The organism is Amycolatopsis sp. NPDC043889, assembly GCF_056435645.1.
This window is the reverse complement of record NZ_JBWKEC010000009.1, coordinates 1-54,405: the sequence shown is the minus strand read 5'-3', so window position 1 is coordinate 54,405 and position 54,405 is coordinate 1. Positions and strand designations below refer to the sequence as shown.

At 67.5% G+C, this 54,405-nt stretch carries 66 protein-coding genes, 2 tRNA genes, 1 rRNA gene and 1 pseudogene (1 of these 70 only partly in view); 13 read left to right on the top strand and 57 right to left on the bottom strand.

Annotated elements, in window-relative coordinates; all coding sequences use genetic code 11:
• The 31 genes from AC0685_RS19025 to AC0685_RS18875 all read right to left on the bottom strand — a co-directional run.
• Window positions 1-1,087, bottom strand: the 5' portion of a protein-coding gene (locus AC0685_RS19025) for a hypothetical protein (RefSeq protein WP_478226727.1). 251 nt of this gene lie to the left of the window's left edge; the window shows 1,087 of its 1,338 coding nt (coding positions 1-1,087); the start codon lies at window positions 1,085-1,087; its stop codon lies beyond the left edge, outside the window.
• Window positions 1,088-1,267: 180 nt separating this feature from the next.
• Window positions 1,268-1,879, bottom strand: a complete 612-nt coding sequence (locus AC0685_RS19020; protein ID WP_478226726.1) for an HK97 family phage prohead protease — start codon at window positions 1,877-1,879, stop codon at window positions 1,268-1,270.
• Complete coding sequence (locus AC0685_RS19015) at window positions 1,869-2,285, bottom strand: hypothetical protein (protein WP_478226725.1); 417 nt, start codon at window positions 2,283-2,285, stop codon at window positions 1,869-1,871. The genes AC0685_RS19020 and AC0685_RS19015 overlap by 11 nt, the downstream gene beginning before the upstream one ends.
• A 6-nt stretch (window positions 2,286-2,291) precedes the next feature.
• Complete coding sequence (locus AC0685_RS19010) at window positions 2,292-3,536, bottom strand: phage portal protein (protein WP_478226724.1); 1,245 nt, start codon at window positions 3,534-3,536, stop codon at window positions 2,292-2,294.
• Window positions 3,518-3,736: a hypothetical protein gene (locus AC0685_RS19005; protein ID WP_478226723.1), complete on the bottom strand. Its 219-nt coding sequence runs from the start codon at window positions 3,734-3,736 to the stop codon at window positions 3,518-3,520. The genes AC0685_RS19010 and AC0685_RS19005 overlap by 19 nt, the downstream gene beginning before the upstream one ends.
• Window positions 3,733-3,984: a hypothetical protein gene (locus AC0685_RS19000; protein ID WP_478226722.1), complete on the bottom strand. Its 252-nt coding sequence runs from the start codon at window positions 3,982-3,984 to the stop codon at window positions 3,733-3,735. The genes AC0685_RS19005 and AC0685_RS19000 overlap by 4 nt, the downstream gene beginning before the upstream one ends.
• Before the next feature lie 101 nt (window positions 3,985-4,085).
• On the bottom strand, window positions 4,086-5,471 hold the full coding sequence (locus AC0685_RS18995; RefSeq protein WP_478226721.1) for a terminase: 1,386 nt from the start codon (window positions 5,469-5,471) through the stop codon (window positions 4,086-4,088).
• A 130-nt stretch (window positions 5,472-5,601) separates the two neighbouring features.
• A complete protein-coding gene (locus tag AC0685_RS18990) occupies window positions 5,602-5,952 on the bottom strand; it encodes a terminase small subunit (RefSeq protein WP_478226720.1) in 351 nt (116 codons plus the stop codon).
• The gene (locus tag AC0685_RS18985) at window positions 5,949-6,377 is read right to left on the bottom strand and encodes a hypothetical protein (RefSeq protein ID WP_478226719.1); all 429 of its coding nucleotides are present in this window, start codon (window positions 6,375-6,377) and stop codon (window positions 5,949-5,951) included. Before AC0685_RS18985 ends, AC0685_RS18990 begins: the two co-directional genes overlap by 4 nt.
• 5 nt (window positions 6,378-6,382) lie before the next feature.
• Window positions 6,383-6,661 (bottom strand): HNH endonuclease, encoded by a 279-nt coding sequence (locus AC0685_RS18980; protein ID WP_478226718.1) that lies wholly within the window; start codon window positions 6,659-6,661, stop codon window positions 6,383-6,385.
• 34 nt (window positions 6,662-6,695) lie between these two features.
• Window positions 6,696-7,364 (bottom strand): hypothetical protein, encoded by a 669-nt coding sequence (locus AC0685_RS18975; RefSeq protein ID WP_478226717.1) that lies wholly within the window; start codon window positions 7,362-7,364, stop codon window positions 6,696-6,698.
• 25 nt (window positions 7,365-7,389) lie between these two features.
• On the bottom strand, window positions 7,390-8,157 hold the full coding sequence (locus tag AC0685_RS18970) for a hypothetical protein (RefSeq protein ID WP_478226716.1): 768 nt from the start codon (window positions 8,155-8,157) through the stop codon (window positions 7,390-7,392).
• A complete protein-coding gene (locus tag AC0685_RS18965) occupies window positions 8,154-8,405 on the bottom strand; it encodes a hypothetical protein (RefSeq protein ID WP_478226715.1) in 252 nt (83 codons plus the stop codon). The genes AC0685_RS18970 and AC0685_RS18965 overlap by 4 nt, the downstream gene beginning before the upstream one ends.
• 92 nt (window positions 8,406-8,497) lie before the next feature.
• The gene (locus AC0685_RS18960; RefSeq protein ID WP_478226714.1) at window positions 8,498-8,923 is read right to left on the bottom strand and encodes a hypothetical protein; all 426 of its coding nucleotides are present in this window, start codon (window positions 8,921-8,923) and stop codon (window positions 8,498-8,500) included.
• 63 nt (window positions 8,924-8,986) lie between these two features.
• Window positions 8,987-9,196, bottom strand: coding sequence for a hypothetical protein (locus AC0685_RS18955; protein WP_478226713.1), 210 nt, complete (start codon window positions 9,194-9,196; stop codon window positions 8,987-8,989).
• Entirely contained in the window at window positions 9,193-9,834 is a 642-nt protein-coding gene (locus tag AC0685_RS18950; RefSeq protein WP_478226712.1) for a hypothetical protein, read from the bottom strand. Before AC0685_RS18950 ends, AC0685_RS18955 begins: the two co-directional genes overlap by 4 nt.
• A gap of 232 nt (window positions 9,835-10,066) precedes the next feature.
• Window positions 10,067-10,447, bottom strand: a complete 381-nt coding sequence (locus tag AC0685_RS18945) for a hypothetical protein (RefSeq protein ID WP_478226711.1) — start codon at window positions 10,445-10,447, stop codon at window positions 10,067-10,069.
• A complete protein-coding gene (locus tag AC0685_RS18940; RefSeq protein WP_478226710.1) occupies window positions 10,444-11,481 on the bottom strand; it encodes an HNH endonuclease in 1,038 nt (345 codons plus the stop codon). Before AC0685_RS18940 ends, AC0685_RS18945 begins: the two co-directional genes overlap by 4 nt.
• A gap of 25 nt (window positions 11,482-11,506) precedes the next feature.
• Complete coding sequence (locus tag AC0685_RS18935; RefSeq protein WP_478226709.1) at window positions 11,507-12,148, bottom strand: helix-turn-helix domain-containing protein; 642 nt, start codon at window positions 12,146-12,148, stop codon at window positions 11,507-11,509.
• 87 nt (window positions 12,149-12,235) lie between these two features.
• Complete coding sequence (locus AC0685_RS18930) at window positions 12,236-12,544, bottom strand: hypothetical protein (RefSeq protein ID WP_478226708.1); 309 nt, start codon at window positions 12,542-12,544, stop codon at window positions 12,236-12,238.
• Complete coding sequence (locus AC0685_RS18925) at window positions 12,541-12,780, bottom strand: hypothetical protein (RefSeq protein ID WP_478226707.1); 240 nt, start codon at window positions 12,778-12,780, stop codon at window positions 12,541-12,543. The genes AC0685_RS18930 and AC0685_RS18925 overlap by 4 nt, the downstream gene beginning before the upstream one ends.
• A complete protein-coding gene (locus AC0685_RS18920) occupies window positions 12,780-13,145 on the bottom strand; it encodes a hypothetical protein (protein ID WP_478226706.1) in 366 nt (121 codons plus the stop codon). The genes AC0685_RS18925 and AC0685_RS18920 overlap by 1 nt, the downstream gene beginning before the upstream one ends.
• Before the next feature lie 11 nt (window positions 13,146-13,156).
• The gene (locus AC0685_RS18915; RefSeq protein WP_478226705.1) at window positions 13,157-13,477 is read right to left on the bottom strand and encodes an HNH endonuclease; all 321 of its coding nucleotides are present in this window, start codon (window positions 13,475-13,477) and stop codon (window positions 13,157-13,159) included.
• A 29-nt stretch (window positions 13,478-13,506) separates the two neighbouring features.
• A complete protein-coding gene (locus AC0685_RS18910; RefSeq protein ID WP_478226704.1) occupies window positions 13,507-14,178 on the bottom strand; it encodes a hypothetical protein in 672 nt (223 codons plus the stop codon).
• Complete coding sequence (locus AC0685_RS18905; RefSeq protein ID WP_478226703.1) at window positions 14,175-14,756, bottom strand: hypothetical protein; 582 nt, start codon at window positions 14,754-14,756, stop codon at window positions 14,175-14,177. Before AC0685_RS18905 ends, AC0685_RS18910 begins: the two co-directional genes overlap by 4 nt.
• The gene (locus tag AC0685_RS18900; RefSeq protein ID WP_478226702.1) at window positions 14,753-15,214 is read right to left on the bottom strand and encodes a hypothetical protein; all 462 of its coding nucleotides are present in this window, start codon (window positions 15,212-15,214) and stop codon (window positions 14,753-14,755) included. Before AC0685_RS18900 ends, AC0685_RS18905 begins: the two co-directional genes overlap by 4 nt.
• Window positions 15,211-15,477, bottom strand: coding sequence for a hypothetical protein (locus tag AC0685_RS18895; protein WP_478226701.1), 267 nt, complete (start codon window positions 15,475-15,477; stop codon window positions 15,211-15,213). Before AC0685_RS18895 ends, AC0685_RS18900 begins: the two co-directional genes overlap by 4 nt.
• Complete coding sequence (locus AC0685_RS18890) at window positions 15,474-15,650, bottom strand: hypothetical protein (protein ID WP_478226700.1); 177 nt, start codon at window positions 15,648-15,650, stop codon at window positions 15,474-15,476. Before AC0685_RS18890 ends, AC0685_RS18895 begins: the two co-directional genes overlap by 4 nt.
• Window positions 15,647-16,090, bottom strand: coding sequence for a hypothetical protein (locus AC0685_RS18885; protein ID WP_478226699.1), 444 nt, complete (start codon window positions 16,088-16,090; stop codon window positions 15,647-15,649). The genes AC0685_RS18890 and AC0685_RS18885 overlap by 4 nt, the downstream gene beginning before the upstream one ends.
• A 124-nt stretch (window positions 16,091-16,214) precedes the next feature.
• Window positions 16,215-16,403, bottom strand: coding sequence for a hypothetical protein (locus tag AC0685_RS18880; RefSeq protein ID WP_478226698.1), 189 nt, complete (start codon window positions 16,401-16,403; stop codon window positions 16,215-16,217).
• Complete coding sequence (locus tag AC0685_RS18875) at window positions 16,400-16,636, bottom strand: helix-turn-helix domain-containing protein (protein WP_478226697.1); 237 nt, start codon at window positions 16,634-16,636, stop codon at window positions 16,400-16,402. The genes AC0685_RS18880 and AC0685_RS18875 overlap by 4 nt, the downstream gene beginning before the upstream one ends.
• Before the next feature lie 144 nt (window positions 16,637-16,780).
• Here AC0685_RS18875 and AC0685_RS18870 point away from each other — a divergent pair, with 144 nt between their 5' ends.
• Together AC0685_RS18870 and AC0685_RS18865 are read left to right on the top strand one after the other, a co-directional pair.
• Complete coding sequence (locus tag AC0685_RS18870; protein WP_478226696.1) at window positions 16,781-17,203, top strand: helix-turn-helix domain-containing protein; 423 nt, start codon at window positions 16,781-16,783, stop codon at window positions 17,201-17,203.
• Window positions 17,204-17,336: 133 nt separating this feature from the next.
• Window positions 17,337-17,732 carry a hypothetical protein gene (locus AC0685_RS18865; protein ID WP_478226695.1) on the top strand — a complete coding sequence of 132 codons (396 nt, stop codon included), beginning with the start codon at window positions 17,337-17,339 and terminating at the stop codon, window positions 17,730-17,732.
• Window positions 17,733-17,828: 96 nt separating this feature from the next.
• On the opposite strand, the gene AC0685_RS18860 is transcribed toward AC0685_RS18865, so the two are convergent.
• Window positions 17,829-19,349, bottom strand: a complete 1,521-nt coding sequence (locus tag AC0685_RS18860) for a recombinase family protein (RefSeq protein ID WP_478226694.1) — start codon at window positions 19,347-19,349, stop codon at window positions 17,829-17,831.
• Window positions 19,350-19,377: 28 nt separating this feature from the next.
• Between AC0685_RS18860 and AC0685_RS18855 the strand changes: the two are divergent.
• A pseudogene (locus AC0685_RS18855) lies at window positions 19,378-20,529 on the top strand (acyltransferase family protein); the annotation flags it as partial.
• Here the strand turns inward: AC0685_RS18855 and AC0685_RS18850 are convergent.
• The 8 genes from AC0685_RS18850 to AC0685_RS18815 form a co-directional block, all read right to left on the bottom strand.
• Complete coding sequence (locus AC0685_RS18850) at window positions 20,519-21,415, bottom strand: amidohydrolase family protein (protein WP_478226693.1); 897 nt, start codon at window positions 21,413-21,415, stop codon at window positions 20,519-20,521. The pseudogene AC0685_RS18855 and the gene AC0685_RS18850 overlap by 11 nt on opposite strands.
• Window positions 21,412-21,894, bottom strand: coding sequence for an SsrA-binding protein SmpB (smpB, locus tag AC0685_RS18845; RefSeq protein WP_340684288.1), 483 nt, complete (start codon window positions 21,892-21,894; stop codon window positions 21,412-21,414). Before smpB ends, AC0685_RS18850 begins: the two co-directional genes overlap by 4 nt.
• A gap of 51 nt (window positions 21,895-21,945) precedes the next feature.
• Window positions 21,946-22,839: a permease-like cell division protein FtsX gene (gene ftsX / locus AC0685_RS18840; RefSeq protein WP_340684289.1), complete on the bottom strand. Its 894-nt coding sequence runs from the start codon at window positions 22,837-22,839 to the stop codon at window positions 21,946-21,948.
• 51 nt (window positions 22,840-22,890) lie between these two features.
• Window positions 22,891-23,580 (bottom strand): cell division ATP-binding protein FtsE, encoded by a 690-nt coding sequence (ftsE, locus tag AC0685_RS18835; RefSeq protein ID WP_005168409.1) that lies wholly within the window; start codon window positions 23,578-23,580, stop codon window positions 22,891-22,893.
• A 135-nt stretch (window positions 23,581-23,715) separates the two neighbouring features.
• Window positions 23,716-24,819, bottom strand: a complete 1,104-nt coding sequence (prfB, locus tag AC0685_RS18830) for a peptide chain release factor 2 (RefSeq protein WP_219145734.1) — start codon at window positions 24,817-24,819, stop codon at window positions 23,716-23,718.
• Window positions 24,820-24,885: 66 nt separating this feature from the next.
• Window positions 24,886-25,386: a PadR family transcriptional regulator gene (locus AC0685_RS18825; RefSeq protein ID WP_125789207.1), complete on the bottom strand. Its 501-nt coding sequence runs from the start codon at window positions 25,384-25,386 to the stop codon at window positions 24,886-24,888.
• Between the two features lie 274 nt (window positions 25,387-25,660).
• A tRNA-Met gene (locus tag AC0685_RS18820) sits at window positions 25,661-25,734 on the bottom strand.
• Window positions 25,735-25,817: 83 nt separating this feature from the next.
• Window positions 25,818-26,411, bottom strand: a complete 594-nt coding sequence (locus AC0685_RS18815) for a TetR family transcriptional regulator (protein ID WP_478226907.1) — start codon at window positions 26,409-26,411, stop codon at window positions 25,818-25,820.
• A gap of 93 nt (window positions 26,412-26,504) precedes the next feature.
• Here AC0685_RS18815 and AC0685_RS18810 point away from each other — a divergent pair, with 93 nt between their 5' ends.
• Window positions 26,505-27,956, top strand: coding sequence for an FAD-dependent monooxygenase (locus tag AC0685_RS18810; protein WP_478226692.1), 1,452 nt, complete (start codon window positions 26,505-26,507; stop codon window positions 27,954-27,956).
• Window positions 27,957-28,122: 166 nt separating this feature from the next.
• Here the strand turns inward: AC0685_RS18810 and AC0685_RS18805 are convergent.
• Both AC0685_RS18805 and AC0685_RS18800 read right to left on the bottom strand, forming a co-directional pair.
• Window positions 28,123-28,196: transfer RNA gene (locus AC0685_RS18805), tRNA-Met, on the bottom strand.
• 67 nt (window positions 28,197-28,263) lie between these two features.
• Window positions 28,264-31,260: a UPF0182 family protein gene (locus AC0685_RS18800; RefSeq protein ID WP_478226691.1), complete on the bottom strand. Its 2,997-nt coding sequence runs from the start codon at window positions 31,258-31,260 to the stop codon at window positions 28,264-28,266.
• 156 nt (window positions 31,261-31,416) lie between these two features.
• On the opposite strand from AC0685_RS18800, the gene AC0685_RS18795 reads away from it, so the two are divergent.
• A complete protein-coding gene (locus AC0685_RS18795; protein ID WP_478226690.1) occupies window positions 31,417-31,965 on the top strand; it encodes a PPA1309 family protein in 549 nt (182 codons plus the stop codon).
• 126 nt (window positions 31,966-32,091) lie between these two features.
• On the opposite strand, the gene AC0685_RS18790 is transcribed toward AC0685_RS18795, so the two are convergent.
• Entirely contained in the window at window positions 32,092-33,096 is a 1,005-nt protein-coding gene (locus AC0685_RS18790; protein ID WP_425342081.1) for a YlbL family protein, read from the bottom strand.
• A 203-nt stretch (window positions 33,097-33,299) separates the two neighbouring features.
• Between AC0685_RS18790 and AC0685_RS18785 the strand changes: the two genes are divergently transcribed.
• The gene (locus AC0685_RS18785) at window positions 33,300-34,649 is read left to right on the top strand and encodes a zinc-dependent metalloprotease (RefSeq protein WP_378438212.1); all 1,350 of its coding nucleotides are present in this window, start codon (window positions 33,300-33,302) and stop codon (window positions 34,647-34,649) included.
• Window positions 34,650-34,655: 6 nt separating this feature from the next.
• On the opposite strand, the gene AC0685_RS18780 is transcribed toward AC0685_RS18785, so the two are convergent.
• The gene (locus AC0685_RS18780) at window positions 34,656-35,219 is read right to left on the bottom strand and encodes a YgjP-like metallopeptidase domain-containing protein (RefSeq protein WP_478226906.1); all 564 of its coding nucleotides are present in this window, start codon (window positions 35,217-35,219) and stop codon (window positions 34,656-34,658) included.
• 163 nt (window positions 35,220-35,382) lie between these two features.
• Here AC0685_RS18780 and AC0685_RS18775 point away from each other — a divergent pair, with 163 nt between their 5' ends.
• The 3 genes from AC0685_RS18775 (at window position 35,383) to AC0685_RS18765 (ending at window position 38,889) form a co-directional block, all read left to right on the top strand.
• A complete protein-coding gene (locus tag AC0685_RS18775; protein WP_478226689.1) occupies window positions 35,383-36,417 on the top strand; it encodes a hypothetical protein in 1,035 nt (344 codons plus the stop codon).
• A 77-nt stretch (window positions 36,418-36,494) separates the two neighbouring features.
• Window positions 36,495-37,835 carry an ABC1 kinase family protein gene (locus AC0685_RS18770; protein WP_478226688.1) on the top strand — a complete coding sequence of 447 codons (1,341 nt, stop codon included), beginning with the start codon at window positions 36,495-36,497 and terminating at the stop codon, window positions 37,833-37,835.
• Window positions 37,836-37,977: 142 nt separating this feature from the next.
• Window positions 37,978-38,889 (top strand): hypothetical protein, encoded by a 912-nt coding sequence (locus tag AC0685_RS18765; RefSeq protein WP_478226905.1) that lies wholly within the window; start codon window positions 37,978-37,980, stop codon window positions 38,887-38,889.
• Between the two features lie 3 nt (window positions 38,890-38,892).
• Here AC0685_RS18765 and AC0685_RS18760 read toward each other — a convergent pair whose 3' ends face one another.
• From AC0685_RS18760 to AC0685_RS18735, 6 genes are all read right to left on the bottom strand, one after another.
• Complete coding sequence (locus AC0685_RS18760; RefSeq protein ID WP_478226904.1) at window positions 38,893-39,075, bottom strand: hypothetical protein; 183 nt, start codon at window positions 39,073-39,075, stop codon at window positions 38,893-38,895.
• Window positions 39,069-39,938 carry a class I SAM-dependent methyltransferase gene (locus AC0685_RS18755; RefSeq protein WP_478226687.1) on the bottom strand — a complete coding sequence of 290 codons (870 nt, stop codon included), beginning with the start codon at window positions 39,936-39,938 and terminating at the stop codon, window positions 39,069-39,071. Before AC0685_RS18755 ends, AC0685_RS18760 begins: the two co-directional genes overlap by 7 nt.
• Before the next feature lie 104 nt (window positions 39,939-40,042).
• A complete protein-coding gene (locus AC0685_RS18750; protein WP_126737722.1) occupies window positions 40,043-40,294 on the bottom strand; it encodes a hypothetical protein in 252 nt (83 codons plus the stop codon).
• Entirely contained in the window at window positions 40,291-40,674 is a 384-nt protein-coding gene (locus tag AC0685_RS18745; protein WP_478226686.1) for a WhiB family transcriptional regulator, read from the bottom strand. Before AC0685_RS18745 ends, AC0685_RS18750 begins: the two co-directional genes overlap by 4 nt.
• A 167-nt stretch (window positions 40,675-40,841) precedes the next feature.
• Window positions 40,842-41,108 (bottom strand): hypothetical protein, encoded by a 267-nt coding sequence (locus tag AC0685_RS18740; protein WP_478226685.1) that lies wholly within the window; start codon window positions 41,106-41,108, stop codon window positions 40,842-40,844.
• 216 nt (window positions 41,109-41,324) lie between these two features.
• On the bottom strand, window positions 41,325-43,412 hold the full coding sequence (locus AC0685_RS18735) for an ATP-dependent DNA helicase UvrD2 (protein WP_478226684.1): 2,088 nt from the start codon (window positions 43,410-43,412) through the stop codon (window positions 41,325-41,327).
• A gap of 63 nt (window positions 43,413-43,475) precedes the next feature.
• On the opposite strand from AC0685_RS18735, the gene AC0685_RS18730 reads away from it, so the two are divergent.
• Together AC0685_RS18730 and AC0685_RS18725 are read left to right on the top strand one after the other, a co-directional pair.
• Window positions 43,476-44,204: a DUF4191 domain-containing protein gene (locus tag AC0685_RS18730; RefSeq protein WP_125680464.1), complete on the top strand. Its 729-nt coding sequence runs from the start codon at window positions 43,476-43,478 to the stop codon at window positions 44,202-44,204.
• Window positions 44,205-44,753: 549 nt separating this feature from the next.
• Window positions 44,754-45,263, top strand: a complete 510-nt coding sequence (locus AC0685_RS18725; RefSeq protein ID WP_478226683.1) for a hypothetical protein — start codon at window positions 44,754-44,756, stop codon at window positions 45,261-45,263.
• Between the two features lie 52 nt (window positions 45,264-45,315).
• Here the strand turns inward: AC0685_RS18725 and AC0685_RS18720 are convergent, their stop codons facing one another.
• Window positions 45,316-45,801 carry an RDD family protein gene (locus AC0685_RS18720; protein ID WP_478226682.1) on the bottom strand — a complete coding sequence of 162 codons (486 nt, stop codon included), beginning with the start codon at window positions 45,799-45,801 and terminating at the stop codon, window positions 45,316-45,318.
• A gap of 172 nt (window positions 45,802-45,973) precedes the next feature.
• On the opposite strand from AC0685_RS18720, the gene glnA reads away from it, so the two are divergent.
• A complete protein-coding gene (glnA, locus tag AC0685_RS18715; protein WP_007033879.1) occupies window positions 45,974-47,398 on the top strand; it encodes a type I glutamate--ammonia ligase in 1,425 nt (474 codons plus the stop codon).
• Between the two features lie 88 nt (window positions 47,399-47,486).
• Here glnA and AC0685_RS18710 read toward each other — a convergent pair whose 3' ends face one another.
• The 5 genes from AC0685_RS18710 to AC0685_RS18690 form a co-directional block, all read right to left on the bottom strand.
• Window positions 47,487-47,921 carry an acyl-CoA thioesterase gene (locus tag AC0685_RS18710; protein ID WP_478226681.1) on the bottom strand — a complete coding sequence of 145 codons (435 nt, stop codon included), beginning with the start codon at window positions 47,919-47,921 and terminating at the stop codon, window positions 47,487-47,489.
• Window positions 47,922-48,046: 125 nt separating this feature from the next.
• On the bottom strand, window positions 48,047-51,019 hold the full coding sequence (locus AC0685_RS18705) for a bifunctional [glutamine synthetase] adenylyltransferase/[glutamine synthetase]-adenylyl-L-tyrosine phosphorylase (RefSeq protein WP_478226680.1): 2,973 nt from the start codon (window positions 51,017-51,019) through the stop codon (window positions 48,047-48,049).
• 105 nt (window positions 51,020-51,124) lie between these two features.
• A complete protein-coding gene (locus AC0685_RS18700) occupies window positions 51,125-52,255 on the bottom strand; it encodes an inorganic phosphate transporter (RefSeq protein WP_340684301.1) in 1,131 nt (376 codons plus the stop codon).
• Window positions 52,256-52,348: 93 nt separating this feature from the next.
• On the bottom strand, window positions 52,349-53,104 hold the full coding sequence (locus AC0685_RS18695) for a type 1 glutamine amidotransferase (protein ID WP_478226679.1): 756 nt from the start codon (window positions 53,102-53,104) through the stop codon (window positions 52,349-52,351).
• Window positions 53,105-53,188: 84 nt separating this feature from the next.
• The gene (locus tag AC0685_RS18690) at window positions 53,189-53,641 is read right to left on the bottom strand and encodes a rhodanese-like domain-containing protein (RefSeq protein WP_478226678.1); all 453 of its coding nucleotides are present in this window, start codon (window positions 53,639-53,641) and stop codon (window positions 53,189-53,191) included.
• 107 nt (window positions 53,642-53,748) lie between these two features.
• On the opposite strand from AC0685_RS18690, the gene AC0685_RS18685 reads away from it, so the two are divergent.
• The gene (locus AC0685_RS18685; protein ID WP_478226677.1) at window positions 53,749-54,195 is read left to right on the top strand and encodes an Lrp/AsnC family transcriptional regulator; all 447 of its coding nucleotides are present in this window, start codon (window positions 53,749-53,751) and stop codon (window positions 54,193-54,195) included.
• 119 nt (window positions 54,196-54,314) lie between these two features.
• On the opposite strand, the gene rrf is transcribed toward AC0685_RS18685, so the two are convergent.
• Window positions 54,315-54,405, bottom strand: a 5S ribosomal RNA gene (gene rrf / locus AC0685_RS18680); the annotation flags it as partial.

Here is a 54,405-nt window from a genome sequence, read left to right as displayed (position 1 = left end):
CGATCCGGCCGTCCACCGCGACTTCGCCGACACCGGCCACGTTCATGATTCCCGCGGTTTCCTGCGGGATCAGCGGGCGGCCCGTGGTGTCCTTCAACTTGAGGAACTTCCCGTACCTGGTGACGGTCGACACCAGGATGCTGGCGGGCTTCTTGCGCGCGTTTCGCACGGCGATCGCAAGGTCGATCGTCGCGTCGAGTGCCGGGGTCGCCGGGGCGACGCCGGTCCACGCGGCTTCGGTCGCGAACGTCGCCGCGGTGATCGGGGCACCGGCCGCGGCGACGCACACCGCGCCGACCTTGTTTTCTACCTTGGTGTTGTAGACCTCCATCAGGTCGCCATAGATCAGCAGGTCAATGGCGGGGTTGGACATGTCGAGCATCTGCCGGGACACGATCTGCTTACCCGTAGTCGGCTTCGGCGTCGCCATGTCGACGTCGGAGTCCCACGCGTCCGTGCCGTTCACCGGGTCGTTCTCGTTCGCCTGCTCGGACACGACGCCGTCAGTGCCAGCTACCTGCTTCGGCAGGGTGATCGGGCGCGGGTCGTCGCCGAGCGGGATGTTCCGCACGGCGTTGGCCAGCGCGCGCCCCTGGCGGGCCAGGGTCTCGAATTCCTCGGTCATCCAGTTCGGGGGGACCACACCGGGCCCGTTCGCCCCGGTCGACAGAGCACGGGAGTGCTCGGTGAGCCGGTCGCGCGCGGCGTCGTCGTCGGCGTGCTGCGACCGGTACAGGTCGCCGAAGAACGAGAACGCGCCGCCCTTGCGGCGGTAGTGGCCGGGGTCGCGGTCCCGGGTGGTGACGCGCGAACGGGTCTTCTCGCCCGCATCGCTGCCCGTACCCGCGGGCTGCTCGACGTCGTCGCCGAGCCGGTCGCCGCCCGGCGTCTTGTCGCCCGCGCCTTCGGCCGCGGCTTCGACCGATGCGGCGGCCGAGCGGATCGCGGCCGCGCGCTTCTCGACCGCGACAAGCGTTTCGACCTGCGCGCCGATGGTTTCGAGCTGCTTAGCCTCGTCGGTGATCGACCGCACCTCGTCGTCGGTGAGGTCGCGGTTCTCGTTGGCCGCGCGTGTCTGCGTGGCCACAATGGACTCTTCCAGCGCAGCAAGCTTCTTCTGCTGCGCAGCAAGGTAAGGGTTCTTCGGGGGCACTGCCTCTCCCGGATGTTGTCGAAACCATCCGGGGTGTCGCCTGCCCGACCGAGTCGGGGCGCGGGGTGCCGGTTCTCTTGCCGCGTAGCGTACCCGATGAAACAGCTACGGTGGTTACTCGGCACTCCGCGCCAGGACGGCCCGAAGATACGGCGAGGTCGACGTGGCCAGCATCCGCCGGACATGCAGCAGCCGCGGCCGCGTGTCGTCGTCCTCGTCCTGGTCCTCGTCGGCCGAGCGCACACCGCTGATCGCGGCGTGGTCGCCGTAGGCGCCTTCGAGAGTGACGGCGACCTCGGTCAGGTGCGCGCGAGTCCGGATCACCGTGCCGTCGGAACCGCGCTTGTTCTTGTCCTCGCGGAAACCGATCGACAGGTGCGGCAGGACTCCGTCCCGCACAAGTTCCAGCGTCTCGTCACCGGCGGGAGTCTTCGACACCCGCCATTCCCCGTACAGCCCCGCGGCGTCGTCGCGCAGCTCGACCGTGCGGCCGATGAGCGTTCCGCCGAGCTGCATGTGCTCACGGGTGAACGGCACACGGTGCCCGGCGCGCAACTGGTGATTGAACGCGCCACGGGCGAACGCCTCGACCAACGTCCGGTCGATCCTTTGTGGACGCTCGTACGGAACGGCGATGCCCACGATGGTGCGGCCGTCGCCCCCTTGCGCGGCTGAGCGCACCTCAAGATCCGGCGCGAACGACCGGAACACGACTTCACCGGCCACGGTGTGCCTCCCTGCGAAGATCCGGACGGAGCGAGTAGTGAGCGCCGCATATGCCGAGGTCGTCGGCGACTTCCGGGCGCCAGCAGGCGGGGAGTTCCGGGGCGACGTCCCGGCCGACACGGCAGGCCGGGCGGCCGTCGGCGGTCCGCGAACGGTCGGGCGCGGGCGCCTGGTCCACGGCGGGCTCGGGGTCGGCCGAAGTCGCGGGCGGCTGCTCGGGGTCGGCCGGGTCCGCGGGCGGCTGCTCGGCGTCGCCCGGCGCGTTCTCGGGCACGGCCGTTTCGGGCGTGGCCGTCTGCTCGTCTGCCGGGGCGGTCGGCTGCTCGACGACCTCGGGCGCGGCCGGGGTGGTCGGCTGCTCGGGCTGTGCGGAACGCTGGCGGGGACTGCGGCGGGTTGCGCTCATGTCGTTCTATCTCCTGTCTCGGGGTGTTGCCTGTCCGGGCAAGGGGGCCGCGGCCGGCGCTTCGGCAGGCCGGGGGCGCTCGTCGATCCCCTCGACGCGCGGAAGCTTCTCGATCGTGCGCGCTTCGGACGGGAGCAGGAATCCGGAGTGAATGCCGATCTGGTGCGCCTGGTAGCGGGCGAGAGTGTCGGACCTCAGCAGCGAGCCGAGATCGGCCCGCGCGTTCCGCTCGGGTGGCATGAAGTCCGACAACGTCTGTTCGAACCGGCCGAGATGCCCGCCTAAGGAGAACTTGAGTAGGTCGATCGATTCGGTTTCGCTTGTGGCGTAAGTGTTCGAGTCGCCGGACGACGCGCCGAGGAACCGCGGCGGCAGACCGAAAATCAAGGCCAGTTCGGTCAGGCTGAATTTGCGTGCCTCGACCAATTGGAGCTTTTCCGGGTCCCAGCCCAGCGCCTCAAACGACGTCGTCGAGTTGAGCACGGCCACGGTCCGCTCGCGCTGCGAGCGCAGCCACCCGGCCTTGAGCTGTTGGGCTTCGGGTTCGGTGAGGTCGGGGTTATCACTCTTGAGTACGGCCGTCGGCACACCGTGCCGGGAGATCGCCTGTGCCTGGTTCTGTTGCTCGGCGACCAGTCCCAGGGTCTTGCTCAAGTGCGCTTCGAGCACCCCGAACCCGCGCAGCGCACCCGGCGCGCACGGGCCTTTGATGTGAATGATCTGGTGTTCGCTGTAGGAAAGCCCGCCGATCCAGTACTCAACCGCTCCGACGGGAAGCGGCGAGTAGTCCATGCCGGACACCCGGCGCACACCCACCCACGGCGCCGGGACGGGCAGGACGGCCGTCGGGTAGCCGAGATCGTCGCGCGCGGCGATGACGCCGACGGCGTTTCCGTGCCACACCAGATCCAGCGCCCAGCTGGAAAACGTCGTCATGCGGTTATCCGGCGGCGCCGGTTTGCGCAGCAACGGCGGCGTCGGCCGCACCTTCTCCATCTCGCCGTCGGCATCCTCGTCGAACGCGTCCCACGGGACGCCGCCGAGCAGATCGGAAATCAGGATGGCCGCGCGCCACGCGCCGGGTATCGACATCGCCCCGCGGTAGACCTGAATTTGCGACAGCCCGGACACACCGCCCGGCGTGCCGTCGATGATGAGGTCGAACCCTGAACCGGCGTACCGGTTGTGCTGCGCCTGCGACCCGCGCGGACGCAACATCTTGCCGAGTCCCATTAGCGAGCGCCCTTCCACTCGGCGAGCGTGCCGACGGCGAGCAGCGCCACCCCGCCCACGAGCAGGGTCCACGCGAGACCGACGAGCATCGAGAGTCCGCCGAGCGCCGCACCGGTCCCGGCGAGCTGCGCGGCGACGGCCGCGCGAGTCCGGCCGCGGGCGGCCGCGCGGCGGAAATACTCGAGAACTTTGCCGAGCGCCGCCCGGACCCGCTTCACGCGTTCGCCTCGACCCGCTCGGGCCAATGCCACGTGCCGCCGAGCTTGTCGATCTCGTCGTGGTCGCACCCGCCAGCGTCGAGCGGCCGGAAGAACTGCCCGGCGGGGTTAAGCACGCACAGGCCGACTCGCTCGGGGTCGACGGCGTCCACTTCGGTGATGACGGCCGCGCGGCACACCGGCGGGAATTCGCCGTCAGCCGAGCCGCGGGCCATGTAGTGCACGATGCGGCCAATGCTGGGGTGCACGGTCGTCCTCCGTTCGATTCGGCTACTGCATTCGTGTACGCACACGTGTTCGATTCAGTGCCGATTGTCGCACGGTTTTCCGGCCGTACCAGGCAGGCCGCTCAGTAGACGGCCGAGCGGGGCGGCGGCGCCTCGACCGGCAACGTGCGGGCCAGATGCACGGCGCCAGCGGTGGCGTAGGTGGCATCGCAGTGCCCGGCGCCGCGCCGGGTGAACCGCCATCGGTCGCCGCTTTTCAGCTTCTCCGCGCCTTTGTTCTGCGTGTTCAACAGCGGGTCATCGCTTTGGGCGATCTCGCCATCCTCGACCTGTTGGGCGAACCCCATGCAGACCGCGGGCACGTCGGACGTGATCGCCTCGACCTCGACGCCCTTGGGCGGCCAATTGGCCTGATTCCGGTCGGCGAGATCCGCGGCGAACGCGGCGGCCGGGCCGTCGGGGAACCATCCGAACTTCCGGGCCTTCGCCACTTTGGCCGGCAGTTCGCGGCGCATCTTGCGCATGTCCGTCCACGCGTCGACCGGCTCGACGCGCACGCGCCCGTCGTCGAGCTGCGCGGCGGCCACGAGCGTGGCGTGCTGGTTGTCCTTCGAGACGTCGAGAACCATCACCGTTCGCGCACGGAGCCGGGACATGTCCCCGGGGTCCAAGCAACCGCCGTCAGCCGCGGGTGCGGACCACTTCGCGTAGTTCAATGCCGGGTCAAGGTTGTCGACCTGCATACACAGGATCTCGGTCTCAAAGGTCGCCAGTTCCTCACCGCCGTTGCGCTTCGCGCGCCGGGCATCCGACAGCAGAGACCGGAGGTCGATCCGGCGGCCAAGGTTCGGGTTCGCGCACGCGAGCGCGTGCGGGTCGTCGGCCGCCGAGCCGGGCGGGGCGCTCCACTCGAACAGCCCCATTTGCGGGTCGCCGTCCGCGCGGATCACCTCGACGCCGTCGACCGTCTCGACGGCCTCACCGCGCAGCGAGATCAGCACTACCGAGTTCTTGTCGCCCTGGTTGGTGATCCCCCATGCCTGCCCCGCCGGGACCGCATTCATGGCGTTATAGGCGGCGTTCCACGCGTCCCACGACTGGTGCTCGCGCAGCTCGTCAAGGATGAGCTTGTGGACGGTCAGCGACCGGCCGCCCTTGCGGTTGCTGGCGGCGATCTTGTACCGCGACTTGTGCCGGGTCTTGAGGGTCTGTTCTCCGTTGGCGCGGCGGATGCCGGTCCGGGCCGGGACGTCTTCGGCGAGTTCTTCGATTTCCTCGACCAGGTCGACGGCCTTTTCCCACGACTCCTTGGCGTAGTCCAGGTTCGTGCTGGTGCCGAGCACAAGCCGCACGCGGGCGACGAACAGCCAATACAGGCTCAACACGACGAGAACGTGGGTCTTGCCGTTCTGGCGCGCGACGATGACCAGCACCTTGCGGAACCGCGGCGTGCCGTCCGGCAGCAATTCGCCGGCGTGGATAACTAGCCAGCGCTCCCACGGGTCCAACGGCTTTTCGAGGATGTCGCGCGCGAAGTCGTCGACCGCGAACCCGTAGGACGTCTCCGGTGTCAGCGCACACCCGCACCCGCACGGGCCGGGAGCGCCGACGACAAGCGGCGGAGTGAACAGCCGCGGCTCAGTCCGTCCCAGTATCTCGGGCGTCGTGCTGTTCCCGGAGTGCTCGGAGCTTGGCTCGCTTGGGGCTTTCGTCGGCGCCGTCACCGTTACCTCCCTTCGGCAGGATCGACTTTCGAGCCGCCGGGGTCGCGCCGAGACTTTCGAGCACCGACAGCAACCGGCCCGACAGCTCGGCCACGGTCCGGCCGCTGGTCTCGGCGTCGAGCGCGACCGCCAGGCGCCGGGCGAGCGTGGCCGCGCCGACGTCCTCGTCCTCCAGGTCGAGCGCGTCGAGCGTCTGCCCGACGGCCGTCAGCACGGACCGCTCGACCGCGTCGGCGTCCTCGTCGAACCCGTCCGGGGCCGTCATCGCGGGTCCTTGGAGTCCGGGGAGAGAGAGGACACAGGGACGTGGGTGTCCGAGCCATCGAGGTCACTCAGAAAACGCGGGGGCGGCCAGCCGGTCATGATCGCATTGGGCGACGCGATGGCCAGCGGGTCATTCGGGCTCGGCTCGACCATCGATCGCGGCACGGTGATGGCCTTGCCCATCGTGGGCACGCTCTCGATCAGCTCGGGGGCTGTCGGCTTCGGTGGCTTCGCTGGCTGTTCGAAGGTCATGGTCACTTCGGCCGGTCCGACGTACGAGTAGTCCGGCCCGCTCAACTCCACGTGCGACTCGACGCCTTCCCTCACGGTTACCTGCCAGCTGGTCAGGGACCGCGTCACGTCCACCCCGTCGACCTCCACCCGCGAGGTACCGCCGGTCTGCACGACTCGCACTTGCTTGGTCATCGGGTTCACCAGTCCGTCAGGGGTCGGGGTTCGGGGTCGGGTGCTTGCGTCGGGTCGCCCGCGGCGAGGTTGCACGAGCGGTGGGCGGCCACGCAGCGCTCGGGGTTGTCGCCGAGCTTCTTTCCGTCGAGGTGGTGCACTTGCGCGCTACGCGGGTGCGGGTGCCGGTATCGGCGCTCGATGCGCTCATGGCACAGCTGGCACACCCACCGGTCGCGGTCGAGCACGTACGCCCGGATGCCGCGCCACCGGCGGGTGCTCCCATTCGTCCACCCCGCGCTCACTCGATCAGCGTAACCGGCAATTCGTCATAGACGGTTACGCGCCGCCCGAGGCCCGAGTACGCCTCGTCCCCACGACGAACCGGTAGCGGAGTGCGCCAGCGTGGGCGCCAGTCAGCCACTCGCCCCCCACGTTGCTTTGCCACTCTTCGCGCTCGACGGGCGCCCCGAGCCGATGACGCGCCCTGCGCTCGACGGCCTCTCGACACCCGGCGTCGTGGTACTCGTCCGGCCCGACTTCGCCGATGCACACGAGCGACGGGCCGGGCGCATCCCGCACACCGAAGCACACGAGCGTCGGGCCGGGCACTTCCCGCTCGGCGACGTCGGCGGCCGGCGGGCGCACGTCGGCGAACACGTCGTGCATCGGCGTGGCGCCGGGGTGGGCGCGGTCGGTGTAGGCGATCTCCGCGTCGCTGGCGATCGTGCGGCCGAGTTCGTCGGTCGCGACGTGCCAGACGTAGACGAACGGGCGGCCGACATACGGCGCCATTCCGAACGCTCTGCGCTTCACCAGCACGCGGACGGTCAACCGTCCGTCGCCGAACCCGCCGAGCCCGTGCGGTGGTGCGCCTACCCATTCGGGGAGCTGCACTCGGTCGATCGCGGCGTCGCCCTTCCCTGCGATCCAGTCGTGCAGCCATCGCCGGTCCCGGAAGTCCGGGTGGCACTCCCCCGGCGCTGGCAGTGCTGGCGTCGTCATCATGGCGCTTCTCCTGTCGTTGGTGTGATCACTGGCCGGGCGTCGATGTGGTCGCCAGCTGTCCGGCGCGTTCCTGGCGCAGCAGTTCCAGCGCTTGGCGCACGTCGTGCTCGCTGACGTCGAGCTGGCGGGCGAGCGTGCCGCGGCCGGGCGGGCGCAAGCCCTTGGCTTCGGCTTCGCGCACGCGTCGGGCGACTTCGTCGAACAGGTTCCCGCTGGTCACCAGGTCTTCACCAGGTGCGCCGCCAGGGTCCTGGTGCGGCTCTGGCGTCGCTGGCGCGGGTTCGGGCGCGTCCTGGTGAGCGGTCTCCTGCTCCTGGTCGTCTTGCTCCTGGTCCTGGCGGACGTCGTCCGGCTCGGCCGGTGCTGGGGTCGTCGCTGGCGTGGCACGGACGAGCAGCGCGCCAAGGTGGACGAGAGCGGCCAGGAAGGCGGGCGGGATGCTGGCGACTATGGACGCGAGCCACCAGTACCGGCCGCCGATCAGCCCGTGGTACGTGGCGTTCGCCAGGACGCTGGTCGCGATGGTGACCAGCGCCAAGCGGCGGGCGTAGGAGGTCGTGTTGGTCGGGGCGCCTTGCCCGAGCCATACCAGCGTGCTGGCGACGATCGCGACGTCGATCCCGACGGGCAGCAGCGCGGCGGCGTCGAGCACCAGGCCGACGATGGGGATTTCGACGGTGCCGTAGCCGACCAGGCGGGCGAGCCCGGCAAGACCGGCGTAGCTGATGATCATCGACGACAAGGCCGACAGCAGGATGCACGCCCATGCCGTGACCCGGAATCCGGCGCTCACTGGTCAACCCCTTCGACATCGAGCAACGCGCGACCGTGGATCGCGGTCACGACGGTGGCCAAGCCGCGGCGGTACAGACGCATGGTCAGTTCGGCGGTCTCGGGGTCGTCGTCCAGGTCCGGGCCTTCCAGGAGCGCGGTCACGAGCGCGCGGGCGCAGCGCGCCAAGGTGTCGTCGTCGGCGTTGACGATCCAGGAGACCGTGACGTCCGGCTTCACGCCGTAGGTACTGGTGGGGAATTCGGGCATTGTTCGTCTCTTCGTTCGAGGGGCGGTGATCGGAGTGAGTGCCCCCGCTCGGCCGTGAACCGGCGGCGCCTACACGCGGCGGGGGCGGCAAGTCAGTCGGCGAGATGGTCGATTTCGAGGAAGTCGGGCACGCCGGACGCGGCCTGCTCCACCGCATCGCGGTACCGGTACTCGGCATAGGCTGCGTCGTCGGCGGCGGCGACGTCAGCAATGCAGCGCCGGTCCTGTTCGGCGGCGAGCGCGGCGAGCGCGTCGCGCGCCATCGCCAACCCGTTGTCGTCCGACGCGCACTCGGCGAAACCGGCCCAAACGTCGGTGTCGTGGATCATCTCGGCGACGGTGCGCTTAGCCATGAAATCGGCCTGACGGCGCCGCAATTCCTCGGTGATCGAGACACTGGCAAGCCCGATGTAGTGGATGCCGCGGGCGCGCTCGCTGTGCAAGTAGCCGGTGCGCATGGTGCGCAGTGCCTCGTTTGCTTCGGCCTGCGCGTCGGTGATGGTGCGGGGCTCGGTCATCGCAACGTCTCCTTGGTGTATTTCTTGGTGTACCCACACCCTAAATGGGTGTGGGTACACCTGTCAAATATTGAAGAGGCTGAATTGCGGAGGCTCGCCCGCCACGGGGCCGTCGGCGCGTAGCAGCTCGGGCCAGTGGTGAATCAGCCCGCCATCCCGCGGGTACCACCACAAGCCGTTGGGCTTGCTGCGCACCCATACCCGGCCGCTCGCGCCGGTGACTTCACGGATGTCCCTATTGGACGGTTCCGCATCGCCGACGGCCCATTTCATGACGGCTTGGACTCGGCGAGCCGGGCGGCGAGCTTGTCGCGTTCGGCGCGCACGCGCACGATCTCGGCCAGCCACGCCGGATCAGCGAGCAGCCCGGCATCCGCCAGCGCCGTCATGCGCTCGCGGTACAGGTCCCGCACCGGCTCGGCGAGATCGGCCCACGGGATGACGTGCTGCGAGCTGTCGCAGAACACTTCGGCGGCGCGCTCGATCACCTCGGCGCGGGTCGGGGTCGCCGGGGCGGGCAGGACTTCGACGAGTTCGCCGGTACGGCCGAGCAGTTCCGGCCACGGCAGCATCGGGCCCGTGCGTCCCGGCATGTACCACTCTCGGCGCGGGTCACGAATCCACCGGCGCCCGGCGGGGTCGCGTACCTCGGTGACGTCCTCGGGCTCAGGGTCGCCGAGTTCGAACACCCGCGGCCGGGTCAGCGGGTAGCCGACGGCGCCGAGCCCTGCCAGCACGGCGCGCTCGATCACGCTCGAAACCTCCCACTCGGGTTGCGACGAGCGCACGGCCGTGACGATGCTCGGGAGGTCGGCGACGTCGGCGACCGCGGCCCACACCGGGTGCCGGCTGCTGTCGATCGGCTCGGCGTCCGCCATGAGGACGACGACCGGTTTCGGGTTGGTGCTCATGGGTTCTCGGTCCTCTCCGTGACCGTCGTGATGGCGGGGGTGGTTTCTTCCGACACCGGGCCGTGCGCCAGAACGCCGGGCCAATCGGTGGTGAGCGCGTCGTCACCGGCGCACGCCCAACGTCGACCGCGTCGAGCCCACGGGTAGCCGCCGGAGTCGACCAGGCGTAGACCGCGCTCGACTGGCTCGGCGTCGCCAGTGCGCCACACGCGCGGGGCGGCCGGGCGGGCCGTCACCGGCCGCGCCCCTCGACCGCGGTCACAACGACGAGCCCGGCGCCCGCGCCGTCCGTAGCGGCCCGGTAGGCGGCGGCGAGATGGTTTCCGCACGCTGCGATGTCGACCGGTTCCGGCCCGACGCGCGAGGCGATGAACGCCGGTCGACGGCCGCACGACAGCTGACACCGGTCGCCGCTCGGCACGGCACCCGTGAGGTGTTCGAGCGCGGTGTGCTCGGCGAGCAGTGCCCGGAGGTCGGACGCGATTAGTTGGGCTGCGCCGTTGTAGAGCCCGAAAGAGTGGATGGTTTCAGAGGGCAGGTCGCCGCCGCTGGCAACGCGTCGGTCGCGCTCGGCGAGATAGGCGGCAATGCGCTTCGCGGGGTCGAACGTCATGGGGTGCTCTCCTTGCCGTGTAAGGGGTTGTCATCTGGTTGTGGTGGCCGTCCTGCGTGAAATTCGGGGTAGGGCCGGGACTCCCGGAGGTACGGGGAAGGCTCACGGCCGGTGAAGCGCGGGGGTGGTGGTCCCAGCGGGATCGAGGGGGGTTCCACAAAGGACGGGGAGCCGGTACCTACGTCGTTCCCCGCCCCGTCCCGTCCCGGAGATCCCTGGTTCTGCGACGTGATGCCGTCTCGTCGCTGGTTCGCGGGCGTGGTGGTGCCGTGCTCGGGCGGGTGTTCGTGCACGTCGGCGTCGTCGAGCGCCGGGGCGGCCGCCGTGTCGGGAGTTGCGTCCGGAGCTGCGTCCGGACTTGCGACAGGACTTGAGTCGGTTACAGGTCCCGTCGTAGGTAGGTCGCGCAAGATCATGTCGGCCTGTGTCGGTGTGCGCTTTCCCTTGCGCCGGTTGCATCCGCGGCACGCGATGACCAGGTTGGCCATGCCGCTGGCGATCTCCGGGTCGACGTGGTCGTAGGTCAGACCGTCGTCGGACACGCGGTCGGAGAACTTGCAGAACTTGCCGCAGTAGCGGCACGTGTCGGCGTCTCGGACGCGCACGGCCTCTTTCAGCTTGGGATCTCGCAGCTCGCGCGATTTGGCCTTATGCACGTCGTTCTCGGCGCGGCTCGGGTTGCGGTCGAGGTAGTCGTGGATCAGGTACTCAAAGTCCGCTTTCCACTCGCGGCCGTCGAGACACGGGCACTCGGGCGGGTTGCCGTTCTCGTCGAGCTGGTGCAGCAGGGGCGCCCGGCCGTAGCGGGCGCGTAGCAGGCGCTTGGTCGACGCCGCGGTGCCGAACAGGTCGACGATGTCGACGGTCACGAACCCGTCGCTCCGCTCGCCGCTCACCCATGTGAGCAGCTGCATGAAGTGGCCGAGCGCAGCGTTTCGCTGGTCCTTGGCCTTGTCGCCGGTCGCGCCCTTGTCGGCGAGCCCGCGCACCTTGACCGACATCGCTAGGCGGTCGTCGAGGCGTGCCCACGGCATCAGGCACCGCCGTTCGTTGAGATGGTCATGCGGTGGGTTCGGTCCCCTCGGTGCGGGCTTTCTCGGCCGCTTCGTCGATCTGGTCCAAGACGCGCTCGACGGTTTGGGGCGAGGCGCCGACGGCGGCGGCGATGTCGCGGATGTTGGTTCCGCGCGCGGCAAGCTCGGCGATCAGCCGGTTGCGCTCGGCGCGGCGTTCCTCGTTCCGGTCCGGCAGGTTGTAGAAGCGGCGGATCACGTTCACGGTCTGGCGCCGGAGGCCAAGGTGGCGGGCGATCTCGATATCGGTATGCCCCTTGCGCGCGAACGCCACCACGGCGTCGTCGTGCGGGCCGGGCTTGTGCACCTTCGGCGCCTTCCGGTGCCGGCTTGGGTCGTAGTCCGGGTGCAAGGCGACGATGCCGCCCATGTCCTCGGTCCATTCCGGGGTGCGCGGGTCAGCGCGGGCGGCCAGGTGGACGAGCGCGGCGAGCAGGCGGGCGGGGTCGGTCTCCAACAGGTGGTTGGCACGGCCCCAAATCTGGCGCGGGTCGTAGTGCCGGATGTCGCGCGCGAAGCCCGCGGCGTCCTGCTCGGCCTTGATCGCGCGCCGTCCGGGCGTGCCGGGCAACGTGGGCACGTGCTTGAGGTCGTGCGCGCGTTGTGTCGCGAAGTCGGGCGAGCCCATGCGATCACTCCAGTTCGGTTCGGGGTAGAGGTCGGCCCGGCGCGGATTGAGACCGCGCCGGGCCGGGTGTCAGGCGGGTGGGGGCGGTCAGTCCGCGGCGGGGGGCTCGGAGTCCTCGAACGGCAGTTCTTCGCGGCCGGTGCGCTGCGCGTACTGGCGGCGCACGATCTCGCGCAGCTGCTTGGCGGTCTCGGTGTGCCTCTCGAACCCCTCGATAGCCAGGATTCGGGCGGTGGGGACGATGTCGCCGCTATCGATCTTCGTCGTGATCTTCGAGCAGTCGACGACGGCGACGACCAGGTGCGCGGCCTCCGGGTCTTCGACGAGCGCCGCCGAGATCGCGCCGAGCCCTTGGCGGTCGTCGCTCGGCAGGCTCGCGGACAGGGTCACGCTCATGCGATCAGCCCCCGGAACGTCGGGAACGGCACTGAGTTGATTTCGTCCGCCCATCCGGCGAGCAGGTCGCGCAGCGCGGTGAATCCGGCGCGGTCGCCGTCCGCCGTCTCGACGTCGAGGTGGGACAGCCCGGTCTTGTCGTCGGCGACGTGGTCGACGGTGACGCCCTGCTCGGCGAGCTTGTCAGCGGCGGCGGCGATCGCGGCCGGGTCCGCGGACACGATGAACCGCGCCATCACGCGACCCCTTCGAAGCTCTCGGCGAACTCGGCGACGCGGGACAGCTCGACGCGGCCGATCATCTTCTGTTCGACGAGTAGCCGCCGGTCCATCTCGACGAGTACAGAGAAGTGCAGACCCGACTTGGTGGCGCCGTACGCTTCGAGCACGCCCGGTTGGTTGTGGTGGCGCCGCGCAACGATCTTGAGGTCGTCGAGTTTCCGAACCCATTGGTAGAACAGGGAAATCTCGTGATGCGGGAGCACGAGCGACAGGCCAAGCCCCGAGCAGGACAGCCCGGAGAACGTCTCGGGCTGAATCCGGTTCAGCTTGGCGTGTTCGATGATGAGCTGGATCGTGTTCAGGTCGATGGTCTTGGTCACGGTGTTGCCTTTCAGCTGTAGAACGGATCGCCGGGCAAGTCGCCCGAGCCTTCGCGGCGGAAGTCCCCGCGGTCGTCGAGGAAGATCGGTCCCCATAGCCAGTGAGCGAAGGCCACTTCGGCGGGGTCGTCGTCGCGGTGGACGAGCCAGCCGTGGCCGTAGTACTCGGTGCGGGTGTCGGTCACCCGGCCGTGGCACCCGGTCGTCCCGTCCCCGCACAGGTGGACGATGTTCGCCGGGTGCCACCGCCCGCCCTGCGACCGCGGCTTGCGGTGGTGCAACGACTGTCCGGGCTGGCGCCCGCAGATCTCGCACATGCCAGCCGAGCGCACCGGAACGACCTTGCGGCACAGGGATTCGCTCACGCGGTCGTCAAGTGCTGTTTGAATGCGGCGAGCGTGTCGGCGTCGGCGGTGTCCCACTTGGCCGTGCCGTTCGCCCACTGCTCGAACATTTGAAGCACCGCAAGGAATTTCTTCTTCCGCCGGTTCCCCAAGGTCCGGATCTCTTCGCGTAGCCGCTTAGCCGAGCGTTCTTCCATGACGGGGTCGGCCTGCTCGGCTGAGTCCTGCTCGACCGTCCGCACGCGCGTGCTGCGTTTCCACAAGTCGAGCGCCACGCCGAAGGACATCGCGCCGTTGCGCAGCGCGTCCCCGATGCACTCCTTCACGGCGGCGCCGCGCCGGGCGGTCGGCGCGTCGCCGTACCCCGGCATGGTCTTGTCGCCGATGGTGAGCCAGATCCACAAGCCGCGGTGCTCGTCGAACAGCGGCAGGCCGTGCGCGTCGGTCGCTTGTGGACGCCAGTTCCAGTCAGGATCGACAGCGTTTAGACGTTCGCGGACGTAGGCGTGCCCGACGAAGTCGAGGTGGTCGTGCGCGGTCGTGACGACGTCCTCGCAGACGTCGCACAGCTTCTTCACGTGCGCGGTGCAGTCGCCAAGCTCGCACGCCCGGCACCACACGGTCGGTTTCTTGCCGATCGACTCGGGCGGGAACGGCGCGCGAAGCTCGGCCAGCATTTCGGGAGTCACGCGGAGCCGTCCTCCGTCGCGGGCTCGGCGAACAGGTCGGGGATCTCGACGGCGCCGGAGCGAACCAGGTCGGCGACGGCATCGACGGCGCCGGGGTCCGGTAGGAACGACACCCGCGACGGCGCGGCGGCGCACATGCGGACGCCCGGCACGTCGGCTTCGCCACCCGGACCGACCGGCATACCGGCGCGGTTGGACGCTTCGATCACGGCGGCCCGGAGCTTCTGCGCGACCCGCTCGCGCGGAGTCAGCAGCCGCCGGGCGTGCAGGAACAACGCCGCCTTGACCTCATCCTCCGGGCCGGTGATCTCCACGTCCGCTTCGACGTCGTCCGGGTAGAACTCCTTGACCCACGCCAAGAACGCGGCGGGGTCGACCACTTCGGCCTTCTCCTTGGGGTCCGACATCGACACCGCGCCGAGCTTCACCCGCCCGCCGGGCGCGTAGACCTTTTTCGTGTCGCCGCGGTCCATGACGCCTTCGACGGTTTCCCTCATGGCGTCGTAGTAGGTGGACGCGCGGTTGCGCAGCTCGGCGGCACCCGCGAGCCGCAACCACAGCTCTTTCAGTTCCTTCACTGCTCACTGTCCTTTCGGGACTTGCCGGTCGGCAGCGACAAGCGTTTCCATTCGTAGGTGGGGACTTCGTCGGTGATCTGGACCAGGGGCGCGGCCGGGTCCGGCACGGTCCGGGTCACGGACTCGACGCCGGTTTGGACTCGCTCACACACCGAGTCGCGCGCGGCGAGCGCTTGGGCTTCGATGCCGGGCCAGGAGACGCGAAGGACGTAGCTCGCGCCGCTGGTGTCCTGGTCGACCGTCGCGCCGCGCGCGATTCCGGCGCGGGCGATCGCGTCGAGCTGTTCGGGTGTGCGCGCAAACCACGTGTGGAGCGGCAACGCGGCGCCCGGCTCGATGTAGGCCGCGCCGATCTCCGGGTGCGCTTCGACCATCTCGGCCAGCCGCAGCAGACCCGCCGCGTGGCTCCGCAAGGTCTCGGCCCGCGCGACGTGCTCGGGAGTCTCGGGGTTGATCATCGGTTGGCCTGCTCTCGCTTTCGTTGGGCCTGGCGGTGCATCTCGTCGGCGGTCTGAACCGCCCAGAGCCGCGCGGCGGTGTGGCCTGTGCAATAGGGGTGCTGATATCCGCGGATGAGCCACGCGCCCGGGAACCGGCACGCGGACCAGCCCGGTTGAGGAATTCCGGCGCCGCACAGTCCGACAGGGCTCGACTTCGGCACGGCGCGGGTGAGTCGGCTTCGCCGGACCATGTCCTGCACTTCGATCATCGGGTCGGTCACCTGCGTGTCGCCTTCCCCGTGACGGCGGCGAACAGGACGACGGCCAGGCCGAAGAACGCGGCGCCGTCGCGGAGGCAGCCCGTCGGGCCGTAGTCCTGGCGGACGTCGTCGAGCGGGGGCATGGTCTCGTCGAGCGCGGCGACGGCTTCGACGGGCAGGTGGAAGTCCCTCACGCTGCCACCGCCCGCGGGTGCCAGATCTCCACGTGGACGTCGCGGCCCTCGGCCTCGTCGAGCAGTTCGCGCAGCACGCCGGGTGCGCAGTGTCCGCACGCGTCCGGCACCTCGACGCGGGCGAACGTCCGCGATGGATGCGGGTTCGGGTAGAAGCGCGCGACGGTGCCGTGCCCGATCAGTTGGCAGTGCGTGCACTGGCCGCGGTCGAGACCGACGAGCGCAATCACCCACGCGCCGAGCTGGTACAGCTCGGCGGCGAGCGTGACGACGGCGTTTCCGATGACGTCCACGCGCGGGCTCGGCACGGCGGCGATGTTCTGAATGGTGCGCACGTCGTGCGCGGCCAGCTGGCGCGCGGCGATCATGTCGGCCAGGCTCGGCCGCCCGGCGCGGGGCCGGTGGCGCCCGCCTTCCGGGGTATTCTCTGTGCTGATCAAGGGAATGGCCTTTCTCGTTGATCCGCGGGTCGGTGTTCGCAGCACCGGCCCGCTTTCTTGTGTGCGGAACTGGGAACCGGCGGAGCGGGGGGAGTCGAGGGGAAGCACCCCGCCCCGCCGGTAGCTAGGCGGCTGCCCGGCCGACGGCGGGCGGGGCGACCGGCCGCAGAACATCGCGCAAGTCGTCGACCAGATCGGCGCTCGGCCGCCCGGAGCTGGCGACAATCCGCGCGATGAACTCGGCGCGGGTCTCGCCGGGGCGGTGCTCGATGCGCCGGGTGCCCGGCACCTCTTGCAGCGTTGGCGTGGTCACGCACTCACCAAGACCTGATCAACCGGGACGGCGTACAGGTCGACCAGCGCTTTGAGCTGCTTCGCGGTCGGCTTGACCACGCCGTTTTCGATCAAGCTCAGTCGGCTGCGCTCGACGCGGTGCCCTGCCTGCTCGGTCAGAGTCTCGATCTCGTTCTGTGTGTTGCCCCGCAGTTCGCGCAGCGTGCGGAGCTTCGTCCCGTCCACGGGGAGGCTGATGGAGGTACGCGCCATGTCGAACAAACTAACGACACAAAGCAACACATGTCGACACATAAAGCGGCTTATGTGGTTACAAGTTGATCTCGTAACACTGCGCGTTGTCTCGGTCGCACATGTGCTGTAATGTGTTGTTATGTGTCGACGGGGAGGACGCACATGCCAAGCGCGCACGAACAGGCCATAGAAGACATCGACGCCGAGCGGCAAAACCGGCTGGTGAAGTGGACAGTCGTAGCGCGGGAGTTCAACATCACCCCGCAGCACCTGTTACGCATCCGCCAGGGAAAGAGCCCCATCACCCGAGACATGGCTGTTGCCATCGATCGATTTCTTGGGCGCGAGCGCGGCACCACGTGGCAGCTACTACAAGTGCCGGCCGCGGACGACGAATCGGCCGGCGCCGAGCCGACCGACGAACAGTTGGCCGAGATGACCAACCGACAGATCGCCGAACTGGCGATCAAGTATCAGAAGCACCGCGGCCCCGAAGCGCGGCGCGATTTCCTGCAACGCGCGAAGGCTGCCCGCGATCGAGCGGTCGACACCTTAGTGGCGGAATCCAGCGACGCAAGCGTTTAACGCGGACTACACAGTCCACTTAGGCCGATCGGGTAAATAGTCCACTTGCGACGTCGAATCCGCTAACGCTCCGCGTTTACCTCTCGATGGGCCCCACGGAAGGGGTTCGCCCGACCAGGGCAAAGGAGGGGTTATGGCAAACAAGCAGAATCCGGAGCGAGTAACGCGCCGTACACACGCGGTCGCCTGTTTTGTACTCGTCGTCTCGTTTGGTGCACTTATCTGGCACGCGCTCAGCCTGCCGGACGGCCAGACAACCGGGTTCTTCACCGTGCACGCAATGGCAACGGTCGGCGTCGGCATCTTCGCGGCGATCGTGTGGTGCACCAGGCAAATCCTCCGCGCACAGCGGAAGACGCGCGAGAAGCTGACCGACGCGATGGCGCGGCACGATCAGCGCATCCTCACGCCGAACGACGTAAAGCGGATGATGCAAGAAGCGTTCGACGAAGGTCAGATCACCGGCTTGGCTACTGGGCTCGCCGATCTCAGCCGCAGCCCGCAAGGCGGTAGGCCGATTGATAACTAGAACCCTCGCGGAGGTTCGGCCGCTCCCCCGGCCTCACCCCCGCGGGTAGTGGGCTGTCGGTACACGCTCGGGGAGTCGCGGCCCCGGCGTAACCCGTCAGTCGTCGTCTTGCAGTACGTACACCCGGTCTTCGAAAGGCGGCACTTCCCGCCAGCGGCCCCGCCCGATGGGCTTGATCCGCACTTCACCCACGTACTTACGCACGAGTAGACGCCGTGCAACGAACCGTTTGCCGTCGAGGTCGAGCGCCTTCCACCGCAGCGCGACGTCCGGCCCCGGTTCCAATACGCCTTCGAGGACGGACGGCGCCAGCGATTCCGCCTCCGCTTCAAGATCGGCAATCTGTTGCTTGTACTTGGCCTGAATCGGCACCGCGAAGTCGAGATCGATTTCTTCGGTCACTACGCGTTCGGCAAGGTGTTCCCGCTTCTCCTTGATTTCGGCGATCTTGGCGTCGATCTCGTCGAGTCGCCCGCTGCTGTCGTCCCCGGCCTGCCGCAGCTTGCCGTACATCGTCGGGTCCGACAGCCACGCCAACAGGAGGTCGGTCACCCACTCGTCGAGCAAGTCTTGCTCGATCCGGGAACACCCCCGCTTGCTCCGGCACGCGTAACGCAGCTCACTGGACGTCCGCACTTTGGCGGACCGCACCACGTCACCGCACACACCACACCGCACGATCATCGACAGCAGATGCCGGGCCCCGCCCTTGGCCTCCGACCACTCCGGGCTCGTCCGGCGCCCCGGCTCGCTAAGAATCCGCTGAACCTTCCGGAACGTCGGCGGCTCCACGATCTTCGGCCAAACGGCCTTGTACTTCTTCGCGTTAACCCCCGTCCGGTAGGTGGCTTCGCGTTCTGGATCGTGCACCCGGACGCCCATATAAGTGGGGTTCAGGAGCATGGTCCGCAAGTGCGCAGCGACGAACGGGCCGCCCGACCGCTTCTCGATCCCGCGGGCGGCGAAATCTTGCTCTATGACGTACAGCTTTTCCCGGCTCGCGACGCGCTCGAACAGCTCCTTGACCACCTTGGCCTCTTTCGGGTGCTTCACCTGCCGCACGAAAGCCCCGGTCGTCGGCGAGTAGATCCGCTTGTACCCGTAGGGCACCTTGCCGTGTGGCAGGCCAGCCACGGCGGCTTTACCCGTTCCGCGCCGGACACGCAAGGACAGCATCCCGGTTTCGTAGGCGGCGTCAGCCGCGGCGTTGACCAACTCCCGCCGGTCGTGCGGGTCGCGCGGGTCCAAGAGACGCTGACGGAAGTCGATCCAGAACTTTACGCCGCGCAGGGCAGCCAGATCGATGAGCTTGATCCACTCGTCCTCGCGGCGGGAGCCGCGGGAGTTCTCCCACATCATGAGCACCTGCGCGCCGAAGCGGTCATGCTCAAGATCGGAGATGAGGCGTTCGAAGTTGACGCGGGCTTTCGTCGCGAACCGCGACGCCGAGCCGACGTCGCGATACGACGGCCCCTTGAGCACCCAGGTTTGCCGCTTCGCGCTGATCTTGTGGTCAGAGTGCTGGTCGTTCGGACTCTTCTGGTTGCCGTACTGATCCTGCGAGACGCGCAGCAGATCACGCGCGATGATCGGCGTTGTTGCAGGTAGAGAGGTCATGGCCGTAAAGTACCACTAAGAAGGTACGTCCCAGGTCATGCCGCTCGTCTTCTTCGCCGGCGGCGCGGCGAACCTGATCTCGTTGAACCGCGCGGAAAGTTCCCGTTCCTGGCTCGCGGCCCGCCTCAAGCGCCTGATGATCCCGGTACTGCCGCTGGTGGCCGTCTGGCTGTTCGTCCCGGACATTCTGCGCGGGATGGGCATACCGGAGCAGCCGCTGCAGGTCGGCGGAGCGATCGCCGCGCAGCTGCTGTGGTTCCTGGCCGTGTACGTGCTCACCGTGCTGCTCACCCCGCTGATGACCGCCGCGCACCGGCGCTGGGGCCTCAAGGTCCCGCTCGTGATGCTCGCCGCCGCCGTCCTCGTCGACGTCGCCCGCTTCAACGACCTCGGCCTGATCGGTTTCGCGAACGCGATCTTCGTCTGGATGGCCGTGCACCAGCTCGGTTTCCACTACACGCAAGGCCGTCTCGGTTCGCTGAGCCGCAACACCGCGCTGGGCATGGCGGGCACCGGCTTCGGTATCACCGCGCTGATGGTCGCCTTCGGCCCGTATCCCGCGAGCATGATCGGCATGCCGGGCGCCCCGGTGTCGAACATGAGCCCGCCGACCGTGCTGCTGGCCTTCCTCGCGATCGGCCAGATCGGGCTCCTGCTGGCCTTCAAACCGCAGCTGAACGCCATGGCCACCCGGCCGGGTCTCGACGCCGCGCTGAAGTGGATCGGCCCGCGGTTCATGAGCGTCTACCTGTGGCACATGCCGGCGCTGATCGTCGTCTCCGGTGTCGCGGTCTACGGTCTCGGTTACGAAACCCCCGAACCGGGTTCCGTCCTGTGGCTGACGATGCTCCCCGCGTGGCTCGGCGCCTGCGGGCTGGTGCTCCTCGGTCTGCTGCGGATGTTCGCCCGCTTCGAAACGCAGGGTTCCGGCCCCGCGTCGACCGCCCACACGCCTCAGCTCGTGGTGGCCGGACTGGCGATCGCGGGCGGCCTGCTCGGCCTCGCCGCGCACGGTTTCGCCCCGCTGAGCGACGGTCTCGCCCAGGGTCCGGCGCCGTGGGTGGCGCTGGCGACGGGCGGATTCCTCCTGGCGGGCAAGCAGATCCAGGTTTCGGAGCTGGGGACGCGGTTGCTCGGCCGCGCCGTTTCGGTCACCGAGGTGGCCCAGCTCAAACGCTGAGCAGTTTCGCGGGGGTGTCGTGCAGCACCGCCCGCAGGAACGGCTCACCCAGGCGATCGTCGGCGGCCCAGCCGGCGATCGCCTGCAGCTGTGTGGCGTACGAGTACGGGATGTTGGGGAAGTCGGTGCCGAGCACGACGCGGTCGGGGAATTCGGCCAGCAGGTCCGTCCAGTCCGGCGGGAGCGGGTTGCCGCGCGAGGTGAACTCCACCCCGACCATCGTGGTGTCGAGGTACACGCGCGGATATCTCCTGGCCAGCTCGAACGCGAAGTCGATCTCCGGCATGCCGGCGTGCGCGAGCACCAGTGTCAGACCGGGATGCCGGACCAGGATCTCCTCGAACAGCCGTAGCCCGGTGTAGGCGCCCTTCAACGGACCGTGTCCACAGTGGACGACCACCGGGACACCCGCGTCCGCCAGCGCGCCCCAGACGCCGTCCAGCAGCTCGTCACGCGGATCGTAGGCGCCGACCTGGACGTGCGCCTTGAAACAGCGGGCGCCCGCGCGCAACGCACCGTCCACAACGGACAGCGCGGACGGCTCCGGGTAGAAGGTGCCGGTCGGCACCGCCTCGGGGACGCGTTCCGCGAATTCCAACGCCCACGACGTCAGCCATTCGGCCATTCCCGGCTTGTGCGGATAGACCAGCGGCGCGAACCTGCGCACACCGAACGAGCGCAGGGTTTCGATCCGTGCTTCTTCCGGCGTGCGGTAGTGCACGGGCCAGGCCATGCCGTAGTGCTCTTCGGACTGGTCGAAGTAGGCCCACACCTTGTCCATGACCTGCTTCGGCAGGAAGTGCAGGTGCAGATCCACGAGCCCGTCGATGCCGAGCGCCGAGATCCAGCCGGGGATCTCGGCGTCCGAAGCGGGCCCGTGGATCAATCGTTGTACCGGCCCTTGAGCGCCCGGCCCATGGCCCGGCTGATGGTGCGCTGCGCGTCGCGCTTGGCGATGTCCTGCCGCTTGTCGTAGGACTTCTTGCCCTTCGCCAGCGCGATCTCGACCTTGACCTTGCCGTCCTTGAAGTACATCGACAGCGGGACGAGCGAAAGGCCGCTCTCCTTGGTCTTGCCGATGAGCTTCTCGATCTCCTGGCGGTGCAGCAGCAGTTTCCGGGTGCGCCGCGGCGTGTGGTTCGTCCACGTGCCCTGCACGTACTCCGGGATGTGCACGTTGCGGAGCCAGACCTCGCCGTCGTCCACCGTGGCGAACGCGTCGGCCAGTGATGCCCGTCCTTCACGCAGGCTCTTCACCTCGGTACCGACGAGCACGAGACCGGCTTCGTAGGTGTCGAGGATGGAGTAATCGTGGCGAGCCTTGCGGTTCGACACGATCACCTTGTGTCCACGTTCCTTGGGCATAGCGGCGACTCTACGTGAGTTTCTGTGTTCGGGCAGGTGGTTATCGGGCGGCTAGTGGCGCACGTACAGGCGCAGCGTCACGTAACCGGTGATCGCCGAAATGACGATCGAGACGGCGAGCAGGATCGGCGCCACCGGGAACAGCAACTCGAGCATGCCGACCGCGGGGAACACGTCTCCCGTGAGCACCAAGTCGAGCAACAGCACCTTGGTGAGCACGAGGAAGACGATGCCGATGATCGCACCGACCAGGCCGGCGACCACCGCCTCCAGGAGGAACGGCAGCTGCGTGTACCAGCGGGTCGCGCCGACCAGCCGCATGATGCCGACCTCGGTGCGCCGGGTGAACGCCGACACCTGGATCGTGTTGGCGATCAGCAGCAGCGCGGCGATGGCCATGATCAGCGCGGCGCCGAAGGCCAGGTTCCGCACACCGTTGAGCGCGTTGAACACGCGGTCCAGTGCCTTCTGCTGGTCGTCGACCTTGCTGACGCCCGGTTTGCCGGTGTACTCCTGGATGATCGCCTGGCTGCGCTCGGGGTTCTTCAGCTTGACGTGGAGCGACGCGGGCAGCGCCTCCGGCCCGGTCAGCGCGAGCAGTTCCGGCTGGCTCTCGAACATCTTCTTGAACCGCTCGTAGGACTGCTCGCGGTTCTCGAAGACGACCGACTCGACGCCTTCGTTGCCCTGAAGCTCCTGCCGCAGCGACTGGCAGGCGGACTGCGAGCAGTTCGGGTCACCCGCGCTGATGTCGTTGACCAGATAGACCGAAACCTCGACGTCGGCGAGGAAGTTGGCCTTCATCTTGTCGATCGTGCCGACGGCCAGCAGACCGAAGCCGAGCATGGCGAGGGAGACCGCGGTGGTGAGGATCATCGCGATGGTCATCGTGACGTTCCGGCGCAAGCCGGTGACTACCTCGCTGAAGACGAAACTGGCGCGCATCGGGGTTGATGTCCCTTGGAAGTCGTGGGTTACGGAGGAGGGCGGGGCCGGTCAGCGGCCGATGCCGTAGACGCCTCGGGCGTCGTCACGGATGACCTTGCCGAGCTGGAGCTCGACGACCCTTCGCCGCATCGAGTCCACGATCGAATGGTCGTGGGTGGCCATCAGCACCGTCGTGCCGGTGCGGTTGATCCGCTCCAGCAGCAACATGATGTCCTGGCTGGTGTCGGGGTCCAGGTTCCCGGTCGGCTCGTCGGCGAGCAGCACGAGCGGGCGGTTCACGAAGGCGCGGGCGATCGCGACGCGCTGCTGCTCACCACCGGAGAGTTCGTTGGGGAGACGGTCGGCCTTGCCGTCGAGGCCGACGAGTTCGAGCACCTCGGGCACGACCTTGCGGATCGTGGGCCGCGGCTTGCCGATGACTTCGAGCGCGAAGGCGACGTTCTCGGCGACGGTCTTGTTCGACAGCAGACGGAAGTCCTGGAAGACGCAGCCGATGGTCTGCCGCAGCCGCGGCACCCGGCGACGGGCGAGCTTGGCGACGTCGAAGTTGGAGACCATGACGCGACCCTTGCTCGGCACCTCTTCGCGCAGCAGGAGACGCAGGAAGGTCGACTTCCCGGATCCCGAGGGACCGATCAGGAAGACGAACTCGCCTTTGTCGATCTCGACCGACACCCTTTCGAGGGCGGGACGGGTCGAGGTCTTGTAGACCTTGGAAACCTCTTCGAGCCGGATCACGGTTCGGCATACTACCCATGCCCATCGTTAAGCCCGGGTAGCCCGGTCCCGGCGGCCAAGCGAGCAAGGGACCTTTGCTCTCACTCTCTTCCGGAAAGTGACAGCAAAGGTCCCTTGCTCTCTCACGCAGGGTTGTTACGCGGCTCCGGACTGCTTGCGCCAGCGGATGCCGGCCTCCAGGAAGCCGTCGATCTCGCCGTCGAGCACGGACGACGGGTTGCCGACCTCGAACTCGGTCCGCAGGTCCTTGACCATCTGGTACGGGTGCAGCACGTAGGAGCGCATCTGGTTGCCCCAGCTGGAGCCGCCGTCCTTGAGCGCGTCCATCTCGGCGCGCTCCTCCTCCTTCTTCCGCTGCAGCAGCCGCGCCTGGAGGACCTTCATCGCGGCCGCCTTGTTCTGCAGCTGCGACTTTTCGTTCTGGCACGAAACGACCACGCCGGTCGGGATGTGTGTGATCCGCACCGCCGAGTCCGTCGTGTTCACGCTCTGCCCACCGGGACCGGACGAGCGGTACACGTCGACGCGGATGTCCTTCTCGGGGATGTCGACGTGGTCGACCTCCTCGACCTCGGGCATCACCTCGACGTGCGCGAAGGAGGTCTGGCGGCGGCTCTGGTTGTCGAACGGCGAGATGCGCACCAGCCGGTGCGTGCCCTGCTCGACCGAGAGCGTGCCGTAGACGTAGGGCGCGGTCACCTTGAAGGTGGCGGACTTGATGCCCGCTTCCTCGGCGTAGGAGATGTCGTAGACGTCCGTCGGGTAGTTGTGGCGCTCGGCCCACCGCAGGTACATCCGGAGCAGCATCTCGGCCCAGTCTGCCGCGTCGACGCCGCCCGCTTCGGACCGGATGGTGACCACGGCGTTGCGCGGGTCGTATTCACCCGACAGCAGGGTGCGGACCTCGAGCCCGTCGATGTCCTTGGTGAGCGCCGTGAGCTCGGACTCGGACTCGGCCACGCTGGCGGAGTCGCCCTCGGCCTCGGCCAGTTCATAGAGGACGCCCAGGTCGTCGAGCCGCTGCCGCAGCTCGGAAATGCGTCGCAGCTCACTCTGCCGGTGGGACAACTGGCTGGTGACCTTCTGCGCCGCTTCGGGGTCGTCCCAGAGGTTCGGGCTGGATGCCTGTTCCTCCAGCTCGGCCACCTGGGCACGCAGCGCATCCAGGTCCATCACCGACTCGATCTGCGTCAGCTTGCCGGCCAGGTCCTTCAGTGCCGCATCGAACTCATCACTCACGTCGGCCAAGGTTACGGCAAAACCCACGACCGGTTGCGGGGAACCGGCCGTGGGCACCTGTCCGGGTCAGGACTGGGGGATGGAATCCAGCAGTTTCAGCGCGGCTTTCGCCTGCGCCTGCGCGAACTCGGCGACGGCCTTGGCGTACGGGCCGTCGGCGGCCTTGGTGGCGACCTTGGCCTCGTCGAGCTGCTGGGTGTAGCTCGCGCGGGCCGACTCGAGCAGGGCCGAGCGCTGCTTGACCGTCAGCGAACCGGCGTGCACGAGACGCAGGATCAGCGGGCTGCGGAGGTGGTCAGGACCGGCTTCGGAGGTCAGCCACGTCTTGAACGCCTTCTTGCCCGCCGCGGTGATGAGGTACTGCTGGCTCGACCGCGGGCCCTGCTTGCCGAGGCGGACGAGGCCCTCCTTCGACAAGGCGGGGAGCTCCCGGTACACCTGGCTGCGGGTCACGCTGAAGAAGGCGCCGAAACGCTCACCCGCCCCCGCGACCAGTTGCCCGCCCGTGGCGGGACCGTCGTGGAGAAGACCGAGCAGTGCGGCGGCTGTTGCATTCAATTCGGACACGTCCTCTACGGTCCCACTTTTCGGAACCTGTGTCCACTGTGGTCAACACATCTGTCCATTGTGGCTAGTGATATGCGCTCATTCGGCCCAACGCACTACGCCTGTCCACAATGGACCGAACACGCTACGCAACCGGCCTCCGCCACGGACAGCGGTACCCGCCCCACGGACCAACGACGGAAGTGATCGCCCCGGAGGGCGCGCTCGATACGAAACAGGAAAAAAGGAGGCGCGGGTCTGCGATTTCCGCAGACCCGCGCCTCTTCTTCATCTGTAGCGGGGACAGGATTTGAACCTGCGACCTCTGGGTTATGAGCCCAGCGAGCTACCGAGCTGCTCCACCCCGCGTCGTTGTGTCAATAGATTACATGGGGGCGAAACCGACTTTCAGGCGGGTACCCCTAACTTCCCGAAGCGCCTTTGACCAGCCGTTATGGCAAGACTTTGTCATCCAGCCAGCCGAAGACGCCGTTGAGCACCATGGTCAGCCCGTCGGCGAACCTGCCCTCGACGTCCTCATCGAACACCCAGGCCGTGGGCGTGGCGTCATAGCGCGGGTCCCGTTCGCCCGGAACCGGGTAAACGGCCTGCTCTTCGATGGTGAAACCGACTACGTAGCTGTAGACGGTGAACAACGCTCGTCCGGCCAGGTACGGTTCGAGCCCCGCGTCGACACGCCCTTGAAACGGATTGTCACCGAGAAGGCTGTCGTCGGTCATGAAAGTCCCTGCGAACACCTTCGCCCCGTCACGGTAAGCGAGCATCATCCGGCGCAAAGCCCGTGACGCCAGCTCGAGAGTCTCGCGCTCCCCTGTCCCTTCGGGAACGCGGCCCGGCATCGCGTCCGCGTACATCCGCGTCGCCATCTCGTCGAGCAGCTCCTGCTTGTTCTTCACATGCCAGTACAGCGCGGGCGCCTTGACGCCGAGTTCCTGCGCGATCAGGCGGAGCGTCAGCCCGTTGAGCCCGACGTCATTGAGCAGCCGAAGCCCGGCACGGACGATGTCCTGCCTGGTCAGACCCACTTTCATCCCTCATTCCAGCGGAAGCGCCTTGACAATTTAACGATGTTAAGGGCACGCTGACCACAGGTCAATTTAACGTCGTTAAGGAGTGGCATGAACAACCTGGGGACGGACGTGATCGTGGCCGGAGCGGGGCCGGCCGGGCTGATGCTGGCCCACGAACTCGCGCTCGCCGGCGTCGATGTCGTGGTCCTGGAACGGCATCACGTACGCACAGGACTGTCGAAGGCACTGAACCTGCAGCCGAGGACCGCGGAAATGCTGGAGCTGCGCGGACTTCTGAATGGCGCCGAGGAGCGTTCGTTCGCGACGGTGCAGGACGGGCATTTCGCGATGATCCCCATCGGCTACGACGGCTGGGGCACTCGATTCCCTTTCCAGCTGGGGATTCCGCAGGCACAGGTCGAGGCGTACCTGGAGGAACGGCTTGCCGCACAAGGAACGAAGGTGAGCAGGGGCGCCGAAGTAATCGATTTCGTGCAGGACAAGGACTTTGTCTCTGTTCGGTACCGAACAGACACTGGCGAGAACCGGCTGCACGCGAAGTTCCTCGTCGGCTGCGACGGCGCTCGAAGCGTTGTACGCAAAGGACTCGACGTGGACTTTCCCGGTGTGGACGGTGAAGGTTTCGGGGTGGTCGCGGACGTCCTGTTCGACAAAATCCCCGCCGGTGCGCAAAAACAGTGGCGAACGATGCGGAACGTCGGCGAGCCGACCGGTGCGACCACGTTCAAAGGCCTGATTCCGCTGGGAGAACCGGGCCTCTACCGCTTCGTGTACGGCGACAGGGCCTCGCGACCCAAGGACATCCGGTCCGCCATCTCCCACGACGAGGTCCGGCAGGCCTTGCTCGACTCGTACGGTGAGACGGCGACGGTGTCGGAAATCCGCTGGGCGTCACAGTTCTCCGACGCGGCACGGCAGGCGGAGCACTACCGCGTCGGGCGGGTACTGCTGGCGGGCGATGCCGCGCACATCCATTTCCCGGCAGGGGGCCAGGGGCTGAACCTGGGCGTGCAGGACGCCATGAACCTGGGCTGGAAGCTCGCCGCGACAGTACGCGGATGGGCCGGTGACGACCTGCTCGACACCTACGAGGCCGAGCGGCACCCTGTCGGCGCGCAAGTGCTGCACAACGTCGCCGCTCAGCTGGGGCTGACTCCGCGATCTCACGAGTCGCGCGCCCTTCGCGACCTTTTCGCCGACCTGACCTCGCTGCCCGAGGTGAGCCGGTATCTGTCGGGCATGGTTTCCGGCCTCGGGATCCGCTACACGACGCACGGGACGTCGCATCCCGCGCTCGGCTCGCGGCTCACCGACCAGGACGTCGCCACGGAGGCCGGCCCGCTGCGTCCCAGCACGCTCTTCCGCGACGGCGGCTTCGTGCTCCTGACGACCACTCAGGCCCACGTCGATGCCGCCCGGGCCCACGCCCAGTCGCCACGTCTGACCACCCAGCTGGTCACAGCGCTGCCGTGGCCGTCCGTGGAAGCCGTCCTGTACCGGCCCGATGGCTACGCCTGCTGGGTCGCCCCTACGCGGTAGCAAAGGTCCCTTGCTCTCCCCGCGGTACCTAGGGCACCCACTCGACCGACACCCGGGGGTCCAGGGGGCGGAGCCCTCCTGGCGGGGGTCCGGGGGTTCGACCCCCGGGACAAATGCGAAGGAGGCCCGGTCTGCGCAATCCGCAGACACGGGCCTCCAACCTCTGTAGCGGGGACAGGATTTGAACCTGCGACCTCTGGGTTATGAGCCCAGCGAGCTACCGAGCTGCTCCACCCCGCGTCGTGACACCTACCTTACGCCTGCGTTTCGAGCAGGCGCAAAGCAGGTGCCCTTTAGGTAAGCGACGTCACCCTCCAGGCTGACCGGAGGTCGGGGGCGCACCGGACGCCGGCGGGTTCGCCTTGGCCGACTCGTAGGCCTTGGAGGCCGCTTCGAGCGCGGCCAGGGCGGCACCCTGGTCTGCGTAGTTCCCGGATTGCTGGGCGGCGCGGAACTTGACCCAGGCGTCGTGCATGTCGCCGGAGGCCTTGTCCAGCGCCGGGTTACCGCCGGCGGGCGGCTGCGGCGTCGTCGTCCCCGGCGGCGGAGGAGTCGTGGGTCCAGGGGTGCCACCGGTCTGCGGCGGTGTGACCCCGGAACCCGTGCCCGCGCCGAAGACCTGGTCCAGGGCCTCGTTGAGCGTCGGCGCGAAACCGATCTTGGTGCCGTAGGAGACCAGGACACGGGCCAGCTGCGGATAGCTCAGCTGATTCCGTTGCCGGATGTAGACCGGTTCCACGTAGAGGAAGCCGTTGGCGACGGGCAGCGTGATCAGGTTTCCGTAGGTGACAGTGACGTTCGGGTTGTTGAACAGCGTCCGGTCCTGTGCGACCCGTGGGTCACTTTGGAATCTGTTCTGGACCTGGACGGGACCGTCCACCTGTGTCGATCCGCTGGCGCCTGTCGGCAGTCTCAGGACGCGCATCTTCCCGTAGTCCTCGGGATCCGAGGACACCGACATCCAGGCCGCGAGGTACTGCCGTTGGAGACCGGTCAGCGAACTGGTGAGCTGGAACCGAGACTTGGTGTCGCCCGGCGCGGTGGCCAGGACGTAGTAGCCGGGCTGGTTGGCGATCCCGGAGGCGGACGCGTTCACGCCGCCTTCCTGCGTCGGGTCCTGCGGAACGCTCCAGAAGGCCTGCTGAGCGTAGAACTCCGCGGGGTTGTTCACGTGGTACTTCGACAGGAGCTCCCGCTGCACCTTGAAGAGGTCTTCGGGGTAGCGGAAGTGCGACCGCAAGTCCGGCGAGATCTCACTGCTCGGCTTGACCAGGCCCGGGAAGACCTGCTTCCAGGCGTTGAGCACCGGCTCGTTGTCCTCGACCCCGTACAGGGTCACGGTGCCGTCGAACGCGTCGACGGTGGCCTTGACCGAGTTGCGGATGTAGTTGATCGAGGAGTTCGCCTGGCGGGTGGTGCCGCTGAGCGAGTCGTTGGTCGCCTGGCCGAGCTGGGTCTGCTGGGCGTACGGGAAGTTGTTCATCGTCGTGTAGCCGTCGACGATCCACTTGATCTTGCCGTCGACGACCGCCGGATACGGGTCACCGTCGAGGGTCAGCCACGGCGCGATCTTGGCGACCCGATCCCGCGGTTCGCGGTTGAACATGATCTTGGATCCGTCACCGATGGCATCGGAGAAGAGAATGTTGCGCTCTCCGTACTCGGCGGCGAAAACGAGGCGGTTGAACCAGTTGTCGATCGGCACGCCGCCGGAACCCTTGTAGATGTAGGCACGGTCGACGGCGGTGTCGTACTCGCCCGGCGCCTGCCCCGCCTTGCCGCCAACGATCGCGTACGCGGCATCGGTCGCGAGCTCGCCGTAGTAGATACGGGGCTCGTCCACCTTGATGCCCGGCTTGCTCGGGTCGGTCGCCCCGGCGCCCGCCGGGTTCTGGGTGTCGCTGGTGGTGGCGATCGGGTAACCACCGTCGGAGTTGGCGTCCTTCAGCGCACGGTCGATCGTGTTGGCCGGCGCCGCGACGAAACCGTTTCCGTGTGTGTAGACGAGGTGCTTGTTGATCCAGTTCGTCTGGTTGCCGGTCAGACCTTCGGTCTTGATCTCCTTGGCCGCGACGATGTAGTCCTGCGTGACCCCATTGAGGGTGTAACGGTCGATGTCCAGCTTGGACGGGAAGCCGTAGAAGTTCTCACGACCGACGCGCTGGGTGAACGTGTCGCTGAGGACGTTCGGGTCGAGGAGCCGGATGTTCGGGACGGTCCCCTTGTCCGCCTTGATCTCCGCGGAGGTCGCCTCGGACTTGCCGGTGTAGTCCTTGTACTCGACGTTGGTCAGCCCGAACGCCTGGCGGGTCGCGTCCATGTTGCGCTGGATCGACGCGGCCTCCTTCTCGTTCGCGTTGGGACGCACCGAGAACTGGTCGAGCACGGCGGGCCACGCGACGCCGACGAGCACGTTCGACAGGATCAGCAGCACCAGCGCGATCGCGGGCAGCTGCAGGTTGCGCAGGAACGCGCCGGCGAAGAACGCGACGGCACAGATCACCGAGATGCACAGAAGGATCAGCTTCGCGGGCAGAACCGCGTTCAGGTCGGTGTAGGTCGCGCCGATGAAGAGCGGCGCCCCCCTGTCGGAGAGCAGCAGGTTGTAGCGATCGAAGAAGTATTCGACCGCCTTCAGCAGCACGAAGATGCCGATGGTGATGGCGAGCTGGGCACGGGTCGGGCCGGCGAGCTGGCCGCCCTTACCCGCGAGCCGGATGCCGCCGAAGATGTAGTGCGAGATCAGCGCCCCGAAGAACGCGATGACGACCGAGATGAACAGCCAGCCCAGGAGCCAGTTGTAGAACGGCAGGTCGAAGGCGTAGAAGCCGACGTCATTGCCGAATTCGGGATCGGTCTGACCGAATGGCGTGCCGTTCAGGAACAGCTGCACGACCTGCCAGTCGCTCTGCGCGGACGCGCCGGCGATGAGCCCGGTGAGCACCGGGATGCCGATGCCGAACAGGCGGATCCGGCCGACGATCGCCGATCGATAGCGCGCGAGCGGATCGTCGTTGCCGGAAATCGGCACGAAGACGGGCCTCGACCGGTACGCGATCATCAAACTGATCGCCAGCGAGCCTCCCACCAGGAGCCCTACGGCGAAGAACAAGACCACACGGGTGATCAACACTGTGCTGAACACCGTGCGGGCACCAACCTCGCCGAACCACAACCAGTCGACGTAGGTGTCCAGCAGTCTCGCGCCCAGCAGCAGCGCCAGAATGACGACGGCGGCAATGATGAGCAGGATCCGGCTGCGCCGGGACAGCTTCGGCAGGCTCACGGGGGGCCGAGTGGCCACTGCACACGCTCCTGGTTTGGTGAACTTTTCGCGGGGACGCGCGTACCGCGTGCGGCCCCTGATGCTCTAACTCTACGGATGCCGTCGGAAGTTCCCGGAACCCGCCCAAACCGGACTCGGAAGGCCACCGTCCCGGTCGCCTGGAACGATGTGCCAATGGCACCGAGTGAGCAGCAGGGCGTGGCCGGCCTGGCCCGCGAAGTCGAGGAGTTCGTCGCTTCGGGAGGATGGGACCAGCCCCCGCAGTTGTTCGCGCTGGTCCCGACCGCGGCGCTGCTGGACGAACAACCCGAACTGGCCGGGCAGCTCGACCCGTCGGCCCCGCTGACGCCCGTCGCGCAGGAGGCTCTGCCCGACGGTGACCTGGGTGAAGCGCTGGCGCAGATCGCGTGGCCCGATCTGGTGCTGGGCTGCGCGCTCGCGCAGGAGATCATCGTGCTGCCGCCGGACGCCGAAGCCGAGCTTCCCGTCGTGCCCGAGACCGATGCCGAACGCCTGCGTCAAGCGGCCGCCGACCACCCCCGCCGGACCGAAGCCCGCCTCGTCGCGGCTGTGCTGCGGGATGGTGCCGGAGCGTGCGTCATGCGGCTTCGCGGTGCCGGGCAGCCCTTCGAACCCGGTGACGTCCCTGTCGACGAGATCATCGAAAACCCGGAGCTGGCGCCCAACCTGCTCGAAGCACTGAAAGCCACCCTGCTGCCCTGACCTGAGAAAAGAGAGCAAGGGACCTTTGCTACCACCTGCCGCGGGTCGCGGCCGATAGCGAAGGTCCCTTGCCCTCTTCAGGCAGAACCGCGAGGTGGTAGCAAAGGTCCCTTGCTCCCCCGGCGGTCAGCAGGAGGCGGTCGGCCTACCCGCCTTGAGGTTCTCGAGCTGCGCGATCGCCTCGTCCAGCGTGGACACCTTGATCAGGTTCAGGCCCTCGGGCGCGGCGGTCTTCGCCTCGGCGCAGTTGTGCGCGGGCACGAGGAAATCGGTGGCGCCGGCCTCGCGAGCGCCGACCACCTTGAACGAGATGCCGCCGATCGCGCCGACGACGCCCTTCTCGGAGATCTCGCCCGTCCCGGCGATATGCCTGCCACCGGCGAGGTCGCCGGGCTCCATCTTGTCGACGATCGCGAGCGCGAACATCAGGCCCGCCGACGGGCCGCCGACATCCTGCAGCGAGATCTTCACGTCGAAGGGAACGTCGGCACGGTCCACCGCGGTCAGGCCCATGAAGCCTTCCGGCCCATCGGGCCGCTGCGCGAGCGTGAGCGGCACGGTGCGTTCGGCCTGGCCGTCGGATTTGAAGGTGATCTGGACGGTCTGCCCGGGCTTCGTCCCATTCAGGGCGGCCCGCACCTCGGTCGCCTCCGTGACCGTCTTCCCGTTGACCACCAGAAGCCGGTCGCCGGGGGCGAGCACCTTGTCCGCGGGACTGCCGGAGACGATCGTCTTCGCGAGCACCTTCACCGGGAACTTGCGGCGCAGCGCGGCGACCTGGGCAGCGGTCTGCGAGTCCTGCAGCTGCTGGATGTTCTCCTGCCGGACCTGCTCGTTGGTTTCGCCCGGCTTGAAATATTCCTCGCGCGGCGCCAGCGCGTACCGGCCGCTGGCCCAGAGCCCGAGCGCGTTGAACAGCGTGATGCCGCCATCACGCAGGGAGACCGTCGTCATCCGCAGCTCACCGGAAGTCTGGAAGACCTCGTGCCCGTTGACCTGGATCACGGACTGGCCGGCCGCGTCCTTGCCGAGGGTGTCGTAGGTCGGCCCGGGGCTGATCGCCACATACGGCACCGGGATGAAGAACCCGACCAGCGCGAAGGCGACGAACAGCGCACCGCTGACCAGCAGCGTCCAGCCGCGCCGGGTCAGCCGCCGTTCGGAGCGGTCCTGGTCACCCGCGGAGCCCGCACGGCTCCGCGCTCCTGTGGTCTCCTCCGAGGGCTCTGTCACGCGTGACAGCGTACGGTGACGGTGTTCGCTTCTCGGTGAAGGCCACGCTCATCACTCCACTTGACGAGCTGTGAATCCCGGGACCCGCGTACGGTGGTGCCATGAGCAAACCCCCGTTCGGCTTCGGACCGCCCGATCCCGACAAACGAGGCGAGAACGAGCCGTCGGATTCCGGCGGCCAGCCCTCCGGCGCCGAGGCCTTCAATCAGCTCGGTCAGATGCTCAGCCAGCTGGGCCAGATGCTCAGCCAGGCCGGCAGCTCGACCGGGCCGGTCAACTATGACCTGGCGAAACAGATCGCGTTGCAGAACCTCAGCAGCAGCGGAAGCGCCGACGTCCAACTCGGCTTTTCGTCATCCAGCGGTGGCGACTCGAGTACGGCCGTCCGCGACGCCGCCCACCTGGCGGAGCTGTGGCTCGACGCCGCGACGATCCTGCCCGCCGGAGCCACGACCACCGTCGCTTGGTCCGCGCGTACCTGGGTCGAGAAGACCCTGCCCACGTGGCAGCGCCTCTGCGACCCCGTCGCCCAGCAGGTCTCGGGCGCGTGGGTCCAGGCCCTGCCCGAGGAGGCCAAGCAGGCCGCCGGTCCACTCCTCTCGATGATGGGGCAGATGGGTGGAATGGCCTTCGGCTCCCAGCTCGGCAACGCTCTGGCTCAGTTGGCTTCCGAAGTGCTCACCTCCACCGAGGTCGGTCTCCCGCTCGGCCCCGCGGCCACCTCCGCGCTGCTGCCGGCGAACATCGAGAAGTTCACCGAGGGCCTGGAGCTGCCGACCAGTGAGGTGCTGGTCTTCATCGCCGCACGCGAGGCCGCCCACCAGCGGCTGTTCGCCCACGTCCCTTGGCTGCGGCAGCGACTTCTGGCCACCGTCGAGGAGTTCGCGAGCGGTATCTCCGTCGACACGTCGGCGCTGGAGCAGCTCGCCGGCCAGATCGACCCGTCGAACCCGGCCAGCATCGAAGAGGCCATGTCCTCCGGCCTGCTCGAGCCGCAGACCTCGCCCGAGCAGAAGGCGGCGCTGAACCGCCTGGAAACCCTGCTCGCGCTGGTCGAAGGCTGGGTCGACGTCGTGGTCGCCGAGGCCATCGGCGACCGGCTTCCGGGCGCGGACGCGCTCCGGGAGACGCTGCGCCGCCGCCGGGCCACGGGTGGCCCGGCCGAGCAGACCTTCGCCACCTTGGTCGGGCTTGAGCTCCGGCCAAGGCGGATGCGGGCGGCCTCCTCGCTGTGGAAGCTCGTCGGCGACCAGCACGGCATCGAGAAGCGGGACGGCCTCTGGTCCCACCCCGACCTGATGCCGACCGCCGACGACCTCGACGAGCCGCTCGACTTCTCCGAACGCCTCGGCGATGGCGAGTCGACGCTCGAAGGCATCGACCCGATCGCCGAGATCGAACGGACCGAGCGCGAGAAGAACAAGCCCAAGGGCGACGAAGAAGAGAACTGAGGCACGTCAGTCCTCCGCCGCGATGCCCCATCCGGCGGCGGAGGACAGGCCCTCCAGGTAGCCGATGGCGCGTTCGGTCTTGGGATAACGGCGAACGAGCTCCCAGAACGCCGCGTTGTGCCCTGGTTCCTTCAAGTGCGCGAGTTCGTGCACGAGGACGTAGTCCAGCACCCATCCCGGCACCCGGCGCAGACGATCACTGACCCTGATCGTCGCGTCGACCGGTGTGCAGGACGCCCACCTCGTCCTCATCGGCGGGACCCAGCGAACGCTCGCGGGTATCGCCTTCCCGTCCAGATATTTCACCGAGAGCACGGCGCAGCGTGCCAGCAGCGCCTCGTCCGACGCCTTCGGCGGCGCGGCCTGCCGCGGGCCTTTGCGCAGCAGCTTGCGCTGCATCTCGGCAACCCAGTGCTTCTCCTCCGCCCGGGTCATCCGGGCAGGGATCAGCACGACGAGGGTGTCCTCGTCCCAGTACGCGGTGACGGTCCGGTGGCGGCGTTGGCTACGCCGTACCTCGACCTTGTGTTCGGGAGTGTCCGACGGATTCGTCGTGTCCCGGCCCCTCAATGAGGGCGTCCGTGCTTCGACCACTCGACCACGGTAAGGCCAGTCACCGACAACTCCGAGAGCCGAAAGGTCACAGCCTCCAGTTGTCCACAACGGGGTCAACCTGTGGATAACTCGCGTTCTTCCGAGCGGACGGACCGCGAATGGGTGCGATCCTGCGATCATGAACCTTCGCGAACCGGACCTGCGATCGATCATCCTGCCCGCCTTCCCCACCCTGCTTCCGGGGCTGGATGTGCTGGACCGGGGAAACGGCGAGATCCAGATCGGTCTCGACCCCGCACACGCCGTGGTGATCGCCGGCGTCGCCACCGAGGTGGCCGAAGCCCTCCGCGGGCTGGACGGGAAACAGGCCGCGGACGACATCGTGCTCGCGCAGAGCGAACACGACGAACAGCTGCGGGACCTGATGACGGACCTCACGGCCCGAGGTCTCGTGACCGAGGCGGGCCAGTCCGAACGGCATCCGAGACCGAGACCGGAGACCGGGCTCTGGTCGCTTCGCGCTCGCCACCATCAGGCGGCCATGACGGCCCGCCGCAAGCGCACCGCGGTGGCGATCCACGGCGACGGCAGGCTCGCGGTGGCCATCGCCGTCCTGCTCGCCAACGGCGGAGTCGGGCATATCGACGTCCGAGCTTCGGGCAAGGTTCTCGAAGGTGACCTGGGCTCGGGCTACACCGAAGCCGAAATCGGGATGCCACGCCGGGACGCGATGGCTCAGGTCGTGCACCGCACCAGGGCGAGCACCGTGACAACGCGGCTCTACTCGGACCGACGGCCGGAACTCGTCCTGCTCACCGACGCCGTGGTACCTGCCCCCGAAGTGGTCGACGAACTCGTCCGCGACGGGGTCAACCACCTACCGGTGCGCGTCCGGGACGGGGTCGGCATCGTGGGACCTTTGGTGGTGCCCGGCCGCAGCAGCTGCCTGCGCTGCGCCGACCTGCACCGGGCCGGCCGCGACGATTCCTGGCCGAGGGTGGCGAGCCAGCTCGTCGGCCGTGTGCAGCGAGCGGATCTCGGCTCCGTTCAGGCCTGCGCCGCGCTCGCCGCCGCACAGGCGCTCAGGCTTCTGTCCCCGAGCGATCAGGCGCCGCCCGCTTGGAACGCCACGCTGGAGATCGACTTCTTCGACGGCAAGATCCGGCATCGCGACTGGCCGCCGCACACCGCGTGCGGATGCGGCGCTCGTTGATACGGCAAGCGACGTAGCCCACACGCACTCCCTCAACAGGCTGCGCGGGTGCAGTGAATCAAGGCAGAATCGCGAAGGTGACCGACTCCCGCAACGCCGAGGACCGTGAAGCCGCCATCCCCCGCAACGGGGCCGCGCGAACGGCGAAGCTGGCCAGTATCCCGCTCGGCATAGCGGGGCGGGCGGTAGGCGGCTGGGGCAGGCGGCTGACCGGGCAAAGCGCCGAAGAGGTCAACGCGACTCTGTCCGCCAAGGCGGCGGAGCAGCTCTTCGAGGTCCTCGGCACGCTCAAGGGCGGCGCGATGAAGTTCGGCCAGGCGCTGAGCGTCTTCGAGGCCGCGGTGCCGGACGAGATGGCGAAGCCCTATCGCGAGGCCCTCACGAAGCTTCAGGCCGCCGCACCGCCCATGCCCAACCGGCAGACCCATCGGGTCCTCGCCGAGCAGCTGGGACGCACCTGGCAGCAGCGGTTCGCGGCCTTCGACGACGAGCCTGCCGCTTCCGCGAGCATCGGCCAGGTCCACCGCGCGACCTGGCACGACGGCCGCGAAGTCGCCGTCAAAGTGCAATATCCCGGAGCTGACGACGCCTTGCGGAGCGACCTCCGGCAGCTCCAGCGTTTCAGCAGGTTGTTCCAGGCGTTCGTGCCGGGGACCGAAGTGAAGCCGCTCCTGGCGGAACTCGCCGAGCGGATGAACGAAGAGCTCGACTACCAGGCCGAAGCACAGAACCAGCGTGCTTTCGTCAAAGCGTTCGAAGGCGTCCCCGGGTTCCTGATCCCCCGCGTGGTCGCCAGTGCGCCGAAGGTCGTCGTCACCGAGTGGGCCACCGGCACCCCGCTGTCGAAGATCATCGCCGGCGGCGACAAGGAGACACGAGACCGCGCCGGCCGCCTGCTCACCGAGTTCCACTATTCGTCGCCGGAACGGGCCCGGCTCCTGCATTCGGACCCGCATCCCGGCAACTTCATGCTGACCGCCGACGGCAGGCTGTGCGTCATCGACTTCGGCGGGGTGTCCCGACTACCCGAAGGGATCCCGCAGCACCTCGGCGAGATGACCAGGCTGGCGCTCGACGGTGAGTCCGCGAAGCTCATGCAGCTACTCAGGGAATCCGGCTTCATCCGGGGCGACGCGGATCTCCGGGCCGACGATGTGCTCGCCTACCTGGCGCCGTTCACCGAGCCGCTGGCGGGCGACACGTTCCACTTCACCCGCCGTTGGATGCAGCGGCAGGCGGGCAGGGTCGGCGACACCCGCGGCCGGGATTTCCGGATCGGCCGCTCCCTCAACCTGCCGCCCGAGTACCTGATGATCCACCGGGTGACCGCCGGATCGACCGGCATCCTCTGTCAGCTCGACGCCGAGATCCCCGCCCGCGCGATCGTCGAACGGTGGCAGCCGGGCTTCGCGGCCTGAGAAGTTATCCACAGGGAACTTTGCGACTGAGCCGAAAACGGGGTTGCTCGGGCGAGTTGTCCACAAGTTCGCGGAAGTGGTTCCACCCGGTCGGCCCAGCGGCCATCCTCGATTCATGACCACTACACGAAGCGCCCGACTCATGGCGCTCAGTAACACCAGCGAATCCGGCATCGTCACCAGCCGCGAGCTGCGTAAGGCGGGCGTCACCGCGCGCTACGCCGCGAAGCTCTGCGGCCCGGGCGGCCCGTGGCGAAGGCTGATGCCGGGCGTGATCCTGTTGCGCGACTCCGCGCCCACCCGGCTTCAGCTGCTGCAAGCCGCTGTCGCGCGGTTCGGGCCGGAGGTTGTGGTGACAGGTGCCGACGCGCTACGCGCACGAGGTGTCGGCTGCCCGCTGACACGGGAGGTCCATCTCCTTGTCCCCGACTATCGGCGCATGCCAGCGGAGCCCGGCATGCTGCCGCGAAGAACCACCCGGATGCCGCCGCCGACCATGATCGACGGCGTCCCGTTCGCCCCACCTGCCCGGGCGGCGCTCGATCTCGCCCGGCTGGAGCTCGATCCCACGCGAATCGACGAGCTGATCTCGCTGCCGCTGTATTGGGGGCTGTGCACGCTCGACGAACTCAGCGAGGAGCTCGATTCCGGTAACCGGCGAGGCTCGGCCGCGGTCCGCGCTGCTCTGCGACGCGTCGATCCCGAAGAGACGTACGCGCACGGGCTGGCGAAGAAGGTCCTCAGCGGCTGCCCGCTGCCCTCGCCTTCGTGGAACACGACACTCTGCGACAGGCGGGGACGCCCTATCGGCACCGCCGACGCCTGGTGGGACGACATCGGCATGGCGTGGCAATTCCGGACCCCGAAACAAGACGCCGCGAATTTCCACCCTCTGGCGCTGACCGCGACCGGGACCGTATTGGTCCGCTGCACGATCGACCAGCTGAAGAAGGTTCCGCTGGAAGTCGCGTCGGAGCTCGTCAGGGCGTTCGCCGAAGCGACGCGGACGCCGAGGCCGAAGGTCCGTACGATCGGCCGGATCGACGCCGCCTAAGGCTCACCAATACTCGTCCGGCAGCTTTCCTTCGATGTCGCGGGTGTGACGGCGAGCGCAGGCGGGGCACATCCAACGCACGACGTTCTTCTCGCGGGTGGAAACCCAGGCGAGTGTCTGTGCGGGCTCCTCGTCGCCACCGCGGATCCGGCCGCACAACGAGCAAGTGGACTGTTCGCTCACGATCGCCGTCCACAATGGATGGTCTTCGCCCCCTGAAGGAACAGGTCCGGGCGAGCGCCCAGGAAGGCCGGGTTCTCCGGATCCACCAGCGCGGCCGCGGTCTCGTGGTCGTCATCGCCGAGGCGATCGCCCGCGACCTCGTTCAGCCAGGTCACCCGCTCGATGACGAACTCGCGCAGCAATTCCGGGCCGGGCGCCGGGTGGTGAATGAGCACCCCGAAGGAATCGACGTCGACGAGTCCGGCTCGCTGCAGCGCGATGTTCCAGCCGTAGGGCATGGAAACGGAGCCGGGAATTCCTGCCCGCATCTCGGCGAACCACTCGCCGCGTGCGGCTAGGAGCCTCTCCTCGAGCCCCGGGCGGCCGATGCCGAGATCCCAGGGGAGGCAGTTGAAGTCCAGGCCGCCCTCGGAGATGGCGACCAGCCCGCCGGGTCGGGCGAGCCGGGCGAGGGTGTCGATGGCCGCCTGCTGGTCGGGCAGGTGGTGGACCACTCGGGAAGCCCAGACGAGATCGGCGGCAGGGAGCTTGGCGGGCAATCCTTCGTCGGCCACGTCGGCGTGGATCGTCTCGACGACGGCCCTCTCCCCCGCAGCCGCGCTGACGACTCGGTGCGCTTCGGCGAGCAGATGCTCGGTCGCATCGACCAGCACGATCTTGGCGCCGGCAGCGGCGAGCTCCTCGGCGAAAAGCACGCTCATCCCGCCCGCGCCGCAGCCGACATCGAGGATGGTCGGCCCGTCCGGCATGCCCTCCAGCAGCCGTCGAGCCGCCGCTCGCATCGGCTCGGCATCGAGTGCCTCCGCCATGCGAAGCGAGCGAAGCCGATCAGACCAGTCGATGTCGTCATGTGTGTGTACGGCCATTCCCCCAGTGAACACCACGCCGAGCCGCACCACGTCCCAAAAGGGAGCGGGGGACCTTTGCTATCGCGCCGCGATAGCAAAGGTCCCCCGCTCCCCCTGAGTGGTCAGGCCTGAAAGCGCTCAGCTCGCCGGGTCGCCCAGCGGGCGACCTTGGTCCACCTGCGCGCGGCGCGTGGGCCGCTCCGAGCCCGCTGCGCGCGGACTCCCTCCTCGAGGTCTCGTATTCGGGCCCTGGACAGTTCTTCATAAAGCAACATTTCGCTGGTCTCCTCGACCTTGATCTCGTTCAATTCGGTCGGCGCGTGAGTTCCCGTCCGCGCCTCGTAATCCCTGGTGGTGATGAGTTCGACGGTCATGCCGCTGCGCTCCGCTCGACCTTGCGCGCGACGGGGCGAGCCTCGGCGGCGGGCTCGACGACCGCGTTCTTCCGGGGGCGGCCACGGGGCCGCTTCCGCGCGACGACAACGCCGCGCTCGAAGATTTCGCCACCCCAGACACCCCACGGCTCACGCCGCGAAAGGGCGCCCGCGAGGCAGGCGGAACGGACCGGGCAGTCCACGCAGAACGCCTTCGCCCGCTCGAGCTCTGCCGGCGATTCGGCGAACCACAGGTCCGCGTCGCCCGAACGGCAGGGAAGCATCGACTCGGGCGAGTCGATGGCGTCGAGCAGGTCGACGACGCCGGCGTCGGCGAAGGGCAGGGCCTCCCCCGGCGCGAAAGCTATGGCCGATGACATAAGTGCACTCCTCTGTGCCGTAACGGATTTCGTACTCACGGTGGAACTGGACAACGCTGAACCCCAATTAGGTTGTGCAGCCAACTTGTCTGTGCAGCAAAAAACACGAAGGCCGCGGATCCGGTAACCGGTTCCGCGGCCTTCGTGAGCCTCTGGTCCTGACTAGGTCAGGAACTTCGCTCCCGTTCGGACAACGGAACACGGAACTGCTTGATGACCGGCAGATCGACGCCACCGTTCACGTACGCCCCACCGAGGGCGGCAGCGTGCGTGAAGGTTTTGTCAGCGGCGATCCAGCTCAGGTCGAAACGCTGGGTGCCACGGGCGGCGAGGATGCTCGCGGGCACAAAGGTGCCCTGGCGCTGAGCCTGCGGGACTTCCGCGACGCGGGACAGACGGGCGCCAGGGTTCGCGAGCATCATGTTGATCGTCATTTCACCGGCACCACCTTTCTCTGTCGCGCGCGAACCGACCTGCGGTCTACGCTGTGTTGTAGATTTTCTTCCCCAGACCGGGCGCTTCCCGCCCGGTACCTGCAGGTTATTGCCCCCGGCCACACCAGGGCAACTTATTTTCCAGAAAATCCGTCGAAGTTGCGAAGATCGGCTCTGAGCAGCAGGTTCGCCGCGTGGATCAAGCCTGGAACGCGGTCAAGTCTCCACCGAGGCCCGCACGACGTCGAGAACCTCCGCACCGAAGCGCTCGAGCTTCGTCGCACCGATCCCGGAGATGGCACACAACGCCGTGTCATCGGTAGGCCGCTGCTCGGCGATGGCGACGAGCGTCGCGTCCGTGAAAACGACGAAGGCCGGCACCTTGAGCTCCCGCGAGCGCTCCCCTCGCCAGGACTTCAGCTTCTCGAGCAGCTGCTCGTCCACGTTGGACGGGCAACGGGAGCACCGGCCGAGCTTGATGTCGAGTGTCTCCAGCAGCGGCCCGCCGCACACGCGGCACCGGGCCTTGCTACCGGACTGCTTCGGCTGCTGCGATCGGGCGACCCGCGCCGCCGGGTGGTCTTCGGGGATGAGGCCGTAGAGGAATCTGCTGCGTCGCCGATTACGGCGATTTCCCGGCGTCCTGGCCAAGGCCCACGACAACGAAAGATGCTCTCGGGCTCTTGTGACGCCGACATAGAAGAGGCGGCGCTCTTCCTCGATGGCCGCGTCGTCGCCGTCGGCGTGGAGAATCGGCATGGTTCCCTCGGCGAGCCCCACGAGGAACACGGCGTCCCATTCGAGACCTTTCGCCGCGTGAAGCGAGGCCAGGGTGATGCCCTCCACCGTCGGCGGATGCTGCGCTGTCGCCCGCTGTTCGAGCTCCGCCACGAAGCGAGGGAGATCCGCATCTTCGACGGTGGAAGCCAGCTCCTCGGCCAACTCGACGATCGAAAGAAGCGCGTCCCACCGCTCTTTCGCCGCGCCTCCGGCAGGAGGCTGGTCGGTGAGCCCCACCTTCGCGAGAACCGAGCGCACGTGGGTCACCAGCTCGCCGGTGTAGGTGTCGGTCGACGCCATCCGCAGCGCGGACATGGCCTGCCGGACCTCGGCCCTGGCGAAGAACCGCTCGCCGCCGCGGACCAGGTACGGGATGCCCATCTCCGCCAGAGCCTGCTCGTAGGCTTCTGATTGGGCGTTGACGCGGTAAAGCACCGCGATCTCGCTGGCCGCCACTCCGCTGTCGAGCAGATCACGGATCCTGCGCGCGACAGCCGCGGCCTCAGCGGTCTCGTCGTCGTATTCGGCGAACCGCGGGACCGGCCCGGAAGGGCGCTGGCCGATCAGCTTCAACCTCGACCCCGCAGGGCGGCCGCGCGCGGCACCGATCACTTGATTGGCGAGAGCCACGACCTCCGGAGTCGACCGGTAGTCCCGCTCGAGCCTCACGACTGTCGCCTCGGGGAACCTCCGCGTGAACTCCAGGAGCGGCCGGGGAGAAGCACCACCGAACGAATAGATGGTCTGGTTGGCGTCGCCGACGACGGTCAAGTCGTCACGGCCGCCGAGCCAGGCGTCGAGCAGCCGCTGCTGCAGCGGGGTGACGTCCTGATACTCGTCGACGACGAAGCAGCGATAGCGCTCGCGGAACTCCTGGGCTACCACCGTGTGCTCCTCGAGGACGGCCGTGGTGTGCAGGAGCAGGTCGTCGAAGTCGAGCACCTGGGCGGCGTTCTTGACCTTCTCGTAGTTGCGGTAGACCTCCGCGACCTGCGATGCGGGCGCCGGTGTGTCCCGCTGCGTCCGTGCGGCTACCGCCGGATAGTCGTCCGGCGATACCAAAGAGGCCTTGCTCCACTCGATCTCACTGGCGAGGTCACGCAGTAGTTCCGTCTCGGTGCCGAGGCCAGCCTTGTTGGCGGCTTGGCTGATGTAGCGGAACTTGTTCTCGAGCAGCTCCCAGGGCCGGTCCCCGACAACCTGAGGCCAGAAATACCGCAACTGGCGACGGGCGGCGGCGTGGAACGTGAGCGCCTGGGCGGCGTCCACACCCAGCCCCCGAAGACGCGTGCGCATCTCACCTGCGGCGCGGGTCGTGAAGGTGACAGCGAGGACCTGACCAGCGGCGACGTGGCCGGAACGGACCAGGTGGGCGATGCGGTGTGTGATCGTCCGGGTCTTGCCGGTCCCTGCCCCCGCGAGGACACAGACCGGCCCCCTCGGCGCGCAGGCGGCGGCGCGTTGCTCGGGATCGAGCCCATCGAGCAGGCCTGGACGACTCTTCGGGGACGATGCGCTAACCACGCCCCGATCCTCGCAGAGGGCCCGACGGGATCGGCGCAGGGCACGCGGCCGTATCCTGGTCACATGGCGGGAAAGCAGGACAAGGAAGCAGCGAAGCTGGCCAAGAAGGAGAAGCGTGCCGCGAGCAAGGCTCGCCGCGGGCAGATCTTCGAGGCCTTCAAGATGCAGCGTAAGGAAGACAAGGCGCTCATCCCCTGGATGGTCGGATCGCTCCTGGTCATCACCGGTGTCGTGTTCGGCATCGGGTTCATCTTCGACGTCCACTGGGTCGTGCTGCCGCTGGGCATCCTGCTCGGCGCGCTCGCCGCTGTGATCATTTTCGGCAGGCGGGTCCAAAAGACCGTGTACTCGAAGGCCGACGGGCAGCCGGGCGCCGCGGCGTGGGCGCTCGAGAACATGCGCGGCCGCTGGAAGGTGACGCCGACCGTGGCGGCCACCACCCAGCTCGACGCCGTGCACCGAGTTCTCGGTGGGCCGGGTGTCGTGCTCGTCGCCGAGGGTGCGCCGCACCGCGTGAAGTCCCTGCTCGCGCAGGAGAAGAAGCGTGTGTCCCGCCTGATCGGCGAGACACCGATCTACAACGTGATCATCGGCAACGAAGACCAGCAGGTGCCGCTGAAGAAGCTGCAGAGCCACCTGATGAAGCTGCCGCGCAACCTCAAGCCCGCCCAGGTCGACGCGCTGGAAGCGAAGCTGGCCGCACTTGGCAGCCGCGGTGCCGCCATGCCCAAGGGCCCGATGCCCGCCGGCGCGAAGATGCGCAACGTCCAGCGCACCATCCGTCGCCGCTGACGAAACGAGGATCAGGGGTCCTTTGCTACCGCCGCGTGCGGTAGCAAAGGACCCCTGATTCGTTTCCGGGCAAAAACTGTCGGTGGGTGGTCGCATGATCACTGTGTGGACGGAACCTCGAGCGCCCGGCAGAGGGCGCTGGCAGCGATGTTCCCGGACGGCGTGGCCGCCCGGGCGAAACTTGTCGCCCTCGGGCACTCCCATTCCTCGATCTCGCGCCGTTGCCGCGAAGGCGGCCCGTGGCGCCGTCCGATACCCGGCGTCATCCTTCTGACCAGTGCCACGCCGACCAAGCACCAGCTCTTGAGGGTCGCACTGACTCACGCGGGCCCGGAGGCGATGCTCACCGGAGTGCAGGCCGCCAGATTGTACGGGGTCCGAAGACTCCCGCCAGAAAGACGGGCGCACACCCTGATCCCCCACCGGAGCAAGGTCGCCACCTGGGGATTCGCCGTCGTAGAACGAACGATCCACCTGCCGGAACCAGTGGAGATCGACGGACTGCCTGTCGCTCCTCTAGCCCGGGCTCTCATCGACGCCGCTCGACGTATGGACGAGCTCAGGTCGGTGCGGGCGATGATCCACGACGCGGTCCACCGCGGCCTCTGCACTTCAGAGGAACTTCGAGACGAGCTGGCTCAGGCCAGCACGATCGGCTCGTCGCTCCCTCGAATAGTCGTCAACGCCCTCCAGGACGGTGTCGACTCCGCCGTCGAGCAGTGGCTGGAGTCTGTGGTCGAGCGCAGCGACCTGCCCAAACCCATGCGGAAGGCAGAGCTACGGACTCCGGACGGAGTGGTTGTCGGGATCGCCGATGCCTGGTGGCCGCAGGTCGGCGTCGCGCTGCAAGTCCGCTACGACGAAGTCTCTCTCGAACCGGACAAGAGGTCCGAGATGCCGGCCCTGGTCGCTCCAGGCCTCATCGTCGTCCAGGCGAGCCCGGCACAGCTACGTGACGAGCCGCTGGTGGTGATCCAAGACCTGCGAGCAGCCCATCGCCGCGCCCGACAACGACCGCCTCCAGATCTCGGGAGCGTGCCTGCGGCACCGGCCGCCTGACCGCTGCCGCTTCCTCCGGCGAGAGCAAAGGTCCCTTGCTCTCCACCTGTGGTCATCGCATGCGGATTACGACGGTTCCGGTCAGCCGGTCGAGCCAGCTTCGCCCGTCGATGTTGCGGATTGCGGCTGGAATGATCACAAAGGTCAGCGCCCCTCGCACTGCTGCACGCCACACACCGACCATTTGCGCGCCGTCGAGCCTGGCGACGCGGATTCCGACCACTGCCATACCGGGGGTGAACCCGAAGAAGGCGGCGGGAATGACCGTGATCGCTGCCCAGACTCCGACCGACCAGAGGTTGAAGGTCTGCATGACGGCCGGATCCTGAAGGCTGGGAGTCACGAAGAGGGCGGTGACCAGCGAGGCGAGAACAAGGTCGATGAGCAGCCCGAGCAGGCGTGCACCGCCGCCCGCTACCGAACCGACACCCGACTGGGGCAAGCCGAGTCGCTCACCACGCCAACGCTGCGTACCCTCGCCACCGGCCGTCGTCTCATCGCCGGCTCCGGGCAGCCATTCTCCGGTCCATCTCGCCACCCATCCAGGGTATGCCGGTGGCGCCGACCACATTCGCCCTGGTCGACTACCCGATATCGCCGCCCCGTTAACACCGGCGAAACATACGGGTGACGGTCGGGCAACACCGCGCTCTTAGCGTGAGCCGAAGAGAGTACTGCCGCCGGCAACGAACGAGAAGGAGTCACCGAGGGTGCCCACTACTCCAGACGACATTCAGCGCCTAATCGCCGACGAGAACGTAGAGGTCGTCGACGTCAGGTTCTGCGACCTGCCCGGCGTTATGCAGCACTTCACCGTTCCGGCGAAGGCGTTCAACGAGGAAGCCTACGAAGAAGGCCTGGCCTTCGACGGCTCCTCGGTGCGTGGTTTCCAGTCGATCCACGAATCCGACATGCTGCTCCTCCCGGACCCCGAGACGGCTCGTATCGACCCGTTCCGCAAGGCGAAGACGCTCTCGCTGAACTTCTTCGTGCACGACCCGTTCACCCGCGAGGCGTACAGCCGCGACCCGCGCAACATCGCGCGCAAGGCCGAGCAGTACATCTCCGAGTACGGCGTAGCGGACAACGTGTTCTTCGGCCCCGAGGCCGAGTTCTACATCTTCGACTCGATCCGGTTCGACTCGGCCGAGCACGCCTCTTTCCACGAGATCGACTCCGTCGAGGGCTGGTGGAACACCGGTGCCGACGTGCCGGGCGGCAACCAGGGTTACAAGACGAAGTTCAAGGGCGGCTACTTCCCCGTCCCGCCGGTCGACCACTTCGCCGACCTGCGCGACGAGATCGTCCGTAACCTGCAGGGCTCCGGTTTCGAGATCGAGCGCGCGCACCACGAGGTGGGCACCGCCGGCCAGACTGAGATCAACTACAAGTTCAACACGCTGCTGCACGCTGCGGACGACCTGCAGCTGTTCAAGTACATCGTGAAGAACACCGTGTTCGCCGCCGGCAAGACCGCGACCTTCATGCCGAAGCCGCTCGCCGGCGACAACGGCTCGGGCATGCACTGCCACCAGTCGCTGTGGAAGGACGGCACGCCGCTGTTCCACGACGAGTCGGGATACGCGGGTCTGTCCGACACTGCCCGCCACTACATCGGTGGTCTGCTCAAGCACGCGCCGAGCCTGCTGGCCTTCACCAACCCGACCGTCAACTCGTACCACCGGCTCGTGCCGGGCTTCGAGGCCCCCGTCAGCCTGGTGTACTCGCAGCGGAACCGGTCGGCTTGTGTCCGTATCCCCATCACGGGCAACAACCCGAAGGCCAAGCGCGCCGAGTTCCGGTGCCCGGACTCGTCCGGCAACCCGTACCTCGCTTTCTCGGCGATGATGATGGCCGGTCTCGACGGCATCAAGAACAAGATCGAGCCGCCGGAGCCCATCGACAAGGACCTCTACGAGCTTCCGCCGGAGGAGGCCCAGAACGTCAAACTCGTCCCGGGCGACCTTGGCGCGGTTCTCGACACGCTGGAAGCCGACCACGACTACCTGCTCGAGGGCGGCGTGTTCACTCCCGATGTGATCGAAACGTGGATCTCCTACAAGCGTGAGAACGAGATCGACCCGCTGCGGCTGCGTCCGCACCCGTACGAGTTCTCGCTGTACTACGACGTGTGATCGTGCGGTAGGAACACCAAGAGCACGCCGGTGGTGAGGTGCGGAAGCGCCCTCACCACCGGCGTTTCTTATGGACCAGGTAGTACGGCTACTCCGAAGTGGAGAGAACCTTCAGGTCGACGCCCGCTCGCTCGATGCGGCCACGCGGGTCGTCCACCAGTTTGCGTCGCTCGAGATCCATCAACCCCAGCGTGCACGTGATCTCCGCCGAGAGGGTGCCGTCGACCTTGTAGATGTTCGAGTCCATGTGGAAGGTCTTGCCGGTGCCGAACTTGGCATCGCAGGTCACGTCGACGACATCGCCTGCCCGAAGCTCGCGTCGGAAGACGATGTGGGATTCGAGCAGCACGAAAGCAAGATTCGCCTCACGCATACCCGCGTTGAGGCCGCCTGCGAGTTCCATCAGCTCAAGTCTGGAGACCTCGCCGTACGAGTGGTACACGGCATGGTTGAGATGGCCGAGGGTGTCCAGCTCGTAATGACGCACCTTGATCCGGGTGCGAAAGGGCTCGCGCACAGTCACCAGTCCACTGTAAGGCCACCCATCGTCCGCGACGCCGAGTGTGAGCAAGGGACCTTTGCTGCCGTCCCCCAACCCAGGCAAGCGACAGCAAAGGTCCCTTGCTCCCTAACCACAGGTCAGAGCGGTCAGCCTTGGTAGAAAAGGGTCTCCACGACCGCATGGGCACGTCGCGTCGTCCGCCGGTAGGCATCGAGGAACTCGCCTGGATCGTCATCGGCCGAGTAGCCGAGCACTCGTGCGACCGCGGCGAGATCGCGACCGGAGCTGGGGATTTCGTCGACCGCCTTACCGCGGACCAGCATCCCGGCGTTACGGACACGCGTCGCCAGCAACCAGGCCTCGGTCAGGGACTCGATCTCGGCGGGCTCGGCGAGCCCCGCCTCTGCCGCGGCCTTCAGGGCCTTGATCGTCGACGTGGTCCGAAGCCCTTCGACTTCGTGTCCATGACGCAGCTGCATGAGCTGCACCGTCCATTCCACGTCAGCGAGCCCTCCACGGCCGAGTTTCGTGTGCCGGGTCGGGTCGGCGCCCCTGGGCATCCGTTCCGTTTCCACGCGCGCCTTGATCCGCCTGATCTCCCGCACGCGGACCGAGTCGAGGCCTGCCGGCGGGTAGCGGATGGGGTCGATCATCTCGATGAACCGCGCGCCGAGGTCGTCGTCACCGGCGATGAACCGAGCCCGGAGCAGCGCCTGCGATTCCCAGACCTCGGCCCACCGCCCGTAGTAGCTGCGGTAGGACTCGAGGGTTCGCACCAACGGGCCGCTCCGCCCCTCCGGACGGAGATCGGCGTCGACGATCAGTGCCGGGTCGGCGCTGGGGGCACCGAGGATCTTGCGGACCGTCTCGGCGACGGAGGAAGCGAACTTCGCTGCTTCGGAGTCCGACACGCCCTCTGCGGGCTCGCACATGAAGAGAACGTCCGCGTCGGATCCGTAGCCGAGTTCGGCCCCGCCCAACCGCCCCATTCCGATGACGGCGATCTTCGCGGGGGTCTGGCCGAGCTCGGCCTGGCGCTGGCGAAAAGCAGCAGCCAGGGCACCTTGAAGCACGGCGACCCACACACTGGACAGCGCCTCGCAGACGGCTGGGACATCGAGCAGCCCCAACAAATCCGCCGACGCGATCCGGAGCATCTCGTGCCGACGCAACGATCTCGCGGCCGCGACAGCGGCATTCAAGCCCGGCTGACGCCGCACGGCAGCTCGCAGTGAAGTGGCTACCTCCGCCGGAGTACGGCCGGCCAGCCGCGCTGGATCGCCGAGCAACTGCAGTACTTCCGGCGCTCTGGACAGCAGGTCGGGCACTAGACGTGATGTACCGAGCAGGAATGCGAGCCGCTCGACGACGGCACCCTCGTCCCGAAGAACCCTGAGATACCAGGGCGTTTCTTCGAGTGCTTCCGAGACCTTCCGATAGGACAGGAGGCCACGGTCAGGGTCTGGAGTGTCGGCGAGAAGGTCCAACAAGACCGGCAGCAGAGCTTGCTGGATGGCCGCCCGGCGGGACATTCCCGCAGTCAGTGCCTTGATGTGCTGCAGGGCCCCATCCGGCGCGGCGTAGCCGAGGGCGGCAAGGCGGCTCTCCGCCTGTTTTGTGGTCAGCCGCAGTGCTTCGGTCGGCACGTTCGCGACCGATTGCAACAGGGGCCGATAGAAGAGTTTCTCGTGAAGACGCCGGATGCTCTGCAGGTGGCGGCGGAACTCCGCCACCAACACGTCCCCTTCACCTCTACCCCGGGCCGGGCGCACACCGCTCGCTCTCGCGATCGTTCGCAGCTCGCTGACGTCCGAAGTGGCAGGGAACAAGTGCGTACGCCGTAGTCGGCGAAGCTGGAGCCGGTGCTCGATGGTCCGGAGGAACTCGTAGGACGAAGCGAGCTCCGCGGCGTCCTTCCGGCCAACGTATCCGCCGTCCCCCAAGGCAGCGAGTGCGTCCATCGTGGACGGGGAACGCAGCTCAGCGTCGATCCGGCCGTGGACCAGTTGCAGCAACTGCACGGCGAACTCGACGTCGCGAAGGCCACCGCGCCCCAGCTTGAGCTCCCGTTCAGCGTGCGCGGACGGCACATGGCCTTCGACGCGGCGCCGCATCTTCTGCACCTCGGGAACGAAATTCTCCCGATCGGCCGCTGCCCACACCTTCGGTGCGACCATCTCCGCGTACCGACGCCCGAGCTCGGCATCGCCTGCGACCGGCCGCGCTTTGAGCAAGGCCTGAAACTCCCAGGTCTTGGCCCACTTCTGATAGTAGGCGGCATGGCCGTCGAGGGTTCGGACCAAGGCGCCCGCCTTGCCCTCCGGTCGCAACGCCGCATCGACCTCGAAACATGCCTTGCCGACCACACGCATCATCGTGCTGGCCAGCCGCGTAGATACCGAAAGATCTCCATCTCCGACGAAGATGACATCCACGTCGCTTACATAGTTCAGCTCTCGACCGCCGCATTTGCCCATCGCGATCACGGCCAGGTGGCCTTCGGCAGCGGCACTCACCTCGGCCTCCGCGACCAGCAGCCCGACGATCAGCGCGGCTTCGGCCAGCGTCGTGAGCTGGGCCCCGATCTCGGCATAGGGTGGCGGGCGGAGGCCGGGTTCGACGAGATGCCCGAGGTCGGCCGCAGCTATTCCGAGCAGCAGTTCGCGGTAGCCGATGCGAAGAGCCTGCTCCGACTCGAGCCTTGTTAGCAGCTCTCCGTCTGGTCGCAAGTGGTCGAGAAGACTGCTCACGTACTGATCCGGGGCAATGTTCTTCTCACCCTGGAGGGTTTTCCAGCAGTCGGTGTTCGCGACCAGGAAGTCCGCGAGCGCGCTCGAAGTGCCCAGAACACCGAGCAACCGGCCGCGGAAGGTTCGGTTTGTGCGGAGCGCTTGGTCGAGCTCATGCCAGGTACCGGGGTCGGCTTCCCTGATCCGGTCCAGCCCGCTCAGCGCGAGATCGGGATCCGCTGCACGGGAAAGTGCCGACATCACGGCGGCGGCGGAGCCGTCCGGGCCGGACTCGGTCCACCAACCGGCAGCACGCAGCTGCCCGTCGGCACGGGGGTCGGTGAAGCCGTATCTCGCCACGGAAGCGGTCGGCCTGGCGCGCTCAACCATCGGCTTCCACCGTAGTCGCCCTGCCGCCCGAGACCAGACGGACGCGCAAGGGAGCAAGGGACCTTTGCTGCCGCGTCGAGGCGGTAGCAAAGGTCCCTTGCTCTCCTAGGCGGCGATCCTGCCGACTTCCTGTTCAGGAACGGTCGGGGCGGGGGTGGCGAAGCTGCCCGCGTTGACGGGGCTCCGCCGTGAAAGGAGATAGATCCCGATACCGATCGCCAGGCCCGCGACACCAACGGCGATCGTGCCCACCGTGCCCGTCGACGTCACGAGGCCGGCCGCGGCACCGACGATGGCAGCGGCGGGAAGTGTGAACAGCCAGGCGGTCACCATGCGGCCGGCTGTGCGCCAGCGAACCGGTGATTCGTTCCTGCCCACCCCGGAACCGACGATGCCGCCGGAGCAGACGTGGGTCGTCGAAAGCGGAAAGCCGAAATTCGTCGAGGCGAGAATGACCGCCGCCGAGCTGGTCTGCGCGGCGAAGCCCTGCGGGCCATCGATGTCCGTCAGGCCTTTACCCAGCGTGAAGGTGATTCGCCAGCCACCCAGGTACGTGCCGAGCGCGAGCGCCAGCGCCGCGCTGACGATCACCCAAAGCGGCGGCCCGGCCCCGGCGGGGAGGGTTCCGGCGGTGATCATCGTCAGCGTGATGACGCCCATCGTCTTCTGCGCGTCGTTCGTGCCGTGGGCGAGCGAGACCAGCGAGGCCGAAATGATCTGGCCGACCCGGAAGCCAGCCGTACGGCCCCGGCGAACGAAGATCCGGTAGACGAAGTACGTCACGATCATCGCGACGAGGCCGGCCAAAACCGGCGAGAGTGCCGCTGGGACCAGCACCTTCTCGATGATCTTTCCGAAATGGACTGAGTCCGTCCCGGCCGATACCCACGTGGCGCCGATCAGCCCGCCGAAGAGCGCGTGGGACGAGCTGGACGGCAGTCCGACGAACCACGTGATCAGGTTCCACACGATCGCCCCGACCAGGCCGCCGAACACGATCGCCGGTCCGATCTTGGAGTCGTCGACGAGTCCATTGGAGATGGTCTTGGCTACCTCGACCGACAGGAACGCTCCGACCAGGTTCAGGACCGCGGAGATCGTCACCGCGACCTTGGGACGCAACGCCCCGGTGGCGATCGACGTCGCCATCGAGTTGGCCGTGTCGTGGAACCCGTTCGTGAAATCGAAAATTAGGGCCGTGACGACGACGAGCACGACCAAGACTGAGGGCTCCACCCCGACCTCCGAACCCTTCGAAATTCCCTTCGCAAGGTACCTGACGGCAAGACCCGAGTGTTAATAACCCATACGTATTTGAGACATAAGTCGTTAAGCCATCGGCAATGTACGTTGACGGTCCGCAGCCGGGACGAGGTCGCCGGACACCAGACGGACGAAGCGATGGGCGAACGGCTGCCAGGTTTCGGTGATGTCGGCATGCACCCGAGCGAGGTTTTCCGGGGTCAGTGCGTCCGGCCGGGTGAGTTCTGCCATTTCCGGCGACTGCCGCGCCCAGTCGAGGACCACATCCGGCGTCGTCTCGATATGGAACTGGACACCGTAGGCACAACGGTCGAATCGGAAGGCCTGGTAGGCGTACCGCGGCGAAGAGGCGAGGAGCTCGGCGCCTGCGGGCAGCCGGGTGATCACGTCGTTGTGAAACTGCAGGACGTCCTGCATGAGCGGTAAGTCCGCGAAGAGAGGGTCGGTCCAGGCAGCGTCCTTCTTGGACACAAGGCCGGGGCCGACCTCAGGCCCTTGATCACCTGAGGCGACGCTGCCGCCCAACGCCACCGCCAGGAGCTGACCACCGAGGCAAATCGCGAGCGTCGGGATGCGCGCACCCGCGGCCTTCGAAAGAAGCTTCCGCACGTCCGCCAGCCACGGATGATCGCCATCATCGTTGGCGCCCATCCCACCGCCGAGGCATACGACGCCCGCATACCCAGCAAGATCGGAGGGGATCGCCTGATCGGGCAGCAACCGGATGTCGAGTTCGGCTCCCGCCTCGGTGAGCCAGTCACCGAGGGGGCCGATCGGGTCTGATACATCCGGCTGGATGACGAGCAACTTGGGAACGGTCACGTCTCCAGCCTACGACCGCCGGGAGAGCAGGGGACCTTTGCTACCACTCGAGGCGGCGGCAGCAAAGGTCCCCCGCTTATTTGGTCAGCAGGCGCAGCGGGGAGTGGGCGTCAAGGTGATAGCGGGTATCGAGGCGTCCCGGTCGACGGGATAGCCGGACGCTTGCCAGGCGGTGATGCCGCCGGACAGGCGCTTGACCTTGAAGCCGAGTTCCGCGAGCCTCAGTGCTCCCTTGGTCGCGGCGTTGCAGTGGATGCTTTCGCAGTAGCAGACGTAGACGAGTTCACGGTCCAGCCCGCGGACCGACTCGGGCGTCATCTTCCGGTACGGGAGGTTGATCGCGCCTGGGATGCGAGCCGACGCGAAGGCTTCAGGGGCTCGGGTCTCGACGACCACGTACCCCTGCCGAGCACCAGAGGTGAGGTCTCGGGCCAGATCATCCGGGTCGACTTCGAGAGCGAGCTCGGCACGCAGGAGCGCGGCCGCGGACGCGCTGGCCAAGGCCGGAAACATGAGTACGCGGGGTTCGGTCGTCATGTCTCAATCCTGCTGACCAGTGATCATCCACGACATCGGAAGATCCAGGTGTTGCCGACGGCTAGCCTGGAGTTTCCTGGTGGGCACGACGATCAACCTGGAGTTCTGTGAACCTCGACGATCTAGACTGGCAGCTACTCGAACTGCTCCAGTCCGACGGCCGGTTGACCTTCTCGGAACTCGGTCGGCGAGTGTCGCTGTCCGCGCCCGCAGTGACCGAGCGGGTTCGTCGGCTCGAGGAGAAGGGGATCATCACCGGATACTCGGCCAACGTCGACGTGGCGAAGCTCGGGTTACCGATCGAGGCGATGGTCCGGGCGAAGGTGCGGAGTTTGGACACGGCGCGCTTCCGCGAAACCATCCTCCCGCTTCCCCAGATCCTCGACGCCGATCACGTCACGGGTGACGAGTGTTGGCTGGTGCGAGTCGCCTGCCGGAACACTGCGGAGTTGGAGGCACTCGTAGAGCGGATGCAGCGCTATGGGGAGACGACGACTTCGCTGGTCTTCTCGTCGCCTGTGCGCCGGCGCGCGGTTGGTCGGCCCAGCTGCTGACGACGCCGCGGGGAGCAAGGGACCTTTGCTACCACTTGGCGAGGGCGGACATGAAAAGGGTCCAGGCCCCGGGAGAACTCGTGGTTCTCGACCGGGGCCTGGACCCTTTATCAAGGTTAGTCCGGCGGTGTCCTACTCTCCCACAACCCTTCGGTTGCAGTACCATCGGCGCTGTCAGGCTTAGCTTCCGGGTTCGGAATGGGACCGGGC

Excerpts from the sequence above, each read along its gene's own strand:
- AC0685_RS19015 (WP_478226725.1), bottom strand. The coding sequence starts at position 2,285 with ATGAGCGCAACCCGCCGCAGTCCCCGCCAGCGTTCCGCACAGCCCGAG.
- AC0685_RS18990 (WP_478226720.1), bottom strand. The coding sequence starts at position 5,952 with ATGACGGCCCCGGACGGGTTCGACGAGGACGCCGACGCGGTCGAGCGG.
- AC0685_RS18985 (WP_478226719.1), bottom strand. The coding sequence starts at position 6,377 with ATGACCAAGCAAGTGCGAGTCGTGCAGACCGGCGGTACCTCGCGGGTG.
- AC0685_RS18975 (WP_478226717.1), bottom strand. The coding sequence starts at position 7,364 with ATGATGACGACGCCAGCACTGCCAGCGCCGGGGGAGTGCCACCCGGAC.
- AC0685_RS18965 (WP_478226715.1), bottom strand. The coding sequence starts at position 8,405 with ATGCCCGAATTCCCCACCAGTACCTACGGCGTGAAGCCGGACGTCACG.
- AC0685_RS18960 (WP_478226714.1), bottom strand. The coding sequence starts at position 8,923 with ATGACCGAGCCCCGCACCATCACCGACGCGCAGGCCGAAGCAAACGAG.
- AC0685_RS18955 (WP_478226713.1), bottom strand. The coding sequence starts at position 9,196 with ATGAAATGGGCCGTCGGCGATGCGGAACCGTCCAATAGGGACATCCGT.
- AC0685_RS18950 (WP_478226712.1), bottom strand. The coding sequence starts at position 9,834 with ATGAGCACCAACCCGAAACCGGTCGTCGTCCTCATGGCGGACGCCGAG.
- AC0685_RS18945 (WP_478226711.1), bottom strand. The coding sequence starts at position 10,447 with ATGACGTTCGACCCCGCGAAGCGCATTGCCGCCTATCTCGCCGAGCGC.
- AC0685_RS18940 (WP_478226710.1), bottom strand. The coding sequence starts at position 11,481 with ATGCCGTGGGCACGCCTCGACGACCGCCTAGCGATGTCGGTCAAGGTG.
- AC0685_RS18935 (WP_478226709.1), bottom strand. The coding sequence starts at position 12,148 with ATGGGCTCGCCCGACTTCGCGACACAACGCGCGCACGACCTCAAGCAC.
- AC0685_RS18930 (WP_478226708.1), bottom strand. The coding sequence starts at position 12,544 with ATGAGCGTGACCCTGTCCGCGAGCCTGCCGAGCGACGACCGCCAAGGG.
- AC0685_RS18925 (WP_478226707.1), bottom strand. The coding sequence starts at position 12,780 with ATGGCGCGGTTCATCGTGTCCGCGGACCCGGCCGCGATCGCCGCCGCC.
- AC0685_RS18900 (WP_478226702.1), bottom strand. The coding sequence starts at position 15,214 with ATGATCAACCCCGAGACTCCCGAGCACGTCGCGCGGGCCGAGACCTTG.
- AC0685_RS18875 (WP_478226697.1), bottom strand. The coding sequence starts at position 16,636 with ATGGCGCGTACCTCCATCAGCCTCCCCGTGGACGGGACGAAGCTCCGC.
- AC0685_RS18870 (WP_478226696.1), top strand. The coding sequence starts at position 16,781 with ATGCCAAGCGCGCACGAACAGGCCATAGAAGACATCGACGCCGAGCGG.
- AC0685_RS18865 (WP_478226695.1), top strand. The coding sequence starts at position 17,337 with ATGGCAAACAAGCAGAATCCGGAGCGAGTAACGCGCCGTACACACGCG.
- AC0685_RS18860 (WP_478226694.1), bottom strand. The coding sequence starts at position 19,349 with ATGACCTCTCTACCTGCAACAACGCCGATCATCGCGCGTGATCTGCTG.
- smpB (WP_340684288.1), bottom strand. The coding sequence starts at position 21,894 with ATGCCCAAGGAACGTGGACACAAGGTGATCGTGTCGAACCGCAAGGCT.
- ftsX (WP_340684289.1), bottom strand. The coding sequence starts at position 22,839 with ATGCGCGCCAGTTTCGTCTTCAGCGAGGTAGTCACCGGCTTGCGCCGG.
- AC0685_RS18810 (WP_478226692.1), top strand. The coding sequence starts at position 26,505 with ATGAACAACCTGGGGACGGACGTGATCGTGGCCGGAGCGGGGCCGGCC.
- AC0685_RS18795 (WP_478226690.1), top strand. The coding sequence starts at position 31,417 with ATGGCACCGAGTGAGCAGCAGGGCGTGGCCGGCCTGGCCCGCGAAGTC.
- AC0685_RS18785 (WP_378438212.1), top strand. The coding sequence starts at position 33,300 with ATGAGCAAACCCCCGTTCGGCTTCGGACCGCCCGATCCCGACAAACGA.
- AC0685_RS18775 (WP_478226689.1), top strand. The coding sequence starts at position 35,383 with ATGAACCTTCGCGAACCGGACCTGCGATCGATCATCCTGCCCGCCTTC.
- AC0685_RS18765 (WP_478226905.1), top strand. The coding sequence starts at position 37,978 with ATGGCGCTCAGTAACACCAGCGAATCCGGCATCGTCACCAGCCGCGAG.
- AC0685_RS18755 (WP_478226687.1), bottom strand. The coding sequence starts at position 39,938 with ATGGCCGTACACACACATGACGACATCGACTGGTCTGATCGGCTTCGC.
- AC0685_RS18750 (WP_126737722.1), bottom strand. The coding sequence starts at position 40,294 with ATGACCGTCGAACTCATCACCACCAGGGATTACGAGGCGCGGACGGGA.
- AC0685_RS18745 (WP_478226686.1), bottom strand. The coding sequence starts at position 40,674 with ATGTCATCGGCCATAGCTTTCGCGCCGGGGGAGGCCCTGCCCTTCGCC.
- AC0685_RS18740 (WP_478226685.1), bottom strand. The coding sequence starts at position 41,108 with ATGACGATCAACATGATGCTCGCGAACCCTGGCGCCCGTCTGTCCCGC.
- AC0685_RS18730 (WP_125680464.1), top strand. The coding sequence starts at position 43,476 with ATGGCGGGAAAGCAGGACAAGGAAGCAGCGAAGCTGGCCAAGAAGGAG.
- AC0685_RS18725 (WP_478226683.1), top strand. The coding sequence starts at position 44,754 with ATGGACGAGCTCAGGTCGGTGCGGGCGATGATCCACGACGCGGTCCAC.
- AC0685_RS18705 (WP_478226680.1), bottom strand. The coding sequence starts at position 51,019 with ATGGTTGAGCGCGCCAGGCCGACCGCTTCCGTGGCGAGATACGGCTTC.
- AC0685_RS18690 (WP_478226678.1), bottom strand. The coding sequence starts at position 53,641 with ATGACGACCGAACCCCGCGTACTCATGTTTCCGGCCTTGGCCAGCGCG.